The sequence below is a fragment of the Oerskovia merdavium genome, assembly GCF_014836755.1.
Lineage (GTDB): Bacteria > Actinomycetota > Actinomycetes > Actinomycetales > Cellulomonadaceae > Oerskovia > Oerskovia merdavium.
Genome location: NZ_JACSQF010000010.1, coordinates 56674 through 114344 on the forward strand (window position 1 = coordinate 56674; position 57671 = coordinate 114344).

The following is a 57671-nucleotide window of genomic DNA, read 5'->3' on the forward strand; positions in this document are numbered from 1 at the left end:
TCCGAGAGCGTCGACGACGCCGATGACGCCGGTCATCTTGACCACGACGTGGTCGGTGATCGTCAACCCGGTCAGCTCCTGCACGGTCGTGATCGTGCATGCCGCCGCGCCCACCATGTCGTCGACCCCGCCCGACCCGATCTCGAAGGCCGAGTTGAACATCGCGTCGTTCTGCTTGCGCGTGGTGCGGCCGTCCGAGAGGTTGCACGCCGGGATGTCGACGAGCGAGTCGCGCGGGATGGAGACGACCTCCATGCGCGTCCGGTCTCCGGAGACGTGCACCACGAACGTCGTGTCGGAACGCATGCCGTCCTCGGCCCCTGCGAGCTCTGCGTTCTCCTCGTCGCGGTAGTCGGTACCCATGACGAGGATGTTGAGAGCCTGACCCGCGTACGGGTCGTTCGGGTCGGCCGGCGGCTCAGGGGTGGAAGGCCCCTTGACGAGTGCCGACACGTCGCTCACTGTCACCGCGCTCTGGAAGTCGGCGTACATCGCGGCCGCGGCCGTCCCGGCGAAAGCCAGGCATCCGGTCGTGACCATTCCGACGACGCGAAGCGCCTTGTGCGTGCGCTGGGTGCGCGCGTGATGAGGGCCGCTCTTCGGGGCGGACTTCGGGCTGGGCATGGGAAGAGCCTAGAGGTACGGGAAGGGTGCGGCCTTCGCGCCGTGCAAAGGAAGTGTGAAGTGTCCCGTCGCCGCGGGGCGCGGGTCGGCTCCTCGACCGTCAGGTCGGCAGGTGCCAACCGCCCTTGCGGAAGGCCGGGGTGGCCAGCCCGAGCACCAGCAGGGAGGCCACCACCGCGGCGAGCATGACCGAGCTCATGGCCACCTCGTCGCCGCCGAGGACGCCCACGAGGGGGCTCACGAGGCCCGCGACGCCGGCCTGGAACGCCCCGATGACGGCCGCCGCGGTGCCCGCCCGCTCGCCGTGACGGGTCAGCGCCAGGGCAGACGCGTTGGCGGGGATGAGGCCCTGGAGCGAGAGCGTGAGCCAGAGCGCGACGAGGAGACCGATCAGCCCGCCCGCCCCGGTGAGCGCGACCACGAGCAGCCCCGCCGCGAACACCGACTGGAGGACGAGGGCCGTGCGCAGGATCCGGATGGGGGCGACCCTGCGCACGAGCGAGGCGTTCACCTGCGCCGAGATCACGAGACCGATCCCGTTGACCGCGAACAGCGCCGCGAACTGTCCGTGCGTGAGCCCGTAGCCCTCCTGGAGCACGAACGGGGACCCGACGACGTAGCTCATGAGGACCGCCTGGCCGAGCCCCGGGAGGACCGCGAGCGCGAGGAAGTGGCGGTCGCGCAGCAACGTCGCGTACCCGCGGAAGACGCTGCCCACTCCTCCGGTCTGGCGACGCTCGGTCTCGAGCGTCTCGGGCATGAAGCGCAGGACGATCAGGGCGAGGACCGCTCCGAGCACCGCGAGGACCCAGAACACCCAGCGCCACGTCCCGTGCGCGGCGATCAGCGAACCGAACGTGGGCGCCAGGAGCGGTGCGAGCCCGATCACGAGCATGAGTCGCGACAGGATGCGGGCCGCGTCCGACCCGGTGAACCGGTCGCGGATCACGGCGATCGAGACGACCTGCGCCGAGGCGTTGAAGAAGCCCTGGAGCACGCGCAGCGTGATGAGCCATCCGATGCCCGGCACGACGGCACAGAGGATCGAGGTGACGACGTGGAGCGCGAGGCCGATCACCACGGGCGCGCGTCGGCCGTAGCGGTCGGAGAGCGGTCCGACCACGAGCTGCCCGACGGCGCCGCCGAGGAGCATCCCCGCGAGGGTGAGCTGAGCCAGCGCAGGGCTCGCGTCGAGGTCGGTCGCGACGTCGGGCAGGAGCGGCAGGTACATGTCGACCGTGAAGGCCGGGAGCGCAGCGAGCGCACCGAGCAGGAGGACCCACTTGACCGTGGAGCGGCCCGACCTGCGTGCGGGGGTGCTGCGGACGGCGCCCGTGGAGGGCGCTTGCTGGGTCGGGGCGTTTCCTGCCGGCGGGTTGCTCACGGGAGCCAATCATAACGATTCGATGATTGCCCCGAGCCACCAGCGGCGGGTGCGGCGTGCGGAGTACGACACAGTGCTGCACCGCGCGGCTCCCCGTCCACGCGCCCACCCCGGCCGGCCGGGGCTGCCGCTGCGGTCAGCGCCCCGCCACGAGCCACGTCGCCCCGAGGGACGCGAGGGCGAGGAGCGGGAAGATCCACGTCACGCTCGCCGAGAGGAGCCGCTCGCCCGCGTCCTTCTCGACACGCTCCTCGTCGACGGCGCCGGCCGTCGGGACGGGCGAGAGGATCGGGTCCTCGAGCGTGCCCCGACGGGCCTGGACCAGGCTCCACGCGGTCCCCCCGACGAGCACGAGCGCCCCCACCACGGCCACGGGCCACGCCGGGAGCGTCACGAGCACGCCGTCCAGCAGGACGGCGCCCACGGCGAACGCCGTCATGAGTGCCGTCAGCACGACGAAGGACACGACGGGCCGGTCCAGGACGCGCCGGAGCGCCGCCGAGCTGTGCCGGTAGAAGACCAGGATCGCCACCTCGAACGCCACGAGCAGGGCGACCATCCCGAACGTCACCTCGACGCTCGGGGCCGCCCCGCCCTCACGTCGCGCCAGGACGATCGAGGCGACTCCCCAGCCGAGCACCAGCAGCCCGACGAACTGGGTGCCGACCGGCCCGAGGACCGCGACGGCGTCCCAGCGCCCCTCGCGCTGCGCCGGAAGGTCGAGGCTGCGCGCGTAGGTCACGGGGTCGCCGAAGGCTGCCACGGCCGGCTCCCCGCTCTCGGCGCAGTGCGACTCGACCTCGGCGAGGGCCGCGCCGAGCGCGTCCCCGGCCACGTCGAGCAGCCGCAGCTCGATCACGAAGGCCTCGGCCCACTTCTCGTCGACGTGCGGCGCGAGCCGTCGTTCGACCTCGTAGCGCGCAGCGGTCCGCCTCTCGCTCGTGCGGGTCATCGGGTCTCCTCGGTCTCGGTGGATCGTCGTACGGGTCCGTCGGTCTGCGCGTCGTCGGGGACGCCCCCGACGAGGTCGCGGGTCGTGCGGGTGAACGCGCCCCACAGCGCGGCGCGCTGTGCGAGCTCGGCGCTCCCCTCCGGGGTCAGGTCGTAGTACTTGCGCCCGGGTCCGCCGTCACCGGCCCGCCACTCGACGGTCACGAGCCCGCCGGTCTCGAGGCGCCCCAGCAGCGGGTAGAGCGTGCCGCCCTTGATCGCGCCGAGCCCGGCGTCGGCGAGACGCGCAGCGATCGCGTACCCGTAGGTGGGGCCGTCGGCGAGGATGCGCAGCACGCACACGTCGAGGACGCCGCGCAGCCATTCGCTGGGCCAGGTGTGCTCGGACATGACTAGATAGTGTCGCGAACTAGTCAGGCTGTCAATCTAGTTGGCGGCCATGCCCGACGGCGCCGCTCGCCCCACCGGCGATGCGGCGGCCGCGCGCAGCGTGGGTGGCCCGAGGCATCCTGGAAGACATGTGCGGACGCTATGCCTCCTTCCGGGACGCCCAGGACCTGGCCGACGAGTTCGCGATCGCCGACCTCGCCGACGACGCGCGCCTGCTGCCACCCTCCTGGAACGTCGCCCCGACAGACCCCGTGCGGATCGTGGTCGAGCGCGCGGCCAAGGGCACGGGCGAGGTCCGCCGGTCGCTGCGGGTCGCCCGGTGGGGCCTCGTGCCGAGCTGGGCCAAGGACCCGGGCGTCGGGGCACGCATGATCAACGCGCGCGCGGAGTCCCTCCTGGACAAGCCCGCCTTCGCCAAGCCGTTCGCGGCCAGGCGCTGCCTGGTGCCCGCCGACGGCTACTACGAGTGGCGCCGCATCGAGACTCCCCCGGCCCCTGGATCGACCGCCCGCAAGCCCAAGGTCAGCAAGCAGCCGTTCTTCATCCACCCCGACGGGTCGGCGGTCGCGGCGTTCGCGGGGCTCTACGAGTTCTGGCGCGACCGGACCAAGGCCGACGACGACCCGGACCGCTGGCTCGTGTCGACCACCATCGTGACGACCGCCGCCACGCCGGCGCTCGCGTCGATCCACGACCGCATGCCGCTGTCGCTCGCCCCGGACCTGTGGGACGCGTGGCTCGATCCGGCGGTCGGCAAGGACGAGGCCGCAGGCCTGCTGGCCGCCCCCGAGGTCCGCATGGCGGCGCAGGAGGTCGCACCGCTGGTCAACAGCGTGGCCAACAACGGCCCCGAGCTGGTCCTCGCGGTCTGAGACCCGGGACGGCGTTCCGGCGACGACGGGCTCGCACTGCAGCGCGGATCGGTCACCGGTCCGCGCCGCCAGGGCAGAAGGACGGGTCAGCCCTTGTACGCCCACTGGAGGCGCACGGGCTCGATCACCCCGAGGCCATGGACCTCGCGCTCGGGCTGGGCCGTCAGCGCGAACCGCGAGTCCCGCGAGAGCAGAGCGGCCGTCTCGCGGTCGATCAGCACGGTCGCGGGCTCGGCGATCTCGGTGAGCCGCGACGCGAGGTTGACCGACGGGCCGAACACGTCACCGAAGCGCGAGAGCACCCGTCCCCAGACGAGGCTGACCCGGACGGGTGGGACCTCGATCCCCTCGCCGGCCCGCTCGCCCTCCTCAGCGAGACCGAGCGCCACCTTGGCCCCCGTCGCGACGTCGTCGGCGACGTACAGGACCGCGTCGCCGATGGTCTTGACGACCCGACCACCCGCGGCGGTGATGACGTCGCGCGCCCGGGTCTCGAAGAGCTGGACGAACTCGGCGAGCTCGCTCGACCCCAGACCCGCCGTGCGCTTGGTGAACGACACGATGTCGGCGAACCCGACGGCCCGCGGGAGCGGCAGCGCCTGGGAGTCGGTGACGTCGCCCGCGCGCGCGTCGGAGAACTCGACCGTGAACCGCGCGGCGACGGCCGCGAGCTGGCGGCGCCAGGCGTGGCTCAGCTGGGTCTCCAGCACGGGCGCGAGGTCCGGGAGGCGGTCGAGCACGAGCAGCCGGGCGCTCGTGTCGTCGAGGTCGAACCGCTTGGTCATGTGCTCGACGAGCGCCTCGACCTGCCAGAGCACGAGCCGTTCGGTCGTGTGACCCATCGACCGGATGAGGGTCGTCAACGACCGGTCGTCGAACTGCTCGCGCTCGGCGACCGAGTAGATCTGCTCGAGGGCGACCGCGTCGTCCTCGGTGAACATCTGCTCCTGCTCCTCGGTGATCGGGAGCCCGAGCGCCTGCCAGTACGAGCGCACCTGCTTCTCCGTGAGCCCGGCCCGCTCCGCGAGCCCCTCGACCGTGAGGGCGCGGGGCCCACCCAGGAGGGCCGCGTCGACGTCTGCCTCGACGGTCGCGCGCTCGGGGACACCAGGGCTGCCCGCTCGACTCTCCTCGGCTGCCTTCGTCGTCTCGGTGGTCTCTTCGGCTACCTCAGGGATGTCGTGCGTCACAGACAGATCCTAGTTCAGCGCGGCCGTGCGCCCCGGCCCCGTCACCCGGCGGGCGCACCGACGGGGCCGCCGACGGGTCCCGAGGAGGCCGCCCCGCCGGTCCCCGTGGACGCCTCCGGGCCGGCTGTGGATCCCGAGCCCACGCGCAGGTGGTGCACGTCGCCGCTGTGCAGCGAACGGACCGTCCCGTCGTCGCCCTGGACGAGCAACGAACCGTCGGGGCCGAACCCGTAGGCCTTGCCCGTGACCTGTCCCCCGCCCGTGAGGTCGATGCGCACGTGCGCACCCAGCGTCCCGCTGACCTCGACGCACTCCGCGACGAGACCCGCGGCCTCGGCGTCGCCTCCCGCGTCCTGCCACCGACCGAGCGTCAGGGCGAACGACTCCTCGAGCGCCGTCAGCAGGACCTCGCGGTCGGTCGTGGCCGCCCCCGCCAGGGCGAGCGACGTGGCCGAGGCGACCGGGAGCTCGCCCTCGCCCTGCAGGACGTTGAGCCCGACGCCCACGATCGCTCCGCCGTCGGGCAGGAGCTCGCACAGGATGCCCGCGACCTTGCGGCGCGTCCCCCAGCCCTCGACCTCCTCCGCTGCCCCGCGGCCTCCGTCGGCCGCCGCGCCCGGCGCCGGGACGAGCACGTCGTTGGGCCACTTGACCACGGCCTCGACACCCGCGGTCGCGCGCAGGCACCGGACCGTCGCGAGGCCCGCGAGCAGCGGCAGCCAGCTCAGGCGCTCGCGCGGCACGTCGGGCCGGACCAGGAGCGAGCCCGTCAGCGCGGTCCGCGCGGGCGTCTCCCAGGTGCGCCCCGCACGGCCCCGCCCACCGACCTGGTGCTCGGCCACGAGCAGCGCGGGTGCAGGCCAGGCCCGCGGGTCCGCAGCCACGGCCGCGGCCAGCTCGGTGTTGGTCGAGACGGACTCCTCGACGACCTCGAGGCGCTCGAGCGGGCCGTGCGGGACCACGAGCAGGTCCCGCAGGAAGTCGGGGCGCAGCGCGGGGCGGTCGGCAGTCGTCATGCCCCCATCATGCACGGACGCGCCCGGGGGACGGCAGCACCACCCGCACGACGAACCGGCATCCCGCACGACGACGGGCACCGCCTCGCAACGGATTGTGGGAACCCTCCAACGCCGACGCGGACGCCGGTGCGATCTCCCGCACCCGCTTGGTCCCACCCACCAACTAGGCTCGTCTGCGTGAACGAACCTGTCGCCGGCACCACCCCGGCCCCCACCGGTCAGCTCATCGGCACCGCAGCGAAGCTCGCCGACCTCGACCGTCGGCGCGCCGAGGCGTCCGTCGCGCCCGAGGAGACGGCTCGCGCCAAGCAGCACGCCCGGAACAAGAAGACGGCCCGCGAGCGGATCGAGGCCCTGCTCGACGAGGGCAGCTTCGTCGAGCTCGACGCGTTCGCCAAGCACCGCTCGACCAACTTCGGGCTCGAGAAGAAGCGGCTCGCGGGCGACGGCGTGGTCGTGGGGCACGGGACGGTCGACGGCCGTCAGGTGTGCATCTACTCGCAGGACTTCACGGTCTTCGGCGGGAGCCTCGGCGAGGTGCACGGCCAGAAGATCACCAAGGTCCAGGACCTGGCGCTGCGCACGGGCGTACCGCTCATCGGGATCTCCGACGGCGGCGGCGCACGCATCCAGGAGGGCGTCGCGGCCCTGACGCAGTTCGCGGAGATCTTCCGCCGCAACGTCGCGGCCTCGGGCGTCATCCCGCAGATCTCGCTCATCCTCGGCCCGAGCGCGGGCGGGGCCGTGTACTCCCCGGCCCTGACCGACTTCATCGTCATGGCCGACCAGACGTCGAACATGTTCATCACGGGCCCCGACGTGATCCGTGCGGTCACGGGCGAGGACGTGGGCTTCGAGGAGCTCGGCGGGGCACGCACCCACAACGAGCGATCGGGCGTCGCGCACTACATGGGCACCGACGAGGACGACGCGATCGACTACGTGCGCCACCTCATCGGCTACCTGCCGCAGAACAACCTCTCGGACGCCCCCGGCTTCCCGCCCGAGGACACCGAGCTCGAGGTCACGGACGAGGACCTCGAGCTCGACACCCTGGTGCCCGACTCGGACTCGCAGCCGTACGACATGCGCACCGTGATCGAGCACGTCCTGGACGGCGGCGACTTCCTCGAGGTCCAGCCGCTGTTCGCGAAGAACGTGCTGATCGGGTTCGGGCACGTCGAGGGCCAGTCGGTCGGCGTCGTGGCCAACCAGCCCCTCGCGATGGCCGGGACGCTCGACATCGACGCGGCCGAGAAGGCCGCGCGGTTCGTGCGCACGTGCGACGCGTTCAACATCCCCGTCCTGACCCTCGTGGACGTCCCGGGCTTCCTGCCGGGCGTCGACCAGGAGCACCAGGGCATCATCCGTCGCGGCGCCAAGCTCATCTACGCGTACGCCGAGGCCACGGTCCCGCTCGTCACGCTCATCACCCGCAAGGCGTACGGTGGCGCGTACATCGTCATGGGCTCCAAGCAGCTCGGCGCCGACGTCAACCTGGCGTGGCCCACGGCCCAGATCGCCGTCATGGGCGCGGGCGGCGCGGTCAACATCCTCCAGCGCGGCACCCTCAAGGCCGCGGCGGACGCGGGGCTGGACGTCGACGCCGAGCGGGCCCGCCTGGTCGGGGAGTACGAGGAGGCCATCGTGAACCCCTGGGACGCGGCCGAGCGCGGCTACGTCGACGCGGTGATCCGTCCGTCGGAGACCCGCGTGCAGGTCGTGCGCGCGCTGCGCGCGCTGCGCACCAAGCGTGCGAGCCTGCCCCCCAAGAAGCACGGGAACATCCCGCTGTGACCGCGGGAACCCCAGCACCGCACGACGACGCGAACCACGAGACGAACCGCGAGGACGACATGCCCGACGAGCACACGAGCGACGGCCACGAGGGCCACGACCACCCGGACAACGGGCACGACAGCGTGTCGCACGGCGCCGAGCCGCTCGGCCCGGTCGACGAGGCGCCGCTGCACGCCGCGGTCGACGCCCTGGCCGCAGCCCTGCACGACTACATCGGCACCGCGGTGGGCGTGCGCTCCGAGTTCGGTGCGTCCGAGGCCGACGAGGACCCCCGTGTCCTTGCCCTCGAGGCGCGCATCAGCACGCTCAACGCCCAGGTCTACGACGCGCTGCACGGTTCGCTCGGCATGCACCCGGACCTCACCTCGCTCGTGTGGGCCTCGGACGAGGAGCTCGGCGCGGGCGGCGACGCGGACGCGCCCCCGGCGCCCGAGGTCGCAGAGCCCTTCTACCTGGGCTTCGTCGTGGGACCGGGCTCGACGCCCGACACCTCGCTCGACTCGGTCATCGACTTCCTCGACAACGCGGGCGAGCAGGTCGTCGCGGCCCTCGCCGAGGCCGGCTTCGACATCCCCGAGTGGGCGGCGTCGCGCGGCGAGGCCGCCGACTTCGAGGGGTACGGGGACGCGGCGGACGACCCGACGGACGGCAGCCTGTGAGCGGGACGCCCGAGGCGCCGTCGGGCCGTTCGCTGCGCGTCGTGCGCGGCGCGCCCGACGACATCGAGGTCGCGGCCCTCGTCGCGGGGCTCGCGGCGGCCGCAGCGGCCTCGCACGTGCCCGACGACGAGGCGCCCCTGTCCGAGTGGACCAACCGTGCGCGCGGCCTGCGCGGGACCGGGGCGGGCGCGACGGCCAAGAGCTTCGGCGGCCGCGCGGGTCGGCACAACGCCGACTCCTGGCGGTGGAGCCTGCAGTCATGAGCCAGACCACGACCGTCCTGGTCGAGCTCGCGGACGGCCCCGGGGCCGTCGAACGTCCGCTCACGGCCGACGGCAGCGGGCCCGCCCTGCCGCCGCTCCCGGCCCGCACCGGCTGGCGCCGGTGGGCGTGGATCGTCCCGACCGTCCCGACGGTCGCGCTCGTCGCCTACCAGCAGCTCGCCCCGTCGCAGGGCTGGCCCCTGCCAGCCGCGGTGCTGGGCGTCCTGACCGTCCTGCTCCTGCTCGTCGCGGTCCTCGCGCTCGCGCGGTACCTCGACGACCGCGAAGCGCAGCGCGAGACCCGCGCACGCGACGCCCTGCTCACGGCGGCCGAGCGCACCACGGGTTCGGTGCTCGTCGACGTCACGGCCGAGGCGGACCAGGTTCCCTCAGGATCCTCGCGCGAGCTGCCCGACGGCGCCACGCTCGTGAGCGGTCGGCTCACCTTCTCAGTCGACCACGTCCCCGTCCGGGCACCGTTCACGGTGCCCGTCCCCGCCGGGACGGAGGGCCCCCGCTCGGGCGACCCGGTGGCGGTCTGGTACCCGCGGGGTACGCAAGGGCGGCCGGCCGTCGTGCTCGTGCGCTACCAGCGCGCCTGGGCGGACGACCTGCTCGCCGCGATGCACCCGGAGCGGGCCGGTGGTGGGACCGGCGTCTCCGGGGTCGGGACGACCGACCCGGCGCCCGCCCGTGACGCCGAACCGTCCTCGGCGCCGACGAACCAGGACCTCCTCGATGCCCTCGGTCGGGCGGGCGCCGAGCACCCCCGCCTGGTCACCGAGCAGGTCGCGCCCACCGGGGCGTGGAGATCCGTGCGCGTCGAGCTCTCGCTCCCGGGCAGCACGCGGTCCGTCCTCGTCTTCGAGGACGCTGACGAGCTCGTGTACATCGGCCCGGACGGGGGCGGTGCGCAGTCGCTCGAGCTGACCGCCCCGTCGGCCGTGCTCGACCTGGCGGAACGACTCCTGCGCCAGGACTGATCATCCTCACGGACGACGACCCCTGCGGGTACCACGCAGTAACCTCTACCGGGTGACCTCACCCACCTCGCCGGCCGAGCCCGGCACCCCCACCGCCAGGACCCCCCGCACGCCCTCCGCGATCGACGCGATCGCCGACGCGTACGTGCTCACGGTCGCCGACCTGAACCCGCTCGCCGCCACGGCCATGGGCCTCACGGGCTACGACCACCGCATGACCGACCTGTCGCCCGCCGGGTACGAGGCCCTCGCGGCCGCGGACCGGGCCGTGCTGGCCGAGCTCGCGGACGCCGAGCCCGTCGACGACGTCGACCGGGTCACGCTCGCCGCGATGCGCGAGCGCGTCGGTCTCTCGCTCGAGCTGCACGAGGCCGGCGAGGACCTCGCGCTGCTCAACAACATCGCGTCCCCGCTGCAGGAGCTGCGCGACATCTTCGACATGATGCCCACGGGCACGGTCGAGGCGTGGGAGAACGTCGCGGCCCGTCTCGCGGCCCTGCCGGGAGCCATGGACGGGTACATCGCCTCGCTCACGGCCGGTGCCGCGCGCGGCAACGTCGCGGCGATCCGCCAGGTCCGCGAGGGCGTCAAGCAGGCCCGCGAGCTCGCGAACCCCGAGACGTCGTTCTTCGTCACGTTCGTCCGTGGCGAGGAGGCGTCGGCCGTGCTCGACGAGTCCGCGGCGTGCTCGCTCGTGCGCAAGGAGCTCGAGATCGGCGCGGCGGGTGCCGTGGCCGCCTACGGCAGGCTCGCCGACTTCCTGGAGGACGAGCTCGCACCCCAGGCCCCCACGGCCGACGGCGTGGGGCGCGAGCGCTACGCCCTCGCGTCGCGCAACTTCCTCGGCGCAGAGGTCGACCTCGAGGAGACCTACCAGTGGGGCCTCGAGGAGCTCGCGCGCGTCATCGCCGAGCAGGAGGCCGTCGCCGCCCAGATCGCCGGTCCGGGCGCCACGGTCGAGGAGGCCGTCGCGATCCTCGACGCGGACCCGAGCCGCAGGCTCGACGGCACGGACGCGCTGCGTGCGTGGATGCAGGAGACCTCGGACGCCGCGATCCAGGCCCTCGACGGCGTGCACTTCGACATCCCCACCCCGGTCCTGGACCTCGAGTGCATGATCGCCCCGACCCAGACCGGCGGGATCTACTACACGCCCCCGAGCGACGACTTCTCGCGCCCCGGGCGCATGTGGTGGTCCGTGCCGCCGGGCGTGACCGAGTTCAACACGTGGCGCGAGAAGACGACCGTCTACCACGAGGGCGTCCCGGGCCACCACCTGCAGTGCGGCCAGGCCGTCGCCGCGCGCGACACGCTCAACTCGTGGCGCCGCCTCGCGTGCTGGGTCTCGGGCCACGGCGAGGGCTGGGCCCTGTACGCCGAGCGCCTCATGGCCGACCTGGGCTACCTCGACGACCCGGGCGACCGGCTCGGGATGCTCGACGGCCAGCGCATGCGCGCGGCCCGCGTCGTGCTCGACATCGGCGTGCACCTCGGGCTCGACGCGCCCGAGGAGTGGCGCGGCGACTCCGAGGACCCGCGCTGGGACGCCGACAAGGCCTGGGAGTTCCTCAAGGCCAACGTCAACATGGACGAGTCGTTCGTGCGCTTCGAGCTCAACCGCTACCTCGGGTGGCCGGGGCAGGCCCCGTCCTACAAGGTCGGCCAGCGCCTGTGGGAGCAGACGCGCGACGCCGCCCGTGCGGCTGCGGAGGCCCGCGGTGAGGAGTTCGACGTCAAGGCGTTCCACGAGCGTGCCCTGAACCTGGGCTCGGTCGGCCTCGACGTGCTGCGCGGAGCCCTGCAGTGAGCGACACCAGCACCCCTGCACCCCGCCTGCTCCTGGCTTCGCAGTCCCCGGCCAGGCTCGCGACCCTGCGCTCGGCGGGCGTCACGCCCGAGGTCCGGGTCTCGGGGCTCGACGAGGACGCGGTCCTCGACGCCGCGACCGCACGGTTCGGTGCGCTCGACCCCGCCGACGCGGTGCTCGTCCTCGCCCAGGCGAAGGCCGAGGAGGTCGCCCAGGTGCTCACGCGCGAGGCGCGCGAGCGTGACGAGGCGAGCGACGCCGTCGGGCCCGAGGAGAGCGCACCGATCGTGGTCGGCTGCGACTCGATGCTCGAGCTCGCGGGCGAGGTGTACGGCAAGCCGAAGGACGCCGACGAGGCGACCGCCCGGTGGCGCGCGATGCGCGGCCGGTCCGGCGTGCTGCACACCGGGCACTGGCTCGTCGACCTGCGCGACCCGCAGGACGGCGGCAGCGGGGCGACGCTCGGCGCGACCAGCTCGACGACGATCCACTTTGCCGACGTGACCGACGCCGAGATCGCCGCGTACGTCGCGACGGGCGAGCCGCTCGCGGTCGCCGGCGCGTTCACGGTCGACGGCCTGGGCGGGGCGTTCGTCGAGAGCATCGAGGGCGACCACCACGGCGTGGTCGGCATCAGCCTGCCGCTCGTGCGCGAGCTGCTCGGCGAGATCGACGTGGCCTGGACCGACCTCTGGGCGTGAGCCGATGACGGCCCGCCTGCTCCGCTGCGCCGCGCCTTCGGGCGCCGGGCGGCAGAGCGGGCGGGCCGTCGGCTTGTCGAGGCCGCACAACGCAGGCCGACCCCGGGGCGGTTCGTCCCGCCGACCATGGAGGGTTCCTACAAACGACCCCGGTGTGCCTTGGCCTGATCTCCAATCTTGTCCGGTACCGGTGGTCGGAGCGTGAACCGAGGGCGCCCGACGCGTTACCGTGAGCCGTGCCCGTGAACTCAACGAACCCCGCGACCAGCCTGCCCAGACGACTGTCGAAGGTTCTCATCGCCAACCGCGGGGAGATCGCGGTCCGCATCGCCCGCGCCTGCGCCGACGCCTCGATCGCGTCGGTCGCCGTCTACGCGGACTCCGACCGCGAGGCCCTGCACGTGCGCCTCGCCGACGAGGCGTACGCGCTCGACGGCGCGCGCGCCGCCGACACCTACCTCGACGTCGCCAAGCTGCTCGACGTCGCACGCCGTGCGGGCGCCGACGCGGTGCACCCGGGCTACGGCTTCCTCGCCGAGAACGCCGGGTTCGCCCAGGCCGTGATCGACGCGGGCCTCGTCTGGATCGGCCCGCCCCCCTCCGCGATCGACGCGCTCGGCGACAAGGTGAGCGCCCGGCACATCGCGCACCGTGCGGGCGCTCCCCTGGTCCCCGGCACCCCGGACCCTGTCGCCGACGCGACCGAGGTCCACGCGTTCGCCGCCGAGCACGGCCTGCCGATCGCGATCAAGGCGGCCTTCGGCGGCGGCGGGCGCGGGCTCAAGGTCGCGCGCACGGTCGACGAGATCGACGAGATGTTCGACTCCGCGGTCCGCGAGGCCACCGCGGCGTTCGGTCGCGGCGAGTGCTTCGTCGAGCGGTACCTGGACACCCCGCGCCACGTCGAGACCCAGTGCCTGGCCGACGAGCACGGCACGGTCGTGGTCGTCTCGACGCGCGACTGCTCGCTCCAGCGCCGCCACCAGAAGCTCGTCGAGGAGGCCCCCGCGCCGTTCCTGACCGACGAGCAGCAGGCCGAGCTCTACAAGGCCTCCGAGGCGATCCTGCGCGAGGCCGGGTACGTCGGCGCCGGGACCTGCGAGTTCCTCGTGGGCGCCGACGGCACCATCTCGTTCCTCGAGGTCAACACGCGCCTGCAGGTCGAGCACCCGGTCTCCGAGGAGGTCACGGGCATCGACCTGGTGCGCGAGCAGCTGCGCATCGCGGCGGGAGAGCCGCTCGGCTACTCGCAGGTGACCACGCGCGGGCACTCGCTCGAGTTCCGCATCAACGGCGAGGACCCGGCCGCGAACTTCCTGCCGGCCCCGGGCCGTATCACGCGCCTGCACTTCCCCAGCGGACCGGGCGTGCGCGTCGACAGCGGCGTGAGCGAGGGCGACGTCATCTCCGGCGCGTTCGACTCGATGATCGCCAAGGTCATCGTGACCGGTGCCACGCGACTCGAGGCCGTCCAGCGAGCACGTCGCGCGCTGCGCGAGATGGTCGTCGAGGGCATCCCGACGGTCGTCCCGTTCCACCGCGCCGTGCTGGACTCCGAGGACTTCGTCCCCGCCGACGACTCGGCGTTCCGCGTGCACACGCGCTGGATCGAGACGACGTTCGCCGACGAGCTGACCAAGCTCGCGCCCGCCACGCCCGCCCAGACTCCTGCCGAGGAGGACGAAGCGCCCGCGACCGAGCGGGTGGTCGTCGAGGTCGGCGGCAAGCGCCTCGAGGTCGTCCTCCCCGCGGGGCTCGGCATGGCGGCGGGCCGCGCCCGCTCGGCCAACGCGGCCCGGCGCCCCGCGCGTCGCTCGGCGACCAAGGCGGGCTCGAGCAACGGCACGACGCTGGCCTCGCCCATGCAGGGCACGATCGTCAAGGTCGCGGTCTCCGAGGGCGCCGTGGTCGCCGAGGGCGACCTCATCGTGGTGCTCGAGGCCATGAAGATGGAGCAGCCCCTCGTCGCGCACCGTGCGGGCCGCGTCACGGGCCTGACCGCCGGGGTCGGCGCGAGCGTGAGCTCGGGCACCTCGATCTGCGAGATCACCGACGTCGCCGAGGCGTCCGCCTGACGCTTCTTCGCTGAGACGCCGACGGGGTTCGGCCGGCACGCTCTTCGGAGCGTGCCGGCCGAACCCCGTCGGCGTCCTTGCCGTCCGGTCCTCAGACCGTGACGGACGTGTGCTCGTCCGCCGCGCGCATGGCCCGGCGGCCCGAGGGCACGAGCACGGCGACCGCGATCACGACGAACATGAGCGCGCCCGACACGATCAGGAGCGACTCGACCGAGTACCGGTCCGCGAGCGGGCCGAACACGACCATGCCGATCGGCATCGCGAGCGCCATCACGATCCCGACGAACCCGAAGACCCTCCCCTGCCGGTCGGGCTCGACCGTCTCCTGCAGGACCGTCATCGAGGTCGTGGCGAAGGCGGGCACGGCGACGCCGAGCAGGAACATGAACGTGAAGAAGACCCACATGTTCGTCGACAGGCCCAGGCCGACCGAGAGCACGCCGAACACGAACGTCGCGCCCACGATCATCGCGACCCGGTTCTTGAGCCCGCCCCAGGTGGCGAGCAGCACGCCGCCGACGATCGCGCCGAACGAGAACGCGAGCTCGTTGGCCGTGAGCTTCCAGACCTCCTCGCCGAACGTCCGCACGACCATGAGCGGCGTGAGGTAGGACGGGGCCACGATCAGCAGGAACACGACCGCGTAGAGGCCCAGGACCCAGCGCACGAAGGTGTGGCCGCGCAGGTAGCGCAGGCCGCCCACGAGGTCGTCGAAGTACCCGACCTTCTCGCCCGCCGCCAGGTCGGCGCGCAGCACCTTGGTCACGGGGATCAGCGCCAGGAGGCCGATCCCGATCGCGGCAGTGACGACGTCGACGAAGAAGATCGCGACGATCGAGGCGCTCGCGTAGACGCCCGCCGCGACCGCGGGGGCGAGCAACGTCATGGCCGACTGGATCGACCCGTTGATGCCGTTGACCCGCATGAGCTTGCTCACCGGGACGAGCTGCGGGAGGAGCGAGGACACCGCGGGCATCTGGATCCCCGCGCCGACCGAGCGGATCGCGAGGGCGGCGTAGATGAACCACAGGTCGTCGCTGCCCGAGAGCATGAGCAGCGCGAGCGCCAGGGTCGTGACCGCGATCGAGGCGTCGGCCGCGATGATGAGGAACTTGCGGTTGAGCCGGTCCGCCCAGACCCCGCCGAAGATCGACACGACCGCCTGCGGCAGGAAGCCGAACACCGCGGCCAGGGCGAGCACACCACCGGACTTGGTCTCGAGGGTCAGGTGCCACATGATCGCGTACTGCACGAGCATCGACCCGAACAGGGAGACGGTCTGCCCGCCCAGGAAGATCGTGGCGTCACGGCGCCAGCGCGGCTTGTCGGCCTCGTCGTCCGTCGGGGTCGCTCCGGACGGGCCGGCGGGGTCAGCCTGGTCCGCGGGCTCGAGCTGCCCCGCGGGACCGTAGGGAGCAGCCGCAGGATCGGCCGGCTCAAAGGGGTACGAGGTACTGGCGTCGGCGCCTGTCGAGGCATCCTCTGCGGTCGGGTCGGACACGATGTTCGGCTCGGGATGACTCACCCGTCCATGGTGCGGGGCGCGCGGCCGCGCGTCCACCGAATTCGGGCCCGTCGCCCCGTCCGCAGACGAGTCGTCCGACACGCGCGCTGTCCCTGCCCGGACCGCTCCCCGGAGTCGCACGGCCGTCTCCGCGCCCGGTTCCCGCGCGCGAGGTCGCCGCGGTGGCAGGGTGGGCCCGTGACGTCCGCCCCACCCTCGCCGCCTCCTGCCAGGAGCCCCCGCGCCACACCCTCCCGGACCGTGGACCTGCTCACGGGACCGGCACCGTCCCCCGGCCCGGTGCGCGCCGCGTCGGTCTCGGCCGTGGTCGCGGGCCTGGTCGCGGTCATGGTCTCGTTCGCCGGACCGTCCCTCATCATCCTGCAGGCCGCGCACGACGGTGGTCTCACGACGGCCCAGACGACCTCCTGGCTGTGGGCCGTCTCGATCGGCAGCGGACTGACGGGCGTGGTCCTGAGCCTGCTGACCCGCCAGCCGGTCATCACGGCCTGGTCGACGCCCGGGGCGGCCCTGCTGCTCGGCACGCTGGGAGACTTCGAGTTCTCGGACGTCGTGGGCGCCTACCTCGTCGCGGCGGTGGCGGCGCTCGCGCTCGGTGCGAGCGGCGTGTTCGGCAGGCTCCTGGCGGCGGTCCCGCCCCAGATCCTCTCGGCGCTGCTCGCGGGGGTCCTGCTCCCGTTCGTCCTGGGTGCGGTCGTGAGCGCGGTCGGCTCGCCGGTGATCGGGGCGAGCGTCGCCGTCGCGTTCGTCGTGGTGCGCCGCCTCGCACCGCGCTACGCCGTGCTGGCGGCGCTGCTCGCCGGGGTCGTGGCGGCGCTCGTCGCGGGCGACGTCTCGCGCCCGACGACCGCGCTCGCCCTGGCCGTCCCCGAGTGGACCACCCCGACGCTCGACCTGGGCGCGGTCGTCGGGATCTCCGTCCCGCTCCTGCTCGTGACGCTCAGCGCCCAGAACGGCCCGGGTCTGGAGATGCTGCGTGCGAGCGGCTACCGCCCGAACAGCCGGCTGCTGGTCGGCGGGACCGCCGCGGCCTGGGCCTTCCTGGCGCCGTTCGGCGCGCACGGCATCAACCTGGCCGCGATCACCGCGGGCATCTGCACGGGCCCGGAGGCGCACGAGGACCGCACGCGCCGCTACGTCGCGGGGGTCGCGTGCGGGGTCGGGTACCTGGTCGTGGGGACGTTCGCGGGGAGCCTGGTCGGCCTCTTCCACGCCGTCCCGGCGGCCCTGGTCACGACCGTCGCGGGTGTCGCGCTGGTCGGCGCGCTCACGAGCGCCCTCGCGGGAACCTTCGCCCCCGCGGCCTCGACGCCCGGTACGAGCCCGTCCCCCGCGGCCCTCGAAGCAGCGGTGCTGACGCTCGTCGTCACGACCTCGGGGATCGTGGTCGCCCACGTCGGCTCGGCGTTCTGGGGGGTCGTGGTGGGGCTCGCCGCGTACGGGGTGCTCACGGTCGGCCGGCGTCGCCGTGCGACGTGAGCCCCGTGCGGGCTCCTGTCCACGACGTGGTCACCCAGGCCGCGCACTGTCCCGTCCGGCCTGCCGGATGGCAGGGTGGGACCGTGACGATCCCGACCGAGCCCACGCCCCCGAGCCCTGCGACCGACGCTCCCCGCGCCCCCCGCCACCTCCAGCCCGGGGACGGCTGGGTCGAGTGCACGTGCGGCAGGCGGCACTGGGGGCTCGCGGGAGCCGCGGGCCTGCTCGTCGCGCGCCGGGGCGAGGACGGGCGGGTGAGCCACGTCCTGCTGCAGCACCGGGCGACCTGGAGCGACCAGGGCGGAACGTGGGGCGTTCCCGGAGGCGCGATCCACCCCGACGAGACGCCCGAGCAGGGCGCGCTGCGCGAGGCCCACGAGGAGGCCGGGGTGGACCCCGCCCTCGTGAGCATCGTGGGCGACCGGGTCCTGGACCACGGGCCGTGGCGGTACACGACGGTGCTCGCGGAGGTCGTGCCGGGTGCGCAGCTCGAGGCGAGAGCGACCGACGCCGAGAGCCTCGAGATCGCGTGGGTCGCGGTCGAGGACGTGCCCTCGCTCCCCCTGCTGGACGCGTTCCGGGACGCGTGGCCCGAGCTCGTGGGGCGGTTCGCGGAGGTCCGCTGACGAGGACGGCCCCCGCACGGGGCCCCGGCACGAGAACGGCCCGTGGCCGGCCCTCGACGTCCGAGGGTGGCCACGGGCCGTTCGCCGCGTGGTCGCTAGCGGTCCGCGCCGTCGGTCGGGGTGCCGGCGGCCTCGGCGGGCGCGGGCTCCTTCGCGGGCCCGTGCGGGACGAGCTTGAGCCCCACGACCGCGGCGATGATGCCCGCGATGAAGACGACCTTGCCGACCGAGGCGGACTCGTCGCCCGTCAGGATCGCGTAGGACACGGTCAGGGCCGCACCGATGCCGACCCACACCGCGTAGGCGGTGCCGATCGGGATGTGCTTGACGGCCCACCCGAGCCCGCCCATGCTGACGGCGAGCGCGACGAAGAAGACGATCGACGGGACGAGCTTCGAGAACCCGTCGGACTGGCCGAGGGCCGTGGCCCAGACGGCCTCGAAGACGGCGCTGACGAGCAGGACGATCCACGGCACGTCAGCTCACCACCTTGAGGCCGACCACGGACCCGACGAGCAGGACCAGGAGCAGCCCGCGCAACCAGGTGAAGGTCTCGGACCCGGTGAAGAATCCCCAGACGACCGTGAGCGTGGCGCCGATGCCGACCCACACCGCGTAGGCGGTGCCCGTGGGCAGCGAGGTCATGGCCCAGGCGAGGCCGACCATGCTCAGTATCAGGGAGAGCGCGAAGACGACCGTCGGTCGCTTGCGCGTGAAGTTCTCCGAGGCGGACAGCGCCGTCGCCCAGACGGCCTCCAACATCCCGGAGAGGACGAGGACAACCCAAGCCATGACAAGTAACCCCTCTGAGTCAGTCTTGTCCGTGCGGGTACTGCTCCCTCGTCCGCGCGTTCCTCGTCGGAGGAACTTGGAACCATTGTACCAAAATCGCGCGGCGGCGGCCAGGGTGCGATCGTGCCGAGGTGTGGGACGGGTCACGCGAGACCAGGTACCGACCTCGTGGCGACGGGAGTACTGTTCTCGCGGAGGAAGGCAAGCCTTACCAAACTGGGACCCGTGTTCCAGAGCGGGGGTGCCACCGCTGCGGCCACCGGCCGCCCCGGCCTCCGGCTCCCGGGCTCCCCCGCCCCGCGACCCGTCGAAGGACTCCCGTGTTCGCCAACTTTCTCATCGGCCTGCGTGAAGGCCTCGAGGCCGCGCTCGTCGTCAGCATCCTCGTCGCCTACCTGGTCAAGACCGGTCGGCGCGACCTGCTCCCGTTCCTCTGGCTCGGCGTCGGCATCGCCGTGGCCGTCTCGATCGGGTTCGGCGCGGCCCTGACCTACGGGCCGCAGGGACTGACGTTCGAGGCCCAGGAGGCCATCGGCGGCACGCTGTCGATCGTCGCGGTCGGCCTTATCACGTGGATGATCTTCTGGATGGGCAAGACCGCCCGTCATCTCAAGACCGACCTGCAGCACAAGCTCGACGACGCCGTCGCCGCCGGGAAGTGGGCCGTGGTCGTCATGGCGCTGCTCGCCGTCGGGCGCGAGGGCCTCGAGACCGCGCTCTTCCTGTGGGCGGGAGCCCAGGCCACGGGAACCACGACCAAGCCGCTGCTCGGAGCCGTGCTCGGGCTGGCCGTGGCCGTCCTGCTCGGCTGGGCCGTCTACCGGGGCGCCGTCAAGCTCAACCTGCGCGTCTTCTTCGCCTGGACCGGGCTGTTCCTGATCGTGGTGGCTGCGGGAGTCCTCTCCTACGGCGTGCACGACCTCCAGGAGGCCGGCATCCTGCCCGGGCTGCACAACCTGGCGTTCGACGTCAGCGCGCAGATCCCGCCGTCGAGCTGGTACGGCACGGTCCTCAAGGGCGTCTTCAACTTCTCCCCCGCGACCACCTGGCTCGAGCTCGCCGCCTGGTGGCTCTACCTCGTCCCCACGCTGTTCTTCTTCGTCCGGACCGTCTGGTTCAGCGCGCCTCGCAGCAGTGCCCCCGCGCAGGCCAGCACCCCGGCAACCACCGTCACGACTCCCGGAGGAAACCGATGACCCGCTCACGGGCCACCCACGCCGCAGCGCCGCTGCTCGCTGCCGCTCTTCTCGTCCCGCTCCTCGCCGCGTGCACGCCCAACGACCCGGCCCCCGCCGGCTCGGACGGCTCGGCCGCCGGCTCCGCGAAGCTCACGGTCGACTCGTCGGCCGACGCGTGCACGCTCTCGGCCGCCGAGGCACCGTCGGGCAACATCGTCTTCACCGTGACCAACACGGGCGACGACGTGACCGAGTTCTACCTGCTCGCCGAGGACGGCCTGCGGATCGTGTCCGAGGTCGAGAACATCGGTCCTGGCATCAGCCGCGACCTGGTGCTCACGGCCAAGCCCGGCGAGTACGTGACCGCGTGCAAGCCCGGCATGATCGGCGACGGCATCCGCTCCGACTTCACCGTGACCGACTCGGGCAAGGACATCGAGCCCACGGGTGCGGTCGCCGACCAGATCGCCCTGGCCTCGACCAACTACGTCGCGTACGTCAAGGACCAGACCGAGCAGCTCCTCGAGGGCACCCAGGAGTTCGTGGCCGCGTACAAGGCGGGCGACGACGAGGCCGCCCAGGCCCTCTACGCCCCCGTGCGCGTGCACTGGGAGCGCATCGAGCCCGTGGCCGAGTCGTTCGGCGACCTCGACCCCAAGATGGACCTGCGCGAGGCCGACCTCGAGGAGGGCCAGGAGTGGACCGGCTGGCACCTGCTCGAGAAGGACCTGTGGCAGCCCGCGCCCGAGGCCAACGACGGTGAGACCTACGTGGCCCTGACCCCTGAGCAGCGCACGCAGTACGCCGACCAGCTGCTCGCCGACACCCAGGAGCTCTTCGACCGCACGCACGAGGCGTCGTTCGCGGACGGCATCGACGCGCCCGCGATCGGCAACGGCGCCAAGGGCCTGCTCGACGAGGTCGCGACGGGCAAGGTCACGGGCGAGGAGGAGATCTGGTCGCACACCGACCTGTGGGACTTCCAGGCCAACGTCGACGGCGCCAAGGTCGCCTACGACGGTCTGCGCGACGTGGTCTCGGCCAAGGACGAGGAGCTCGCCACGACGCTCGACGAGCGCTTCGCGACCCTCCAGGGCCTGCTCGACGAGCAGAAGCAGGGCGACGGGTTCGTGCTCTACACCGACCTCACGCCCGAGCAGGTCAAGGCGCTCTCGCAGGCCGTCGACTCGCTGAGCGAGCCGCTCTCGCAGCTCACCGCCGCCGTGGTGCTCTGAGGACCGACGCACCATGACGACCGCTCCAGACCAGCCCGACGCCGGCTCCTCCGCCCTCGAGGGGCCCGACGCACCCCGTGGGACCACCGGACCCGGCGACCCCACGCGACCGACCGAGCCGACCCGGGAGGCGCGCCGCATCTCGCGGCGAGCCGTCCTGGGGATGGCCGGCGTCGGGCTGGCCGGGGCGGGGCTCGCGGGAGGCTTCCTCGCCGGGAGCGCGACCGCCTCGGCGCGGGACACCGCGCCGAGCGCAGGTCCTGCCGAGGGCGACGGCGCGTTCGCGTTCACGGGCGAGCACCAGGCCGGGATCACGACCCCGGTCCAGGACAGCCTGCACTTCGCGACCTGGGACGTCACGACCCAGGACCGCGACGAGGTGGTCGCGCTCCTGCGCGCGTGGACGCTCGCGGCCTCGCGCATGACGCAGGGCCTGCCCGCCGGGGAGTTCGGACCCGTGTCGGGTCCGTACGACGCGCCGCCGGACGACACGGGCGAGGCCGAGGGCCTGCCGGCCTCCGGGCTGACGATCACGTTCGGGTTCGGCCCCTCGTTCTTCACGGCTGCCGACGGGTCGGCCCGGTTCGGCCTCGACGGGCGCAAGCCCGACCTCCTCGCGGACCTGCCTCACTTCCCGGGCGACATGCTCGAGGACGCGCGCTGCGGCGGGGACCTCGCCGTCCAGGCGTGCGCGAACGACCCGCAGGTCGCGGTCCACGCGATCCGCAACCTCGCGCGCATCGCGTTCGGCACCGCGTCGGTGCGCTGGAGCCAGCTCGGCTACGGGCGCACGTCGTCGACCACGACCGCTCAGCCCACGCCCCGGAACCTGTTCGGATTCAAGGACGGCACGGCCAACATCACGTCGGAGGAGTCCTCGGCGATCGACGAGCACGTGTGGGTCGCGCCGGGCGACGGGGCCGACTGGCTCGCGGGCGGCTCGTACCTGGTCGCGCGCCGCATCCGCATGACGATCGAGACGTGGGACCGCGCGCCCCTGCGCGAGCAGGAGACCATCGTGGGGCGCACCAAGGGCTCGGGGGCGCCGCTGTCCGGCGGCGAGGAGCGCACCGAGCCCGACTTCGAGGCCGCGGGCCGCGGGGGCGTCCCGCTCATCGACCCGGCGTCCCACGTGCGCCTCGCGCACCCCACGAGCAACGGCGGCGCGCGCATGCTGCGGCGCGGCTACAACTACACCGACGGCTCGGACGGGCTGGGCAGGCTCGACGCGGGGCTGTTCTTCCTCGCGTACGTGCGCGACCCGGCGACCCAGTACGTGCCGATGCAGAACGCCCTCGCCAAGCACGACCTCATGAGCGAGTACCTGCGGCACACGGGCTCCGGGATCTGGGCCGTGCCGCGCGGGATCGCCGAGGGCGCCACGCTGGGCGGCACCCAGGGAGCGTTCGTGGGTCAGGAGCTGTTCGCCTGACCCACCGGCCGAGGACTCACTCCCGGACCCGGCCCGCCTCCTGGACCGCGGGACGGACCAGCTCGCCGTAGGCCTGGAGCGTCTCGTCGTTCGCGTCGTGCTGGAGGTAGAGCGCGAACTGGTCGACGCCGAGCGCCTTGAGCTCGAGCAGCCGCTCGACGTGCCGCTCGGGCGGCCCGACCAGGCAGAACCGGTCCACGATCTCGTCGCTCACGAACGCGGTGTGCGTGTTCCCTGCGCGCCCGTGCTCGTTGTAGTCGTAGTCGACCCGCCCGGCGACGAAGTCGGTCAGGGCACGCGGGATGCTCGGCCCGTCCCCGCCCGTCCCCGTACCCTCCCCCGCCCCGTAGCGCGCGACGATCTCCGCGACGTGGTTGCCGACCATGCCGCCGAACCAGCGGCACTGGTCGTAGGCGTGGGCGAGCGACCGCCCTCCCGCGTTCGCGGGCCCGTCCCCGCCCGTGCCCGACGGCGTCTCGTCCGTCACGTACGCGGGTGCGGCCACGCAGATGGTCACCTCGGCAGGGTCGCGGCCGGCCCGCTCGGCGGCCTGGCGCACCGCGTCGATCGACCAGGCCACGATGTCCGGGTCGGCGAGCTGGAGGATGAAGCCGTCCCCGACCTCGCCCGCGAGCGCCAGCGCGCGCGGGCCGTAGGCCGCGACCCACACGGGGGTGCGGCTGTCCGGGGCCCAGGGCAGGTGCAGGGTCGAGCCGTGGTACTCGACGGACTGCCCGCCGGCGAGCCCCCGGACGGTCGTGACGGCTGCCCGCAGCTCGGCGAGGGTCACGGGCTTGCCGTTGGTCACCCGGACCGCGGAGTCCCCGCGGCCGATCCCGCAGACCGTGCGGTTGCCGAACATGTCGTTGAGGGTCGCGAAGAGCGAGGCGGTCACGGTCACGTCGCGCGTCGCGGGGTTGGTGACCATGGGACCGACGGTCACGCGGTGGGTCGCGGACAGGATCTGGGAGTAGATGACGAACGGCTCCTGCCAGAGGAGGTGGGAGTCGAACGTCCACACGTGGCTGAACCCGTGGAGCTCTGCGCGCCGCGCGAGGTCGACGACGCGCCACGCGGGCGGGTTGGTCTGCAGGACGACGCCCAGGTCGAGGCGGTCGGCCGTGCCGGTCGCGGTCATGGCTGGCTCCTGCTCGTCATCGGAGGTACGCCGAGGTGCTGCGGCGCAGGTACTGCCCGTGCCCGGGGTGCCCGTGGTACTCGCCGTCCGAGACCAGGACCTTGCCGCGCGAGATCACGACGTCGACGTGCCCGTCGATCTCGAAACCCTCCCAGGCGGAGTGGTCCATGTTCATGTGGTGGGTCTTGCGGTTCCCGTGCGCGGCGTCCGCGCCCGAGGTGTACCCGATCGACGTGTGCCCTGCGGGGTCGTAGACCACGACGTCGGCGTCGGCCCCCGGGGTGAGCACGCCCTTGCGGTCACCCAGCCCGAACATGCGCGCCGGCGTCGTGCAGCACAGCTCGACCCAGCGCTCGAGCGAGATCTTCCCGTCGACCACTCCCTGGTAGACGAGGTCGAGGCGGTGCTCGACGCCGCCGATCCCGTTGGGGATCTTGGAGAAGTCGCCGAGCCCGAGCTCCTTCTGCTCCTTCATGCAGAACGGGCAGTGGTCGGTGCTCACCACGGACAGGTCGCCCGTGCGCAGGTAGCGCCACAGCTCGTCCTGGTGGCCCTCGGCCCGCGAGCGCAGCGGGGTCGAGCAGACCCACTTGGCACCCTCGAAGTCGCCCCACTCCTCGCTCCTGGCTCCGAGCTGTTCCTCGAGCGACAGGTACAGGTACTGGGGGCACGTCTCGCCGAACACGTTCCAGCCGTCGTCGCGGGCGCGGGCGAGCGTGGCGACGGCCTGCTTGGCCGACATGTGCACCACGTAGAGCGGGGCACCGGCGAGCCGCGCGAGCATGATCGCGCGGTGCGTGGCCTCCTCCTCGGTCTCCCACGGGCGCGTGGTGCCGTGGAAGTACGGGGCCGTGTCGCCACGTTCGATCGCCTGGCGCACCAGGACGTCGATCGCGATGCCGTTCTCGGCGTGCATCATGACCATCGAACCGTTGGTCGCTGCCTTCTGCATGGCACGCAGGATCTGTCCGTCGTCGCTGTAGAAGACCCCGGGGTAGGCCATGAAGAGCTTGAAGCTCGTGATGCCCTCGGTCACGAGCTCGTCCATGGCCTTGAGCGAGTCGTCGTCGACGCCGCCGAGGATCTGGTGGAAGCCGTAGTCGATCGCGCAGCTCCCCTCGGCCTTGGCGAACCAGGCGGCGAGCGAGTCCTGGACCCGTTCGCCGGTGCGCTGGACCGCGAAGTCGACGATCGTCGTCGTGCCTCCCCAGGCCGCGGCGCGCGTCCCGGTCTCGAACGTGTCCGAGGCGGCCGTGCCGCCGAACGGCAGCTCCATGTGGGTGTGCGGGTCCACGGCGCCCGGGATCACGTACTTGCCGGTCGCGTCGACCACGGTCTCGGCGACCGAGGCGAGGTCCACCCCGAGCGTCGTGTCGCCCGGGCGCACGAGCGCGGCGACCTGCTCGCCGTCGAGCAGGACGTCGGCGCGCGAGCGCCCGGTGGGCCCGACGACGGTGCCTCCCGTGATGAGGGTCAGTGCCATGGTGCGGTCCTCTCGTTCGTCGGTCGGTCCTCCTGTCGGGGCCGGCTCCGGGCTGACGCGGCGCCGGCGCGGCGCCGGCGCGGCGCCGGCGCGGCGGCGGCGGCTCAGGGCGCCGTCAACGGGCCGTAGGCGTCGGGGCGGCGGTCGCGGTAGAACTGCCAGCGGTTGCGGACCTCGGTCAGCACGTCGAGGTCGAGGTCGCGGACCACGAGCTCCTCCTCGTAGGCGTCGGCGGTCTCGCCCACGAACGCCCCCTCCGGGCTCACGAAGTAGCTCGTGCCGTAGAAGTCGTTCGACCCGAGCTCCTCGAACCCGACCCGGTTGATTGCCCCGACGTAGTACTCGTTGGCCACGGCCGCCGCGGGCTGCTCGAGCTTCCACAGGTAGTTCGACAGGCCTCGGCTCGTGGCGCTCGGGTTGAAGACGATGGTCGCTCCCGCGAGCCCCAGGGCCCGCCAGCCCTCGGGGAAGTGCCGGTCGTAGCAGATGTAGACCCCGATCCGCCCGACCGCGGTGTCGAAGACCGGGTAGCCGAGGTTGCCGGGGCGGAAGTAGAACTTCTCCCAGAACCCTGGCAGGTGCGGGATGTGGGTCTTGCGGTACTTGCCGAGGTAGCTGCCGTCGGCGTCGATCACGGCCGCGGTGTTGTAGAGGATCCCGGGCTGCTCGAGCTCGTACACCGGCAGGACGATCACGATGCCCAGCTCCTTGGCGAGGGCCGCGAAACGCTCGGTCGTGGGGCCCGGCACCTGCTCGGCGTAGGAGTAGAACGCGGCGTCCTCGACCTGGGGGAAGTAGGGCGCGTTGAACACCTCCTGGAAGCAGATGACCTGGGCACCCTGGTCCGCGGCCTGGCGCGTGAACGTCTCGTGGGCCGCGAGCATGGACTCCTGGTCGCCGGTCCAGCGGACCTGGGTGAGGGCGGCTCGCACGATCATGGGTTCTCCTCGGGTCTGTGGGGCTGCTGGGTCGGCTGGTGCGGTGGGGTTCCTGGCGGGTGGTGCTCCCGCGGGTCGGGTCGGGTCAGGTCGGGTCAGGACGGTCGCGCGGACCGGCGGGTCAGGTGGGTGAGGCCTCGACGACGTACCGGTCGGCGACGTCGAGCGCCGCGTCGACCACGTCGAGGCCGTGCTCGAGGTCCTCGACCGACGTCACGAGCGGCGGGGCGAGGTGCAGCCGGTTGACCTGGGGGAAGGGCCAGACGCCGCCCGCGGTCACGGCCGCGACGACCTGGGCCATGGGCGCGTTCTGGGCCGCCGTCCCCTGGAAGGGCACGAGGCGCTCGCGGGTGGCAGGGTCGCGGACGAGCTCGATCGCCCACAGGAAGCCGAGCCCGCGCACCTCCCCCACGCTCGGGTGCCGAGCGGCCATCTCCTGCAGGCGCGCCCCGATCACCTTCTCGCCCAGGGTGCGGACGCGGTCGAGGATCCCCTGCTCCTCGAAGACCCGGATGCTCGCGATGCCCGGGGCGCACGCGAGCGGGTGTCCCGAGTAGGTCAGGCCGCCGGGGAACGCGACGTGGTCGAAGCTCGCGGCGACCCGCTCCGAGATGATGACGCCGCCGAGCGGCACGTACCCCGAGTTCACGCCCTTGGCGAAGACCACGAGGTCGGGCACGACCCCCCAGCGGTCGACCGCGAACCACTCGCCCACGCGTCCGAACCCGACCATGACCTCGTCGGCGACGTACAGGATGCCGTGCTCGTCGCACAGCTCACGCACGCCTGCGAGGTAGCCGTCGGGCGGGACGAGCACACCGTTGGTCCCCACGACCGTCTCGAGCAGGATCGCCGCGATCGTCCCGGGGCCCTCGAGCTCGACGACCTCGCGCAGGTGGCGCAGCGCCGCGACGCACTCCTCGGCGTCGTCCGCGGCGCCGAACGCCGAGCGGTAGGTGTAGGGCCCGAAGAAGTGCCGCACGCCGGGGTCCACCTCGTTGGGCCACCGCCGCGGGTCCCCCGTGGCCGTCACGGCCGTGCCCGTGTTCCCGTGGTACGAGCGGTAGGCGGCCAAGACCTTCTGGCGCCCAGTGTGGCGCCGCGCCAGGCGGACGGCGTTCTCGACGGCGTCGGCCCCGCCGTTGGTGAAGAAGACCCGGTCCAGCCCGCCGGAGGCACCTCCCGGCGCGCGCTCGACGACGAGCCGTGCGAGCTCGCTGCGCACCGGGTTCGCGAACGACGGGGCGACGGTCGCGAGCCGTCCGACCTGCTCCTGGATCGCGCCCACGAGCGCGGGGTGCTGGTGCCCGAGGTTGAGGTTGATCAGCTGTGAGGCGAAGTCCAGGTAGCGGCGCCCGTCGGTGTCCCAGAACCAGGCGCCCTCGCCGCCCGCGATCGTCACGGGGCGGATCAGCTCCTGGGCCGACCAGGAGTAGAAGACGTGGGCGTCCTCGCGGTCACGCCGCCCCGCGCTCGTCGACTCGTGGGTCATGCGCCTGTCCTCCGTCCGGTCGGCCGCCCCGTCCCCGCGTCGGGTCGCGCGGTCACGTGTCTCCTCCGGCCGTCCTCTGAAGTCACCGGTCGTCACCTGTTCCGGGGGAAGCCGAGGTCGATCGCGCTCGTCGCCGGGTCGGGCCACCGCGACGTCACGACCTTGGTCCGCGTCGAGAAGTGGATGGCCTCGGGTCCGTAGATGTGCGAGTCGCCGAACAGCGAGCCCTTCCACCCCCCGAACGAGTAGTAGCCGACCGGCACGGGGATGGGGACGTTGATCCCGATCATCCCGGCCTGCGCCTCGACCTCGAAGCGTCGGGCCGCACCGCCGTCGCGCGTGAAGAGCGCCGCCCCGTTGCCGTAGGGGTTCTCGTTGACGAGCCGCAGCGCGTCGTCGAACGACTCGACGCGGACGACCGAGAGCACCGGGCCGAACACCTCCTCGCGGTACACGGTGTGCTCGGGCTGCACGTGGTCGACCAGGCTCGGGCGCAGGAAGAACCCCCCGCTCAGGTCCGCGCCGTCGGCCCCGGCGGTCACGAGTGGCCCCGCGCGTCCGTCCACGACGAGGCTCGCGCCCTCGTCGAGCGCGCTCTGCACGCGCGCCGCGACGCGGTCGCGGTGCTCGGCCGTGATGAGGGGACCCATCTGCGAGGTGGGGTCGTTCCCCGGCCCGACGACGAGCCCCGCCACGCGCGTGCGGATCGCCTCGACCAGCCGGTCGCCGATCTCGCCGACCGCGACCACGACCGAGATCGCCATGCACCGCTCACCTGCTGACCCGTACCCCGCCGAGACCGCCGCGTCGGCCGCGGCGTCGAGCTCGGCGTCGGGCAGCACGACCAGGTGGTTCTTCGCCCCGCCCAGGGCCTGGACCCGCTTGCCGTGACGCGTACCCGTCTCGTAGACGTGCCGCGCGACGGGCGTCGAGCCGACGAAGCTGACCGCCGCGACGTCGGGGTGCTCCAGGAGCCGGTCGACCGCGACCCGGTCACCCTGCACCACGTTGACGACGCCGTCGGGAAGTCCTGCCTGCGCGAGGAGGCGAACGAGCAGGAGGGAGACCGAGGGGTCACGCTCGCTCGGCTTGAGGACGAACGTGTTGCCGCACGCGATCGCCGTCGGGATCATCCACAGCGGCACCATGGCCGGAAAGTTGAACGGTGTGATGCCCGCCATGACGCCCAGCGGCTGCTTGACCTCGTGGACGTCCACGCCCGTGGCGACCTGCTGGCTGAACCCGCCCTTGAGCAGGTGCGGGATCCCCGCGGCGAACTCGACGTTCTCGAGCGCGCGCGAGACCTCGCCCTCGGCGTCGCTCACGACCTTGCCGTGCTCGGCCGAGACCAGGTGCGCGATCTCGTCGCGGTGCGTGCGCAGGAGCTCGTGGAACGCGAAGAGGATCTCGACCCGCCGGGACAGGCCCGTCGAGGCCCAGCCGGGGAAGGCCGCGAGCGCCGCGGCGACGGCCCGGTCGACGTCGTCCACGGAGGCCAGGGCGACGCGAGCCGTGACGTGCCCTGTGGCGGGGTCGTGGACCGGTCCGAACCTCTCGGCCTCCCGCACGGGGCTGCCCCCGACGACGTGGCCGACCACCCCGTCGTGCGGGGCGGGGACGGTGCTCGTCATGCTGGCCTCCCTCCCGGGCGTGGCTCGGTGAGCGGCGGCCCGGGTCGTCGACGACTGCTTCTCAGTGTGGCACGATCGCCCACATTCTGTGATGCGCATCACAGTAGAGGCGGGAGAGCGGGTGAGCGACCCGTGAACGTCGCGCGTCCCCCGCCGCGGCGTCAGCGGTCCCTAGTACGGTCGGGCCGTGACCGACGACCACCGCACGCGCACCGACCTCCCGGACGACCCGCCGACCTCGACCGCTCCCCCCACCGCGGACGCCTCGCGGGACGAGCCGTCGACGCCCCTGACCCGGGCAGAACGTCGCGCCGCCGAGCGTGCAGCAGAGCTCGCCGACCTGGCCCGCAGGGCCGACAGCACGGTGCACCGTGCCCCGCACACCGCGGCGATCGAGCAGGTCGCGGCGGCTCCGTCCCACCCGCGCGCCGAATCCCCGCACCCCGTCAGGTCGCCCTCGCCCTCGCCCTCGCCCTCGCCCTCGCGGACCGACGCACGCTTCGCGCCGACCGTCGAGACCGCCGGGACGGGGCCGAGCGAGCCGGTGGGGCCCTCGGCAGAGTCCCCGCCCCTCGTCGAAGCACCGCCTGCGCACGCCCCCGACGCCCCGGGAGCGGACTCTCCTGCACTGCCGGACGCACCCACCGCCTCTGGCAGTGCTCCGCACACGACGCGACGCCAGCTCGCGCACGCGGCACGCCGGGTGGCGAGCCTCGGACGCGGCAACGCGGCGAGGCTGCTGCTGCTCACGGTCGTCACCGCGCTCGCGGTCGAGATGGTCCGGGCGAGCGGGCCGCTGCTGGACCACGCCTTCACCTCGGGTGTCGTCACGGCCGCGGTCACGGCGTTGGTCACCTACGCAGCCCCGGCCCTCGCCGTGACCATCGTCGCGGCCCGCCTGCCCGTGAACGGGCGCGTCGTCGTGGGGGCCGTCGTCGCGCTCGTGGTGTGGCGCCTGGGCCTGCAGGGCCTCGGGATCGCGGCCGCGTCGGGCTCCTGGCTCGGCACCGCCCGCTACGGCCTGGGCCTCGGGGGTGCCGCGCTCGCGGTCGCGACCGTCGTCCTGGTCGCGGGGTTCGCGAGCGGCACCCGGCCCGACCCCACGGCCGACCTCGACGGTGACCTCGCAGGCCCGGCCCGTCCGTCCAACGGCCGGATGGTCGCCATGGGCGTCGGTCTCGGGATCCTCGGCGCGGCCGGTGTCAGCCTGCTGCACGGCACGTGGGACGCGTACTGGCGCACGGACCTGCTCGGCTGGGTCGCGCCGGTCCTCCTCGGCGGGTTGGGCGTGGTCGCTGCCTGGCTCCTGCGTCGTGACCCCGCGACCCCGGGATCGCGCGGTCTGTGGGTGCTGGGCCCCTACCTCGCGCTGGGCGTCATGGTCTTCGGCAACCCCGCGTTCGTCGCGTCGCAGACCGGGCTCTCCCTGCCCGTGGCCGGCGGGGCGGTCGCCGCCACGGCCCTGGTCGTCGGGCTGCTCCCGCTCTGGGGCGTCGCCGGGACGAGCAGCCCGGCCGCTCGCGCCCTGGCCACGACCGGCAGATGGGTCTCGCTCGTGCTGCTGCCCGCGTTCACCGCGGTCCTGTTCCTGGTGCCAGGACGCACGCAGGACGTCTCGTCGCCGCTCGGCTGGGCGCTGCTGGTGTGCGTCGTGGGGCTCGCGGCGACAGCGACCGACGCGGTGCGCCACGCACTGACCCGACCGGCCCACGAGCTCGGGTGGGCGCGACTGGCGGGGGTGAGCTCCGCCGTCGGGCTGGGCCTGATCCTGCCGCTGCTCGTGTACCAGCTCGACTACGACGTCCCCCTGCCCGTGCCCAACGCGACCGTCCCGGTCGCCGTCGCGGCAGTGCTGGCGGTCGCGGGCCTGCGACGCGCGCGCAGAGCCCCGGCCGACGTCGTGGAGGGCGAAGGGGCAGCGACCGGCCGTGCGGCCGACGTCACCCACGCGCCCGCGCCGGGCCTGCGCATCTCCCTGCCCGTCACCGCGGCCGTCGCGGCCCTGGCCGCCGCCGGCGCGGTGCTCGTCTCGACGAGCGCGGGCCCCGTCGCGGTCGCCGACCGCGAGCAGCGCCTCACGGTGCTCGACTGGAACCTGCACTACGGCGTGAGCGCGACGCCGTCGGTCGACCTCGACGAGGTCGTCGCGATCGTCCGCGACTCGGGCGCGCAGGTCGTGACGCTCCAGGAGGTCTCCCGCGGCTGGGTGCTCGGGGGCGGCGTGGACATGGCGTCCTACCTCGCCCGGGAGACGGGCCTGGAGGTCGGGTTCGTGGGCGCTGCCGACCGTCAGTTCGGCAACGCGATCCTGTGGAACCCCGACGTGGTCGCGGCGAGCGACGTCGCGCGTCTCGCCCTGCCGCTGGGCGCGGGACCGCAGAACCGCTCGACGATCTCAGCGACGTTCACCCCGGTGGACGGCGACACCACCTGGCCCGACGGCGTCCGGGTGACCTCGGTGCACCTCCAGCACCGTGAGGCGAACACCCCGACCCGTCTCGACCAGCTCGACGCGCTGTTCGCGGCCGAGCCCGTGACCGGTCCGTACCTGCTGGCGGGAGACCTCAACGCCGAGCCCGGCTGGGACGAGATCGAGCTCGTCGAGTCCCACGGTCTCGTCAGCGGGCAGGACGACGTCGGGAACCCCGGCGACCTGACCTCTCCTGCGGACGCTCCGGCCTACCGGATCGACTGGGTGTTCGGCTCGGGGCTCGAGTTCCAGCGCGTCACGGTGCTCGACGTCGCCTGGTCCGACCACCGCCCGCTCGTCGCGGTGGTCCGGCCGGTCGGCACGGAGCAGGAGTAGGGGCAGCGCCGCGGCCGTGAGGGCCGCGGGGCCCCCCCCCCCGCCCGCCCGGAGCGCGCGGCGCCGCTCTCGCGGTGGCTCAGTCCTCGCGGTGGTGGAGCATGCGGGCCACCTCGGCGATGGACCCGCTCAGCGACGGGTAGACCGTGAAGGCCTCGGCCACGTCGTCCACCGTGAGACGGTGCGCGACCGCGAGCGTGATGGGGAAGACGAGCTCGCTGGCCCGCGGTGCCACGACCACGCCGCCGAGCACGACGCCGGCCTCGGGGTGCGCGAACAGCTTGACGAACCCGTCGCGCATGCCGAGCATCTTGGCGCGCGGGTTGCGCGCGAGGGGCAGCGTCGTGGTCACGTACTTGGAGCCCTGCTCCTTGAGCTTCTCCTCGCTGTACCCGACGGTCGCGATCTCGGGGGCCGTGAAGATGTTCGCCGCGACCGTGCGCAGCTTGATGGGGCTCACGGCGTCGCCCAGGGCGTGCGACATGGCGACCCGGCCCTGCATCGCCGCGACCGAGGCCAGCGGCAGGATGCCCGTGCAGTCACCGGCCGCGTAGATGCCCCGCACCGAGGTGCGCGAGACCTTGTCGACCTGGACGTGCCCGCTCGGCGTGAGGCGCACCCCCGCCTCCTCGAGCCCGATGCCCTGCGTCGAGGGGATGGAGCCGACCGCGAGCAGGACGTGGGTGCCCTGGACGACCCGGCCGTCGGCGAGCGTGACCTCGACCCCGTCCGCGGTGCGCACGGCGGCCTCGGCACGCGAGCGCGACATGACCGTCATGCCGCGCGAGCGGAAGACGCCCTCGATGAGCTCGGCCGCGTCGGCGTCCTCACCCGGCAGGACGCGGTCGCGGCTCGAGACGAGCACGACGTCGGAGCCCAGGGCGTTGTAGGCGCCCGCGAACTCGGCCCCCGTGACCCCCGAGCCCACGACGATCAGGCGCTCGGGGAGCTCCTTGAGGTTGTAGAGCTGGGTCCACGTGAGGATGCGCTCGCCGTCCGGGACGGCGGTCGGCAGCACGCGCGGCGTCGCGCCGAGCGCGAGCAGGACGACGTCCGCGTCGAGCGTGACGGGCTGCTCGTCGGCGTCCGACGGCGTCACCTGCACGCGGGTGGGCCCGTCGAGGCGGCCCTCCCCGAGGAGCACGCGCACGCCCTCGCGCTCGAGGCGTGCGTGGATGTCGGCCGACTGGGCCGCCGCGAGCGCCATGACTCGGGTGTTGACGGCGTCGAGGTCCACCATGTGCCGACGCATGGCCGGGTGGGCGGCCTTGACCGTGTCGACGGGCAGGCGGATGCCGAGGTCGGCTGCGCGGTCCGCGATGGTCATCCAGTCGGCGGTCGCGATGAGCGTCTTGGAGGGGACGACGTCGGTGAGCACCGCGGCTCCCCCGAGCCCCTGGCGCTCGACCACCGTGACGTCCGCGCCGAGCCGGCGGGCGACGAGGGCCGCTTCGTAGCCTCCGGGACCACCGCCCACGATCACGATACGGCTGGCCTGCAGGTCACTGTTCTCGTTCGTCACGGGTGCCATTGTGTCAGGAAGTCCGAGGTCACCGTGTCAGCATGCGGACAGATCGGTCAGCCGGTCGCCGGGTGGGCCTTCGGCGGGGCGCGAGGCCCAAGAACGGTTAGCCTCGTCCTATGACGACGACCTTGTCTCTCGACGACCCCACCACCGACCCGTTCCTCGTGGCCCGCGCCGCTGCCGACCACATCGCCCACGCCACCGGGATCGAGGGGCACGACGTGGCCCTCGTGCTCGGGTCCGGCTGGGGCGGCGCGGCCGAGCTCCTGGGCGACGTCGTCGCGGAGATCCCCACGAACGAGATCCCCGGCTTCTCCAAGCCGGCCGTGGCCGGGCACGTGGGCACGACCCGCTCGATCCGGATCGAGCGCGCCGACGGCTCGGTCCGCCACGCGCTCGTGCTCGGGTCGCGCACGCACCTGTACGAGGGCAAGGGCGTGCGCCACGTCGTCCACGGCGTCCGGACCGCTGCCGCGACCGGCGCGCAGACCGTCATCCTCACGAACGGCTGCGGTGGCCTGAACCTGGACCACGGGCCGGGCACCCCGGTCCTCATCCGCGACCACATCAACCTCACCGCGACCTCACCTCTCGAGGGCGCCACGTTCGTCGACCTCACCGACCTGTACTCCCCGCGCCTGCGCGACCTGGCCCGGACGGTCGACGGGTCGCTCGGCGAGGGCGTCTACGCGCAGTTCCCCGGCCCGCACTACGAGACCCCGGCCGAGGTCCGCATGGCCGGGATCCTGGGTGCGGACCTGGTGGGCATGTCGACCACCCTCGAGGCCATCGCCGCACGGCACGCGGGGCTCGAGGTGCTGGGCATCTCGCTCGTGACCAACCTCGCTGCGGGGATCAGCCCCACGCCGCTCTCGCACGGCGAGGTCATCGAGGCCGGCCAGGCAGCCGGCCCCCGGATCAGCTCCCTGCTCGCCCAGATCGCGAAGTTGGTGTGAGATGACGAACCCCGAGCCCCTGGCCAACGAGGTCGACGACCCCGGGTACGAGGCCGGCGCCGGCCACGCGGCCTTCCTCGAGCAGGTCGAGGCCTGGATCGAGGCGGACCCCGAGCCCGCCGACCAGGTCGAGCTGCGCACGCTGCTCACGGAGGCCGACTCGCCCGACCCGCGCGACCACGAGGTGCGCGCGCGGGCCCGCGCCGAGCTCCGAGACCGCTTCTCCGGGACGCTGCAGTTCGGTACGGCAGGCCTCCGGGGCGAGATGGCGGCCGGCCCCAACCGCATGAACCGCGCGGTCGTCATCCGGGCGGCCGCCGGCCTCGCGTCGTTCCTGCGCGACGCGCTGCCCGGCCAGACCCCGCGGGTCGTCATCGGCTACGACGCCCGCCACCACTCGCACACGTTCGCCCAGGACAGCGCGGCGGTCTTCACCGCCGCGGGCGTCGAGGCGTCGATCCTCCCGTCGGCCCTCCCCACTCCCGTCCTCGCCTACGCAGTGCGCCACCTGGGCGCCGACGCGGGCGTCATGGTCACCGCGAGCCACAACCCTCCCCAGGACAACGGCTACAAGGTCTACCTCGGCGGACGGGTCGTGACCGACTCGGGTCAGGGCGCCCAGATCGTGCCCCCGTACGACGCCGAGATCGCCGCAGCGATCCGCCGTGCCCCGGTGGCCGCACGGGTTCCGCGGGCGGTCGACGGCTGGACCGTCCTGGGCCGGGACCTCGCGCTCGGCTACGTCGAGTCGGTGGGCCGCCTGTCCGACGGCGCGGCGCGCGACCTGCGCATCGTCGCGACCCCGCTGCACGGCGTGGGCGGGGCGGTCGTCAACCGGGTCCTCGAGGACGCGGGCTTCACCGACGTCATCAGCGTCGCCGAGCAGTTCGAGGCGAACCCCCTGTTCCCGACCGTGGCCTTCCCCAACCCGGAGGAGCCCGGCGCGATCGACCTCGCGCTCGCGTACGCGCAGGACGCCAAGGCGGACCTCGTGATCGCGAACGACCCGGACGCCGACCGGTGCGCGCTGGCGGTCTACGACCCGCGCGTCGGGACCTACCAGGGGGCCGAGACCGCGCGCTCGAACGGGTGGCGCATGCTGCACGGCGACGAGGTGGGTTCGCTCCTCGGTGAGGAGATCGGCAAGCGGGCGGCACGGCTGCGCATCGCGCCCGGGACGCAGTTCTTCGCGAGCTCGATCGTGTCCTCGCGGCTGCTGCGCAAGATCGCCGAGAGCCACGGCCTGGGCTACGCCTCGACGCTCACGGGGTTCAAGTGGATCTCGCGCGTCGACGGCCTGGTCTACGGCTACGAGGAGGCGCTCGGGTACTGCGTGGACCCGCAGAACGTGCGCGACAAGGACGGCATCAGCGCCGCGCTGCTCCTCGCACAGCTCGCCAACCGGCTCAAGGCCGAGGGGCGCACGCTCGTCGACGCGCTCGACGACCTGGCGCGCGCGCACGGCCTGCACGTGACCGACCAGCTCTCGGCCCGGTTCACGGACCTGGACCAGATCACGGCGGCCATGTCGCGGCTGCGCGCAGCGCCCCCGCGGACGCTCGCGGGCTCGGGGGTGAGCGAGGTCGTCGACCTCTCGGACGGCCTCGACGGCCTGCCCCCGACCGACGGCGTGCGGCTGCTGTCCGCGGACGGGACCCGGGTCATCGTGCGCCCCAGCGGCACCGAGCCCAAGGTCAAGTGCTACCTCGAGGTCATCGTCCCGGTCGCGCCCGACGCGAGCTACGACGACCTCACGGCCGCCCGCGCGTTCGCGCGGACCCGGCTGGACCACGTCCGTCGCGACGTCGCGGAGGCGCTCGGGATCTGACGGGACGCAGCCCAGGGGCCGTCCCTCGCTCCTTCACGGAGCGGGGGACGGCCTCCGTCGTTCCCGGCGAGACCTGTCCAGGACGGGCCGTCAGCCCAGTGCGACCGAGATGCCACCCGACATGAACGAGTCGTGCAGCTCGATGCTCGCCGGCACCGCGTCGGCAGGGACGTCGAACACCACGATGCCCTGGATCGAGTTGCCGGGGTTGATGTCGTTGAGGAAGCTGTTGGCGTCTCCCAGGTAGATCCCGGCCGTGGAGTCGGCCGAGTGCTCGCGCCCCTGGGCGTCGAACAGCTTCTGCGAGCTCGCGTCGAACATCTGGGCCGCGTCGCCGACGTTCGTCACCGTGACGTGGACCAGGACGAACTGCCCCTGGGCGTCGACGCTCAGGAGCTCGTCGCCCACGCTGGCGACGCCCGGCTCGACGGCCGTGACGGTGAACTCGAACTTCCCGTCGCGCACGGCCGTGCCGATGCCGGGCACCGTCTCCTCCGGTGCGGCCGGAGCCTGCCCGTCGGGCTCGCCCTCCGCGGCTGCGTCGCCGGTCCCGGTCGTGCCCACCGTCCCCGTGGTGCCAGCCGGCTCGTCGCCCCCGAGGCCGGACGCGACCGAGACGACGACCACCAGCGCGAGGATCGCCAGGAAGACCGTGAGGACCTTGTGCCGCGCGAAGAACGACTTGCGCGGCACGGGGGCGAGGGGCGGCTGCGGGTGCCCCGGGAAGGGCGGGTTCGGGTACTGCTGCTGCGGGTACTGCTGGACGGGCGGCTGCTGGACGGGCAGCTGCTGCGTCGGATCGCTGTTCATGGGAGGGCCTCTCGTGGTTCCGGATCGGTACGGGACCACTCCATCGCGTCGCACCGGGCGGGCGCGTCGGCGGACCGGGTACGACCAGCGCACCGAAAGTCGTACGTGGCCCCTGGCCTCCCGAACCGGTCGACGGACCCCGCCGTCGGTGGTGTTCCCTACGCTGGGGCCGTGACCACCCCGTACCCGCCCTCGGGCTCTCCCTGGCCTCGCGCGACGCCGCCCCCCGGCCGCCCCGTGCCTCCGGGGTGGGCGGGCGCCGGCCCGACGGGTGGTTCTTGGCCGCCGCCACGGCAGCAGGGGCAAGGACAGGCCGCTGCTCACCAGGGTCGCCGTCCGGCAGCGGTTCCTGCCGCCGCGTCCGAACCCTCCCCCGGAACGGTCCCCGACCGGCCGACGGACGGCCGACGCTGGTGGTCCCGTGCCTCGACCGTGTGGATCGTCGTCGCGTCGTTCGTCGCCTCGTCCGTGTGCATCGCCTTCGCGGGCTCCGCAGCGGGGACGCTCGACGGCGTGGACGGCCCGGAGATCTCGGACGTGGTCTTCCTCTGGGTCCTGATCGGCTGGGCGTCCGCGGTCGGCATCGCGACCATGCTCGTGTTCCGCCGCCGCTACCCGGTCGCGGTCTGCCTGATCGCCTGCGGGGGCGCGCTCCTCTTCCCCCTGGACGCGATCGGCGCCCTCGTGGCGTTGTCCTGGGTCGTCTCGTCGCGCCCGGTCCGGGTCGGATGGCTGCTGGGCGCGCTCACGGCTCTCGCCACGATCATCTCGTTGACCCGCGACGCCCTGCGGCCCGTCGAGGGACGCATCTTCTCGTTCACGGCGACAGGGTCCACCGAGGCCGTCGGTGCGCCGGAGTGGGTGTACGTGCTCCTCGCGGCGGCCGGGCTCGCGCTCTCGGTGAGCGTCGGCTGGGCGCGCCGCGCCCACTACCAGGTGGGACGGTTCCGTGGCGAGGCCCAGCGCCACGAGGTCGTGGCCGAGCACCTGCGCGACGAGGTCGCCCGCAAGGACGTGGTCACCGAGGAGCTGAGGGACGAGGTGACCCGCCAGCAGGAGGAGGTCGCGCGCCAGCAGGAGCGTCAGCTCATCGCGCGTGAGGTGCACGACACCCTGGCCCACAGCCTCTCCCTGGTCTCGCTCCACTCGGGAGTGCTCGAGGTGTCGGTCCCCGAGGAGGACGGGCAGCTCCGCGACGCGGCCAAGGTGGTCCGTGAGAACGCCCACCGGTCGCTCGAGGACCTCCGGGACCTGATCGAGATCCTTCGCGACCCGGACGGGCTCGCCCACCGGCAGGCGCAGAGGGCAGGGGGCACGCTGTCCGACCTTCCTGCGTTGCTCGCCACCACCCGGGCGGCCGGCACGCGGCTCGTCGCGACGGTCGTCTTCAACGACGCCTCGTCGATCAGCCCGCACGTGGCGCGAGCGACCTACCGGATCCTCCAGGAGTCGCTGACCAACGTGCACAAGCACGCGCCCGGGAGCGAGGTCCTCATCGACCTCGGCGGGGACCCGGCGAGCGGCGTGAGCCTGCGCGTGACCAATCCGCTCCCCGGGTCCGCCGGCCCACGAGCGCCTGGGAGCCGGGCGGGGATCACGGGGATCGCCGAGCGGGCCAAGCTCCTCGGCGGGCGGGCCACGCTCGGCCCCCAGGAGGGCTGCTTCGTCGTGGACGTCTGGTTGCCGTGGGTGAGCGACGCGGTCGACGTCGACTGAGACGCCCTCACCGGACGGCGGGCCCAGGTGTGGGTGCTTCGCCCTACGATCGACGCGTGATCCGAGTCCTCCTGGTCGACGACGATGCGCTCGTCCGCACCGGCCTCCGCCTGATCCTGTCGAGCAGTCCGCGCATCGAGGTGGTGGCCGAGGCGACCGACGGCGACGAGGCCGTCCCGGCGTTCCTCGCCCACCGTCCCGACGTGGTGCTCATGGACCTGCGCATGGCAAGGGTCCAGGGCATCGAGGCGACCCGCGCGCTGCGCCTGCTCCCCGAGCCTCCGGTCGTCCTGGTCCTGACGAGCTTCGAGAGCGACACGGACGTCCTGGGAGCGCTCGAGTCCGGTGCGGGCGGGTTCCTGCTCAAGGACGCCTCGCCGGCGGAGCTCATCGGGGGCGTCCTCGCCGTCGCGGACGGCGAGTCGGTGCTGGCGCCCCGCGTGGTCCGCTACGTCGTCTCGCGCGTCGCGCAGGGACAGGTGACGAGCGAGCAGCAGCGGGCCCGCGCGCTCCTCGACCAGCTCACCGACCGCGAGCGCCAGATCGCCCAGGGTGTCGCGGAAGGGCTGAGCAACGCACAGATCGGCGAACGCCTCTACTGTGCCGAGGCCACGGTCAAGACGCACCTGAGCCGCACCATGACCAAGCTCGACATGCCCAACCGGGTCGCGCTCGCGATCGCCGTCGAGCGCGCCCGCTGAGCGACCGGCGCTCAGGACCGCAGCGCAGGCTCCTCGTCGCGCTCCACGGCGGCCTTCCAGTCGGCCTTCTCGGCACGCCAGCCCTCTTCGGTGCGTCCACGGCGCCAGTAGCCCGACGCGGACAGCGACGTCACGGGCACCTGGCGCTCGAGCCGGACGTGGCGGCGCAGCGTGCGCACGAACCCGGCGTCGCCGTGCAGGAACACCTGTGGCGTCCCGGGCAGGAACGTGAGCGCCTCGACGGCCTCGACGAGCGCCTCCCCGGGCGCGCGGTCGGGGTGCTCGTCGCGGTGCACCCACCGCAGGTCGAGCGCTCCGGGTGACGTGAGGGCCTGCTCCTCGTCCGCCGAGGCGACCTCGACGACCGCGAGGACGGGCACGCCGTCGGGCATGGCCTCGAGAGCCGCGGCGATCGCGGGCAGCGCGCTCTCGTCCCCCACGAGCAGGTGCCAGTCCGCCGAGCCCGACGGCGCGTAGTCACCACCGGGGCCGAAGAAGGAGATCGGGTCGCCCACCTGGGCGGCGGCCGCCCACGGACCGGCGAGGCCCTCGTCGCCGTGCGCCACGAAGTCGATGGCCAGCTCGCGCGCCACGGGGTCCCACGAGCGGATCGTGTACGTGCGCATCGGGACGCGGCCCTCGGGACCAGCCGCGTCCGGGAAGAGGAGCTTGACGTAGTGGTCGGTGCACGGGCCGGCGTCGAACCCGTCGAGACCGTCCCCTCCGAGGACGACGCGGATCATGTGCGGCGTGAGCTGCTCGGTGCGCACGACCACGGCGTGGGTCGCGACGCGCTCGGGCCTGCGGGGGGTGGGGTCTGTCATGCGGTCCTCCAAGGTGCGCTCCGCCCGCGATGGCGAAGTGAGGCTAGCCTAACCCCGAACGCGCCGAGGGGTGACCGCCCGTCCAGGCACGGTCACCCCTCGGTCAGCACGGACGTGTCAGTAGCCCGACGAGCCGCTCTCAGCAGGCTCGATCCCGTCGAAGCCCGCGAGCACGGCAGCGGTGCCCGACAGGCCCAGGCGCGTGGCCCCGTGCTCGATCATCGCGAGCGCGTCGGCGAGCGTGCGCACACCGCCCGAGGCCTTGACCCCGAGGCGTCCGCCCACGGTCTCGGCCATGATGGACACCGCGTGCGTCGAGGCCCCGCCCGCCGGGTGGAAGCCCGTCGAGGTCTTGACGAAGTCGGCACCCGCGGCCTCCGAGGCGCGGCACGCCTCGACGATCTCGTGGTCCGTCAGCGCGGCGGACTCGATGATGACCTTGAGCACCTTGGGCGCCGGGACCGCCGCACGGACAGCGGCGATGTCGGCCTGGACGTACGCCCAGTCGCCCGCCTTGGCCGCACCCAGGTCGATGACCATGTCGACCTCGTCCGCGCCGTCGGCGACCGAACGGGCCGCCTCCGCGGCCTTGACCTCGCTGTGGTGGGTGCCCGACGGGAACCCGCACACGGTCGCGATCTTCAGGCCCTTGCCGTCGAGCGGCAGGACCGAGGGCGAGACGCACACCGAGTAGACGCCGAGCGCGACGCCCTCGTCGACGAGCGCCTCGAAGTCCGCGCGGGTCGCCTCGGGCTTGAGGAGGGTGTGGTCGACGAACTGCGCGAGGGACGCGCGGTCCAGGGGGGACGTGCCTGCGGTGCTCACAGCTGTGCTCCTTGGATCTCCTGGTAACCGGGGAGGATGACGTCGTCGATGAGCGCGCGGCGCTCGTCGTGGTGGATGAAGGCGCTCCACGCGGCCGTGGCCGTGACGTCGTAGAGGTCCTCGAGCGTCCAGCCGGCCTGCTCGACGAGCAGCGTCATCTCGTGGGTCATGGACGTGCGCGACATGAGGCGGTTGTCCGTGTTGAGCGTGACCGCGAAGTCGAGCTCCTTCAGGCGCGTGATGGGGTGCGTCGCGATCGAGCCCGCCGCACCGGTCTGCAGGTTGGAGACGGGGCACAGCTCGAGCGGGATCTGGTGGTCACGGACCCAGTGGGCGAACTGCCCCAGGGCCGCGGTGCCGTGGCTCTCGTCGAACGAGATGTCCTCGATGAGGCGCACGCCGTGGCCCACGCGCGAGGCCTGGCCCAGGTGGACCGCCTCGGCGATCGACGTGACGCCCGAGGCCTCGCCCGCGTGGATCGTCACGGGGAAGTTCTCGTCGGCCAGGTACTGCCACACGTCGGGGAAGCGCGAGGGCGGGAAGCCGTCCTCGGCACCCGCGATGTCGAACCCGACCACGCCGTTGCCACGGTTGGCCACGGCGAGCTCGGCGATCTCCTGCCAGCGGTCGGCGTGCCGCATCGCGGTGACGAGCTGCCCCACGCGGATCGTGCGCCCCTGGGCCGCTGCGAGGGCCACGCCCTCCTCGAGCCCGGCCTGGACGGCGTCCACGGTGTCCTGCAGGCTCAGGCCGCGCTGCAGGTGCTGCTCGGGGGCCCAGCGCTGCTCGGCGTACACGACGCCGTCCGCGGCGAGGTCGAGGACGGACTCGCGGGCGACGCGCGCGAGCGCCTCGGGCGTCTGCATGACGGCGATGGTGTGGTCGAAGGTCTCGAGATAGCGCACGAGCGAGCCCGAGTCCGCCGACTCGACGAACCAGGTGCCCAGCGCGTCCGGCTCGGTCGCGGGCAGGTCGTGCCCGATCGCAGCGGCCAGCTCGATGATCGTCGCGGGACGCAGCCCGCCGTCGAGGTGGTCGTGGAGGACGACCTTGGGGAGCGCGGCGATCGCCGCGACGGTCTCGCTCACTGAGGAGGGTGTGGAGGTCATGCGCTCACGCTACCGGGCACGGGACGGGTGCACCCGACGGCCGCCCCGCCGGGCAGGTCACGGCTGCGTCACGGGCGGTCATGCTGTCTCACGCGCCGTCGCCGCCAGGACCCCCCGGGGCGTCCGCATCCTCGTCACCGCCCTCGCCGACCGGGACCACGGCCGCCTGCTCGACGACGTCGGCCTCGGCGGCCTCACCGTCCAGGTCGGGTCGTGGGGTCCCCGGGGTGTAGTCCTCTGCGTCCTCGGGCGAGGGCGTCGGCTCGCCCTGCGACTCCTCCTCGACCAGGTTCGTCGGGACGTCGTCGGGCGTGACCAGCCCGGCGTCTCGCCAGGCCTCCGCTCCGGGCACGGTGCTCATGGGGTGCTCCTCTCGCCGTCCCTCCATCGTCACCCGACCCGGCGCGACCCGCCAGCCCGTCCGGCGGGCAGGACCGCCCAGGTGACGTGCGGCCAGCCCCCGAGCGCGCGGCGCACGGCTTTGCTCGGCTCCCCCGCGACGCGCGTGCCCGCGAGGAGGTCCGCGACCCGCACACGGTGCAGCGCCCCGGACGACGGCTCGTACAGCGAGCACCAGCGCCCGCCGTGCGCGCTCGTCCCGCCGTCCGCGTCCGTCCCGTCCTGCGGCCCGCTCACCCCGGCCAGCAGCACCACGTGGCGCGGCACCGCGGTGGACCACCCGGTCCCGACGTCGCCGCCCGTGTACAGCGGCACGGGCACGCCCGCGGCTGCGGACCGCAGCGCGCTCGCGAGCACCGGGTCGCCCGGGCCGCCGCCCGCGACGATCTGGTGCGTGAAGCGCACGTCGGCGTAGCGGGCGTCGCGCGCGGCCGTCCAGGGCGGCGTCCCGAGCCCGCCGGGCCACGGGAAGGGGCCGAGCGCGGCGCGCGTCGTGCGCGCCTTGAGGAGGCGCTGGAGCGCCTGGAACCGGCCCGACGACGTCTCGAGCTCCCGGGCGGTCGCGTCCACCTGGCCCTCGCTCACGACGTGCTCGCCGGCCCCTCGCGAGACGTCGGTACCCGCGACGAGCCACAGCGCGACCACGGGGTCTCCCGCCGCGGCCAGGACGGCGAGGACCGCGGACCCGCACGTCGTCTCGTCGACCTGCACCGCCCGGGCCCGGCCCAGCACGAGCGGCTCCGGGAAGCGCAGGTCGGGGCGGCCGGGAGCAGAACCCTGGCCCTGGGCGACCGGGCGGCCCGCCACCGGGCCGGTTCCGCCCGCGAGGTCACGGCGCTGGTCAGGGGCGACCGCACGGCGACGCAGAGGGTCGAGCACGTGCTCGCGCTCCCACGGGCGCAACGACTCGAGCACAGTGACGAGCCGGTCCGCGACGTGCCCGGGATGCCCCGCGCGCAGGGCGGCCCGACGCGCCGAGGAGGCCGCGCCGTCGGGCAGGACGTAGCGCCCCGCAGGGGGCGACGGGGGCAACGGACCCCGGCCGGCGCCCGCTGCGCGCAGGACCCGGGTGAGCTGGAGGTCGGCGAGGATCATCCGGACAGCCTGCCATCCTTCGAGCCCAACGAGGGCCTCGCTCCCCGCGTCGCAGCCCTCAGAGCAGCCGGACGAGCGCGCTCGCCGCGCCCAGCAGGCCCAGGGTCCCCACGAGCGACGCGACCCTGACCAGGAACCCCCACGACCGCAGCCGACCGTCGCGGGGCAGCCCGCCCGACGGCGGCCGCAGGACCGCGGGCACGAGCGTCGCGACCGCGAGCACCCCCGCGCACGCCGCGAGGACGGGCTGCCCCGCGCGCAGGCCCGCGACCGCGAGCAGGATGGCACCGATCACGACCGCGAGGACCGTGCGCTGCCAGGCCAGAGCCGTGCGCTCGGGCTGGAGCCCGGGGTCCCGGGTCGGCGGTGTCACCGCCGCCAGACCTCGGTGACCGCGTACCCGGCCACGAGCAGCGCCAGGACGACGACGCCCGCGACCAGCACGGGCAGACCGTTCGGCGACGGCAGCGGTTCACCCCGGCGGATCGCCCGCTCGACGCGCTTCCAGGAGAGGAGCGCGTACCCCGCGAACCCGGCCCCGGCGAGACAGGCCACCGCGGCGATCAGGTCGACGAACCCGGTGAGGTCCGCGAACGACGCGAAGGACGTCAGCGCGACCCCGCCCGCGACCAGGCCGAGCCCCGTGCGCACCCACGCGAGCGCGGTGCGCTCGTTGGCCAGGCTGAAGCGGATGTCCGGCTCCTCGCCGACCCCGTAGACCGAACGCGGCCGACGGTCGTCGGGCAGGGAAGCCGCCGGGTCGCGCGGTGCCGCGTCCCCCGGGGCCTCCCCCTCCGACGTCATGTCAGGCGAGCCGGTCGAGGATCAGGGCCGGCGTCTCGACGACCGTGCCCGGGTCCGCGACGGCCCAGGCGCCGTCGAGCGCCTCGACCGCCCGGTCGAACCGCTCCGGGGTGTCGGTGTGGAGCGTGAGCAGGTGCTGCCCCTTGGTGACCACGTCGCCCGGCTTGGCGTGGATCTCGATCCCGGCCCCGGCCTGCACCGGGTCCTCCTTGCGGGCACGGCCCGCTCCGAGGCGCCAGGCCGCGACACCCACGCCGAACGCGTCCAGGTGCGAGAGCACGCCGTCGCGGTCCGCGACCACGTGCTCCTTCTCGCGTGCCACGGGCAGCGGTGCGCGGGCGTCGCCGCCCTGCTCCGCGATCATCTCGCGCCACTTGTCCATGGCCCGGCCGTTCGAGAGCGCGTGCCGCACCTCCTCCTCCGGGACGGGCTTGCCCGCCGCGTCGAGCATCTCGACCGCGAGCGCGACCGTGAGGTCGACGACGTCGCGCGGGCCCCCGCCGGAGAGCACCTCGAGCGTCTCGCGGACCTCGAGCGCGTTGCCGGCCGTGAGGCCGAGCGGGGTCGACATGTCGGTCAGCAGCGCGACCGTGCGGACCCCCGCGTCCGTGCCCAGGTCCACCATGGTGCGCGCGAGCTCGCGCGCCTGCTCGAGGTCCTTCATGAACGCACCCGAGCCGACCTTGACGTCCAGGACGAGCGCCCCCGTGCCCTCGGCGATCTTCTTGCTCATGATCGAGGACGCGATGAGCGGGATCGCCTCGACCGTGGCCGTGACGTCGCGCAACGCGTAGAGCTTGCGGTCGGCCGGGGCCAGGCCCGAGCCCGCCTGGCAGATGACGGCGCCCACGTGCTCGAGCTGGTTCATCATCTGCTCGTTCGTCAGCGCGGCGCGCCAGCCGGGGATGGACTCGAGCTTGTCGAGCGTGCCCCCGGTGTGCCCGAGGCCGCGCCCCGAGAGCTGCGGGACGGCCACGCCGAACACCGCGACGAGCGGGGCGAGCGGCAGCGTGATCTTGTCTCCGACGCCCCCCGTCGAGTGCTTGTCGGCCGTGGGTCGGGAGAGCGCCGAGAAGTTCATGCGCTCGCCCGAGGCGATCATGGCCGCGGTCCAGCGAGCGATCTCCGTACGGTCCATGCCGTTGAGCAGGATCGCCATGTTGAGGGCGGCCATCTGCTCCTCGGCCACGACACCGCGCGTGTAGGCGTCGATGACCCAGTCGATCTGCTCGGCCGACAGGCGGCCCTTGTCCCGCTTGGTGCGGATGACGTCGACCGCGTCGAACGACTCGGTCTCCTTGTTCGGCAGCGCGCCGGAGGCGCCCACCGGAGTGCTCTGCGTGCTCATGCTCTCTCCACCAGATCCTCGGGCCCGAAAGCGTCGGGCAGCACATCGGTCATGGGCTTGATGCCGCGAGTCGTCTCCACGAGCAGCCGGGGCCCGCCGTGCTCCCACAGGAGCTGGCGGCACCGACCGCACGGCATGAGCACGTCGCCGTGCCCGTCGACGCACGCGAACGCCACGAGGCGCCCGCCCCCGCTCCCGATCAGGTCGCTCACGAGCGAGCACTCGGCGCACAGCGTCACGCCGTACGCCGCGTTCTCGATGTTGGCTCCCGTGACCAGCCGGCCGTCGTCGACCAGCGCGGCCGCCCCGACCTTGAACGAGGAGTACGGCGCGTACGCCTTCTCCATCGCGGCCCGGGCGGCGACCCGCAGGGCCTCCCAGTCGATCGTCGGTGTCTCGTCGCTCATCCGGTCATCCCTTCACGTACGGTTCGCCCGCGGCAGCGGGCCCGCGCACGCGACCGACCAGGCCGGCGACCGCGAAGATCGTCACGACGTAGGGCAGCATGAGCATGAACTGGTTGGGGATCGGGGTCTCGAGGACGCCGAGCACCTGCTGCAGCTTGTCGGCGAACCCGAAGAGCAGCGCGGCTCCTAGGGCGCCCCACGGGCTCCAGCGGCCCAGGATCATCGCGGCGAGCGCGATGTACCCCTTGCCCGCCGTCATCTCCTGGCCGAACGCTCCCACGGACCCGATCGTGAAGAACGCGCCGCCGAGGCCCGCGACCATGGACCCGAGCAGGACGTTGCCCCACCGGGTGCGGTTCACGTTGATGCCGACCGTGTCCGCGGCCTGGGGGTACTCCCCGACCGAGCGGACGCGCAGGCCCCAGCGTGTGCGGAAGAGCGCGATGCTGATGACGATGACCGCGACGTAGAGCAGGTACACGATGATCGACTGGCGGAACAGGACCGGACCGATGATCGGGATCTCGGAGAGCAGCGGGATCGGGAGCGTCGGCAGGCGCGGGGGCGTGTTGAGCGTCGCGGGGTCGTTCTTGAGCACCGAGGAGAACAGGAAGCTCGTCAGACCCACCGCGAACACGTTGAGCACGACACCGACGATGATCTGGTTCACGTGGTACTTGACCGTGAACAGTGCGAGCATCGCGCCGATCAGCAGCCCGGCGAGCGGCGCGGCCACCAGACCCACGTACGCGTTGCCCACGACCGAGGCGAGCACCGCGGCGCCGAACGCGCCCGTGAGCAGCTGACCCTCGATCGCGATGTTGACGACGCCGGCCCGCTCGTTGAGCAGACCGCCGAGCGCACCGAACGCGAGCGGGACGGCGAGGAGCAGCGAGCCTTGCAGGAGGCTCACGATCGACGTGCTCTTGTCCGCGACGGCCCACACGAGGAACGTCAGGACCCACAGCACGCCGAAGACCGCGAGCACCCAACGGCCCACCGGCTGGTCCGCGCGGACCCGCACGGTCGCGTAGCCCGCCAGGAGCAGGCAGAGCACCGAGAGGACGATCGCGGTGGCCCGCGTGGGGAGCTCGACCGGGTCGAACTTGAGGAGGTCGGCCCCCGTCGAGATCCCGAAGGTCGTCACGGAACCAGCAGGTCCCAGGAGACCGAACAGGACGAACGAGAGCAGGCCGAAGACCCCGAGCGTGATGGGGACCTTCCAGCTGCGGGTCGCCGTCACGGCAGCGACCTGGGTACGCGGTGCGGCCATGGCGGTCATGCGCTGGCTCCCTTCACGACGACGGGGTTCGGGGCGGGCAGCCGGAAGATCGCCCGCACGAGCGGCGGGGCCGCGATGAAGAGCACGACGAGCGACTGGATGACCAGGACGATGTTGATCGACGTACCCGTCGAGGCCTCCATGGCCCTGCCACCCACGTTGAGCCCGGCGTACAGCAGACCGGCGAAGAAGATGCCGAGCGGCTTGGACCTGCCCAGCAGGGCGACGGTGATCGCGTCGAACCCGATGGATCCGGCGATCCCACCGGTCAGCGCCTTCTCGGTGCCGAGGATCTGCACGGCACCGGCGAGGCCCGCGAGGGCACCCGAGACGACCATGACGAGCACGAACGAGGACGCCACGCCCATGCCTGCGGTCCGGGCGGCCTGCGGGTTGGAGCCCACCGCGCGGAACCGGAAGCCCCACGTCGAGCGGGACATGAGCCACCAGACGAAGACCGCGGCGAGGATCGCGACCAGGAAGCCCGCGTTGAGGCGGAACTGGTCGCCGAGCAGCAGCGGCAGCTGGGCCGTGTCCTTGACGCCCGGGCTCTTGGGCTGGTTGGAGCCGGGCCGGGTGAACGCGCTGGTCGTGAGGAACCACGCGACCAGGTAGAGCGCGACGTAGTTCAGCATGATCGTCACGATCACCTCGTGCGCACCCGTACGGGCCTTGAGGAACCCGGCGATGCCTGCCCAGAACCCACCCGCGAGCACGCCGCCGAGCAGCGCGAGCAGCAGGTGCAGGACGGGCGGCAGGCTCCAGGCGAAGCCGACGTAGCCACCGATCGCAGCACCCATGAGGACCTGCCCCTGGGCGCCGATGTTGAACAGGCCCGCGCGGAAGCCGACCGCCACGCCGAGGGCCGCGATGATGAGCGGCGTCGAGACCGTCATGGTCTCGGTCAGCGAGCGGATGCCACGAGCGAACGTGGGGGCCTCGTAGTTGAAGACCGCGCCGCGGAACATCGCCGAGTAGGCGTCGCTCACGGCGCTCCAGGCCGCGCCGAAGAAGTCGGCGGGCTTGGCGAAGAGGTAGCTCGCGGCGGCGGTCACGTCAGGGTCGGTGACGATGATCAGGAGCCCGCCGATGACGAGCGCGAGGACGAACGCCAGGACGGTGACGCCGAACGGGCCCGTCGTGATCTCCCGGAAGGTCGCAGCCCAGCGGGCGTCGCTCGCGGGCTTCGCCGCGCGCGGCGCCTCGGGGGCCGGCTCCCCCGTCGCCGGAGGGACGGGCTGCTGGTCGGTCACTGGGTTGCTCCCGTCGTGTCGGTCTGGTCGGTCACCTGTGCGGTGGCCTCGTCGTAGGGCACGCCGGCCATCATGAGGCCGAGCACCTCGCGGGAGGTCGTCGGGGGGACGAAGCCCACGATGCGCCCGCGGTACATCACGGCGATCCGGTCGGCGAGCTCCACGACCTCGTCGAGCTCGGTCGAGACGATGATCACCGGCGTGCCGTTGTCACGCTCCTGGACGATGCGGCGGTGCAGGAACTCGATGGAACCCACGTCCACGCCGCGCGTCGGCTGGCTCGCGATGAAGAGCTTGAGCGGTCGCGAGAGCTCGCGCGCGAGGACGACCTTCTGCTGGTTGCCGCCCGAGAGCCGGCCGACCTCCTGGCCGGGGCCCTGCGTGCGGATGTCGAACTCCGTGATGCGGTGCTCGGCGTTGCGCCGGATCTCCGGCAGGTTGAGCGCGATGCCCCGCGCGTACGGGGACTTGTCGTAGAGGTCGAGCACGAGGTTCTCCGCGACCGTGAAGTCGAGGACGAGGCCGTCGACCTTGCGGTCCTCGGGGACGAACCCGATCCCGGCGTCGAGGGCCGCGTCGGGCGAGAGCCCCCGCAGCTCCTTGCCGTGCAGCTCGATCGACCCCTCCGCAGAGGGGATCAACCCGAGGATGGCCTCGGTGAGCTCGGTCTGCCCGTTGCCCTGCACGCCCGCGACGGCGAGGATCTCGCCCTGCGCGACCGAGAACGAGACGCGGTCCACGACGGCCTGCCCGTTGGGCGCGAGGACCGTGAGGTCCGTGACCACGAAGGTCTCGTCACCGAGCTTCGCGGGTGCCTTGTCGAGGCCGAGCGAGACCGAGCGTCCCACCATGAGCGACGCGAGCTCGGTCTCCGAGGCCGTCGGCTCGGCCTTGCCGACGACGGCGCCACGGCGGATGACCGTGATGACGTCCGCGACGGCCTTGACCTCGCGCAGCTTGTGCGTGATGAAGACGATCGAGGTGCCCGAGGCCTTGAGCTGTCGCATGATCTCGATCAGCTCGTCGGTCTCCTGCGGGGTCAGCACCGCGGTGGGTTCGTCGAGGATGAGGACCTTGGCCTCGCGTGCGAGCGCCTTGACGATCTCGACGCGCTGCTGCACGCCGACCGGCAGGTCCTCGACGACGGCGTCCGGGTCCAGGCCGAAGCCGAACCGCGCGGACAGGTCGCGGACGCGGGCACGGGCGGCCTCGAGGTCCAGGAACCCCCCGGCCTTGACGTCCTCGTGCCCGAGCATGACGTTCTCTGCGACGGTGAACACGGGCACGAGCATGAAGTGCTGGTGCACCATGCCGATCCCGGCGGCGAGCGCGTCACCCGGTCCCCGGAAGGCGCGCTCCTCGTCGTCGAGCAGGATGGCGCCCGAGTCGGCCTGATAGAGGCCGAACAGCACGTTCATCAACGTGCTCTTGCCTGCGCCGTTCTCCCCGAGGAGGGCATGGATCTGCCCCGGTTCGATGACGAGGTCGATGTGGTCGTTGGCGACGAGCGGTCCGAACGACTTGGTGATACCGCGGAGCTCCAGCTTCACGTACGGTCCCTTCGATGCACAGGCAGCCTTGCCTGTGACGTTAGCCCAAGACTGGTCGAGCCGGCCCGGCGAGGATGCCGGGCCGGCTCGACCACGAGGTACAGCGTCAGGTCACGGCGAGCTCGGGGACTCCACGACGATGGTGCCGTCGATGATGTCCTTGCGGAGCTGGTCGATCTCGTCCTTGAGCTCCTGCGGGACCTTGGACTCGAAGTCGTGGTACGGCGCGATGTCCACGCCGCCGTTCTCGAGCGTGCCCACGTAGGGCTCGTTCGAGAACTCGTCCTCGGAGGCTGCGGTGATGACGTCCTCGACGCCCGCACCGATCTCCTTGAGGACCGAGGTCAGGATCAGGTCGCCCGAGTCGGGGTTGGTCTCGAAGCCGTCGGCGTCGACCCAGATGACCGAGACGTCGGTCGCGTCCTTGGCCGCGGCGAGCGTGCCGACACCGACCGGACCGGCGACGGGCATGATGATGTCCGCGCCCTGGTCGATGAAGGTCTGCGTGAGCTGCTGGCCCTGGGACTGGTCCTCGAAGCCGCCGGCGAACGAGCCGTTCTGCGTCTCCTTGTTCCAGCCGAGGGTCTTGACGTCGGTGCCGTGCGTCTCGTTGTAGTTCGCGACGCCGTCGACGAAGCCGTCCATGAAGATCGTCACGGACGGGATCTGCAGACCGCCGTAGGTGGCGACCGTGCCCGTCTTGCTCATGCCCGCGGCGAGGTAGCCGGCGAGGAACGAGGCCTGGGCGGTGTCGAAGCTGATGGGCTTGACGTTGTCGAGCTCGATCGTGTTGCCGTCAGCGTCTTGCGCCGTCGAGTCGACGATCGCGAAGTCGACGTCGGCGTTCGCCTGGGCCGCGTCGCCCGTGGCGGTCGCGAGCAGGAAGCCGACCGTGACGATGATGTTGCAGTTCTCGGAGATCAGGTTGTCGATGTTCGGAGCGAAGTTCGACTCCTCCTTCGACTCCGCCGTGGCGGTCTGGATGCCCAGGTTCTTCTCCGCAGCCATGAGGCCGTTGTAGCCCGACTCGTTGAAGGACTTGTCGTCGAACCCGCCGGCGTCGGACACCATGCAGGCCTTGAAGCTCGACTCGGAGCCTCCCGCCGTTCCCGTGCTGCCACCCTCGTCGGGCGCGCTGCCACATGCGGCCAGCGTCAGCGCGGCGACCGCCGCGAGCGCGGTCATCTGCGTTGCTCTCTTCACCATGAGCTCCTGTCGATCTCGTCGTTGGCCTCACGGAGATGACCGGGACCCACCCGCGCGCCGTTGCACGGGAAGGTCACGGAGTCCGTCGGCCTGTATGGATCGAACACTAGCCACGTCCTTGAATCGTGGACGTTACTTGCGGGTAACGACGCCGCTTCGTTATGGAAGCGTCATCTGGCGTCTCAGCCGTGGTCGTTCTCGGTCCACGGATCGGACACCTGGTTGTGTCGAGCAACCACGACAGGCGATGGCTGGGGACGCCGGGAGCCGTCCGGTCGCCGCCGCTGGACCGGTCTGGGTGCCCGCCGTGCCCGTCGCTGGACCGGTCTGGGTGCCCGCCGTGCCCGTCGCCGAGCCCGCCCCGCCCGCTCAGCCCAGCGCGACGCGCGCGAGCAGCCGGACCCCGGCACCGATCGCCGACTCGTCGACCTGCAGGTCGCCCTGGTGGATGTCGTACGAGCGGCCGCCGGGCGTCCGGGTCCCGAGCCGCGCCATGGCGCCGGGCACCTTGGTCAGGTACCAGGCGAAGTCCTCCCCGCCGAGCGACTGCTCGGTCAGCAGCACCGAGGCCGGCCCGAGCACGTCGCGCGCGGCCGCCTCGAGCGCCCCCGTGCAGTCCTCGGCGTTCTCGACCGGCGGCACGCCGCGCGTGTGGTTCACGGTCACCTCGACCTCGTAGGGGGCCACGACCTGCTCGACCGCGTCGTGGAGCACCTGGCCCGCGAACTCCCAGGCCCGCACGTCGAGGCAGCGCAGCGTCCCCCGGACGGTCCCGGTGCTGGGGATCGCGTTGTGCGCCGAGCCGGCGTGCACCGCGCCCCACGTGAGGTTGACGCCCGAGCGCGGGTCGAGCCGGCGCCCGAGCACGGCCGGCACCTGGGTGATGACCTGGCCGAGCGCGTAGACGACGTCGCCCGTCAGGTGCGGGCGCGACGTGTGGCCGCCCGGCGAGGTGATGGTCACCGACACCTCGTCCGAGGCCGAGGTGATGGGGCCGATGCGCGTACCGATCTGCCCGGCGTCGACCTTGGGGTCGCAGTGGACCGCGTAGATCTCGTCGACGCCGTCGAGGCCGCCCTGCGCGATCACGTCGAGCGAGCCGCCGGGCTGGACCTCCTCGGCGGGCTGGAAGATCAGCCGCACGGGGCGCGTGAGCTCTCCTCGCTGCGCGAGCTCGGCCAGGACCAGGCCCGCCCCGAGCACCACGGTCGTGTGGACGTCGTGACCGCACGCGTGCGCGACCCCCGGGACGGTCGAGGCCCACGGCAGCTCGCAGCGGTCCTGGAGCGGCAGCGCGTCGATGTCGGCTCGCAGTGCGACCCGCCCGCGCGTCTCGCCGTCGGGCCCCTCGGCTCCTCCGACGTCGCACACCAGCCCGGTGCCCTGCAGCAGGCGCGGCACGAGCCCGGCTGCGCGCAGGCGGTCGGCGATCAGCGCCGTGGTGCGGGTCTCGGCCCGCGAGACCTCGGGGTGCGCGTGGATGTCTCGCCGGATCGCGACGAGCTCGTCCGCGAGCGAGGCCGCGACGGCCGCGACGCGGTCCCCGGCCTCGGTCCGCCCGCCGCCCGACGGCAGCGACGGGGTGCGGTCGTTCTGGGTGCTCTCCTCAGGCGTGCTCACACGCCGAGACTAACGCCGACCTGCGACGGCGGGGCGGGACGGTCACGCACCGGACGGCGAGAGGACCGCGCGGCCCGCGCTGCGCCGGCGGGCGGCGGGGGAGCGCCCCCCCCGGCCCGACGGCGGTGCTCCCGTCGTGCCGTGCGCGACGGCACGCGACGGCACGTCCAGGAGACGGGCCGTCCCCTGGCACGCTCGGCCTCAGCCCGCCGTCGGGTCCGTGGGTGCGTAGATCCGGAGACCGCCGGGCACCATGGTGAGCGTCGCGTCGACGACGCGGTCGCCGTCGATCTCGAGCGTCTCGCCGTCGTGCGCGAGGATCACCGGGTCGTGCGGCGGGCCGTCCCCGAAGCGCAGCGCGAGGTCGGGCGTCGTCCACGAGTCGACCGCGAGGTGGCGTTCGAGAGGCTGGACGCGCCGCGCGAGCGAGGACGCGCCGCCGCCCGCGACGGTCTCGAGGAACAGCCGCACCCTGCTGTAGCGCTTCTCGGCGCGGCCCGTGCGGACGTCGAGGACGCCGTCGTCGAGCCGGATGCGCTCGACAGGGGCGAGGTTCTGCGGGACGTACTTGTCGACGCCCGCGAAGAACGACCAGTACGAGCCGACCACGCCGTCCACGGACAGCCGCAGCGGGGCGGCCGAGCGCAGGACGCGCGAGGTGGCCCACACGGTCGCCGGCCACTTCCCGAGCCGCTTCTCGGCGCGCTCGCGCTGCGAGACGAGCTCGGGGTAGATGCCGAGCGAGAAGGTGTTGAGCACCGTGAGCGGGTCCTTGCCGTCGACGCGGAGCTCGGCGACGTCGACGCTCACGCCCGAACCGGTCCGGACCGCGTCGACCGTCGCGGACATCGACGTGAGGTCGGCCGCCTTGGCGAAGTGGTTGAGCGTCCCGCCGGGCAGGACCACGAGCGGGAGCCCGTGCTCCCGGGCGGCAGCAGCCGCGGTCGAGACCGTGCCGTCGCCTCCGCTGATCCCGAGCGCGACCGCGGGGCGGACGTCGTCGGAGGTCGTGCCGGCATGACCGGCATGACCGGCCTGGTCGGCACGGTCGGCACGGTCGGCCTGGCCGCGTGCCGCCAGGTCGTACAGCTCGTGCAGGTCGTCCCCCTCGGCGAGGACGTGCACCCGGGCCTTCGGGAGGTCGCGGCGGAGGACCTCGAGAGGGTCCTCCTTGAGGATCCGCCCGGACCCGGCGGACGTGTTGACGACGACGAACAAGCCCTCGCCGTCGGGGAGAGCGGGGACGTCGGTGGGGGGCCCGGCAGGCACGTCGGGTGCGGGTCCGGGGGGAGAGGGAACGAGCCACCGGCCGAGCACGGCGAGCCCGACCCCGAGCGCGGCACCCCCGACGACGTCCGAGAACCAGTGCGCGCCCACGTGCAGGCGCGAGTACATGACCGCCCCCGCGACGGGCGCGACGACGAGCCCGGCGGCGGGCCACTCGATGGCCACCCCCGTCGCGAACGCCGCGGCCGACGCCGAGTGGCCGGACGGGAACGACGGGGTGGTCGGGTAGCGGCGCAGCCGCCGCACGAGCGGCAGCACGTCCGCAGCGGGACGATCACCGCCGAACAGCCCCTTGCCGAGCAGGTTCGCGGTCGCGCTCGCGACCGCGAGCGTCCCCAGGCCCCGCACCGCGGCACGGCGCCCCCGGGCACCGGTCGCGGCCAGCCCGGCACCGAGCACCATCCACAGGACGCTGTGGTTCGCCGCCGTCGAGAGCCGCACGAGCGCGGCATCGGCCTGCGGGCCCAGCCGTCGCCCGTAGGTCCGTTCGTTCATGCGGCGGTCGAGCCGGGCGATCGCGGGGAAGGCCTCGTGGGGCTTGATGAGGCCCGTGAAGCGGGGCCTCCGCCGACGGTTCTGGACGGGGACGGGGGAGTGCGACGGCATCTCCCCACCGTAGGACCGCCGCAGGGGCGTCGCCCGCCCGCGCGCTGTGACGTCGAGCAGGTGCTCCTGCGGGAGCGGCGCCGTCGGGCGTCCTGCTCGTCCGGCACCCTCGTTCTGACACAACTCCGATAAGTTCTCCCTATGGGCACCACCCCCGACCCCATCCGGGTCTTCCTCCTCGACGACCACGAGGTCGTCCGCCGCGGCGTCGCCGCCCTCCTCGAGGCCGAGGACGACATCCAGGTCGTCGGCGAGGCCGGCACCGCAGCCTCGGCCCTGCCGCGCATCCGTGCGGTGCGACCGGACGTCGCCGTGCTCGACGTGCGCCTGCCCGACGGCTCGGGCGTCGAGGTCTGCCGCGACGTGCGCTCCGAGATGCCGGAGATCGGCTGCCTCATGCTCACGTCCTTCGCGGACGACGAGGCGCTGTTCCAGGCCGTCCTCGCGGGGGCCTCGGGCTACGTCCTCAAGCAGATCCACGGCTCCGACCTCGTGGGGGCCGTGCGGACCATCGCGGGCGGCGGCTCGCTGCTCGACCCGGTCAGCACCGCGCGCATCCTCGACCGGCTGCGCACGCCGCAGGCCCAGGAGGTCGACCGTCTCGAGGGGCTCTCGCCCCAGGAGCGTCAGATCGTCGACCTGATCGGCGAGGGCATGACGAACCGCCAGATCGGTGAGCGCCTGTTCCTCGCAGAGAAGACCGTCAAGAACTACGTGTCGCACATCCTGTCGACGCTCGGGCTGCAGCGCCGCACGCAGGTCGCGGTCCTGGCGACCGAGCTGCGTACCGAGGACCGTCCGCGCGGCTGAGCCGCACGGCCCGCTGGGCATCGCCCGACGACGGAGCGTAGGTCGGGTGCGCGGGTCGCCCGGCCGGCAGGTCCGGACCCCGCCCGAGGAACGACTCAGGCGTTCGGGATCCGCCACACGAGCGCGGTCCCGCGGCCCGTGGGCACAGCGGTCGACGGGGCGGCCTCGGTCGCCCCTGCGCCCACGACCTCCCGTGCCACGGCCTCGGCGGGTCCCACCGCGAGCTTCCCGCGCAGGGCCTCGGCGCGCGTCGCGAGGTTGTGCAGCCCGCCGCGGTGGTCGCCCGCGTCGACCCCTTCGCAGCCGATCCCGTCGTCGACCACCGAGAGCGTGATGGCGTCGTCCGTGACCTTGAGCCGCACGTCGACGCGCGAGGCCCGTGCGTGCCGGGCCACGTTCGTGAGCGCCTCGCCGACCACGACCACGAGCTGGTCCGCGACCTCGGCGGGCACGAGCGACGAGTCGTCGCTCTCGATGATGACCGAGGGAGCGAACCCGAGCGCGGGGGTCACGGCGTCGGCCGCCGCGGTCAGGCGCTCCTGGAGGCTGGCCTCGGGGGGAGTCGTGGCCTGGAGCGCGAAGATCGTCGAGCGGATCTCCCGGATGGTGTCGTCGAGGTCGTTCACGGCCTCCTCGACGCGTGAGCGCACGATCTCGTTCTCGATGTGCTTGGTCGTGCTCATGAGCGTCATCGCGGACGCGAAGATCCGCTGGATGACGACGTCGTGCAGGTCGCGGGCGATGCGCTCGCGGTCCTCGAGCACCGCGACGCGGCGGCCGTCCTCGTAGAGACGGGCGTTGTCGACCGCGACGCCCGCGGCGGCGGCCAGGGCGCGGACCGCGGCCTCGTCGTCCTGCGTGAACGGGGAGCCGTCGCGCTTGTCCGTCAGGTAGAGGTTGCCGTAGACCGAGTCGCGGACCTGGATCGGCACGCCGAGGAACGAGTGCATGGGCGGGTGGCCCGCGGGGTAGCCCGACGCCGCGGGGTAGCCCTCGATCTGGTCGACCCGCAGGGGGTGCGGGTGCCGGATGACCTCGCCCAGCAGGCCGTGGCCGTGGGGCCAGTGGCTGATCGCCTCGACCTCGGAGTCCTCCATGCCGACGGGGACGAACCGGCCCAGCCGGTCGCCGTCGCGGACCCCGAGCGCGCCGTAGCGGGCTCCGGTGAGGTCCATGGCGGCCTCGACGATGCGGCGGAGCACGGTGTCGAGGTCGAGGTTGCTCGTGATGGCGA

At 73.1% G+C, this 57671-nt stretch carries 51 protein-coding genes and 1 riboswitch (2 of these 52 only partly in view); of the genes, 19 read left to right on the forward strand and 32 right to left on the reverse strand.

Annotation, left to right across the window (positions count from 1 at the left end; genetic code table 11):
- The 4 genes from H9641_RS10920 to H9641_RS10935 form a co-directional block, all read right to left on the reverse strand.
- On the reverse strand, positions 1 to 624 hold the 5' end (the start) of the coding sequence (locus H9641_RS10920; RefSeq protein ID WP_191803648.1) for an LCP family protein. Its footprint begins 654 nt before the window's first position; 624 of the gene's 1278 nt are visible here — the first part of the coding sequence; its start codon is at positions 622 to 624; its stop codon lies off the left edge, out of view.
- A gap of 100 nt (positions 625 to 724) precedes the next feature.
- Positions 725 to 2008, reverse strand: a complete 1284-nt coding sequence (locus H9641_RS10925; protein ID WP_191803650.1) for a multidrug effflux MFS transporter — start codon at positions 2006 to 2008, stop codon at positions 725 to 727.
- Positions 2009 to 2144: 136 nt separating this feature from the next.
- Positions 2145 to 2960, reverse strand: coding sequence for a hypothetical protein (locus H9641_RS10930; protein WP_191803652.1), 816 nt, complete (start codon positions 2958 to 2960; stop codon positions 2145 to 2147).
- Positions 2957 to 3349 (reverse strand): PadR family transcriptional regulator, encoded by a 393-nt coding sequence (locus tag H9641_RS10935; protein ID WP_191803654.1) that lies wholly within the window; start codon positions 3347 to 3349, stop codon positions 2957 to 2959. The genes H9641_RS10930 and H9641_RS10935 overlap by 4 nt, the downstream gene beginning before the upstream one ends.
- Before the next feature lie 128 nt (positions 3350 to 3477).
- On the opposite strand from H9641_RS10935, the gene H9641_RS10940 reads away from it, so the two are divergent.
- On the forward strand, positions 3478 to 4221 hold the full coding sequence (locus tag H9641_RS10940) for an SOS response-associated peptidase (RefSeq protein WP_191803656.1): 744 nt from the start codon (positions 3478 to 3480) through the stop codon (positions 4219 to 4221).
- 86 nt (positions 4222 to 4307) lie between these two features.
- On the opposite strand, the gene H9641_RS10945 is transcribed toward H9641_RS10940, so the two are convergent.
- Together H9641_RS10945 and H9641_RS10950 are read right to left on the reverse strand one after the other, a co-directional pair.
- On the reverse strand, positions 4308 to 5411 hold the full coding sequence (locus H9641_RS10945) for an adenylate/guanylate cyclase domain-containing protein (protein ID WP_318244524.1): 1104 nt from the start codon (positions 5409 to 5411) through the stop codon (positions 4308 to 4310).
- Between the two features lie 41 nt (positions 5412 to 5452).
- Positions 5453 to 6427, reverse strand: a complete 975-nt coding sequence (locus tag H9641_RS10950; protein WP_191803659.1) for a biotin--[acetyl-CoA-carboxylase] ligase — start codon at positions 6425 to 6427, stop codon at positions 5453 to 5455.
- A 180-nt stretch (positions 6428 to 6607) separates the two neighbouring features.
- On the opposite strand from H9641_RS10950, the gene H9641_RS10955 reads away from it, so the two are divergent.
- The 7 genes from H9641_RS10955 (at position 6608) to H9641_RS10985 (ending at position 14718) form a co-directional block, all read left to right on the forward strand.
- Entirely contained in the window at positions 6608 to 8227 is a 1620-nt protein-coding gene (locus H9641_RS10955) for an acyl-CoA carboxylase subunit beta (RefSeq protein ID WP_056650398.1), read from the forward strand.
- Positions 8224 to 8889 (forward strand): hypothetical protein, encoded by a 666-nt coding sequence (locus tag H9641_RS10960; RefSeq protein ID WP_318244525.1) that lies wholly within the window; start codon positions 8224 to 8226, stop codon positions 8887 to 8889. The genes H9641_RS10955 and H9641_RS10960 overlap by 4 nt, the downstream gene beginning before the upstream one ends.
- On the forward strand, positions 8886 to 9152 hold the full coding sequence (locus H9641_RS10965) for an acyl-CoA carboxylase epsilon subunit (RefSeq protein ID WP_318244526.1): 267 nt from the start codon (positions 8886 to 8888) through the stop codon (positions 9150 to 9152). Before H9641_RS10960 ends, H9641_RS10965 begins: the two co-directional genes overlap by 4 nt.
- Positions 9149 to 10135, forward strand: coding sequence for a hypothetical protein (locus H9641_RS10970; RefSeq protein ID WP_191803661.1), 987 nt, complete (start codon positions 9149 to 9151; stop codon positions 10133 to 10135). The genes H9641_RS10965 and H9641_RS10970 overlap by 4 nt, the downstream gene beginning before the upstream one ends.
- Before the next feature lie 52 nt (positions 10136 to 10187).
- The gene (locus H9641_RS10975) at positions 10188 to 11942 is read left to right on the forward strand and encodes a DUF885 domain-containing protein (RefSeq protein WP_191803663.1); all 1755 of its coding nucleotides are present in this window, start codon (positions 10188 to 10190) and stop codon (positions 11940 to 11942) included.
- Positions 11939 to 12643 carry a Maf family protein gene (locus H9641_RS10980; protein ID WP_191803665.1) on the forward strand — a complete coding sequence of 235 codons (705 nt, stop codon included), beginning with the start codon at positions 11939 to 11941 and terminating at the stop codon, positions 12641 to 12643. Before H9641_RS10975 ends, H9641_RS10980 begins: the two co-directional genes overlap by 4 nt.
- Positions 12644 to 12879: 236 nt before the next feature.
- Positions 12880 to 14718 carry an acetyl/propionyl/methylcrotonyl-CoA carboxylase subunit alpha gene (locus H9641_RS10985; RefSeq protein WP_449866958.1) on the forward strand — a complete coding sequence of 613 codons (1839 nt, stop codon included), beginning with the start codon at positions 12880 to 12882 and terminating at the stop codon, positions 14716 to 14718.
- 91 nt (positions 14719 to 14809) lie between these two features.
- On the opposite strand, the gene H9641_RS10990 is transcribed toward H9641_RS10985, so the two are convergent.
- A complete protein-coding gene (locus tag H9641_RS10990) occupies positions 14810 to 16246 on the reverse strand; it encodes an MFS transporter (RefSeq protein ID WP_318244527.1) in 1437 nt (478 codons plus the stop codon).
- A gap of 240 nt (positions 16247 to 16486) precedes the next feature.
- Here H9641_RS10990 and H9641_RS10995 point away from each other — a divergent pair, with 240 nt between their 5' ends.
- Positions 16487 to 17725, forward strand: a complete 1239-nt coding sequence (locus H9641_RS10995; RefSeq protein ID WP_318244528.1) for a benzoate/H(+) symporter BenE family transporter — start codon at positions 16487 to 16489, stop codon at positions 17723 to 17725.
- A gap of 83 nt (positions 17726 to 17808) precedes the next feature.
- Positions 17809 to 18351: an NUDIX hydrolase gene (locus tag H9641_RS11000; RefSeq protein ID WP_318244529.1), complete on the forward strand. Its 543-nt coding sequence runs from the start codon at positions 17809 to 17811 to the stop codon at positions 18349 to 18351.
- Positions 18352 to 18446: 95 nt separating this feature from the next.
- On the opposite strand, the gene H9641_RS11005 is transcribed toward H9641_RS11000, so the two are convergent.
- Together H9641_RS11005 and H9641_RS11010 are read right to left on the reverse strand one after the other, a co-directional pair.
- Positions 18447 to 18827 (reverse strand): DMT family transporter, encoded by a 381-nt coding sequence (locus H9641_RS11005; protein ID WP_191803667.1) that lies wholly within the window; start codon positions 18825 to 18827, stop codon positions 18447 to 18449.
- A gap of 1 nt (position 18828) precedes the next feature.
- Positions 18829 to 19143, reverse strand: coding sequence for a DMT family transporter (locus H9641_RS11010; protein WP_191803668.1), 315 nt, complete (start codon positions 19141 to 19143; stop codon positions 18829 to 18831).
- Between the two features lie 13 nt (positions 19144 to 19156).
- A riboswitch (guanidine-III (ykkC-III) riboswitch) is annotated at positions 19157 to 19224 on the reverse strand.
- A gap of 239 nt (positions 19225 to 19463) precedes the next feature.
- On the opposite strand from H9641_RS11010, the gene efeU reads away from it, so the two are divergent.
- Genes efeU through efeB form a run of 3 tightly spaced genes read left to right on the forward strand, consistent with a single transcriptional unit; the run spans position 19464 to position 22988 of the window.
- Positions 19464 to 20339: an iron uptake transporter permease EfeU gene (gene efeU, locus H9641_RS11015; RefSeq protein WP_191803671.1), complete on the forward strand. Its 876-nt coding sequence runs from the start codon at positions 19464 to 19466 to the stop codon at positions 20337 to 20339.
- Complete coding sequence (efeO, locus tag H9641_RS11020; RefSeq protein WP_191803673.1) at positions 20336 to 21556, forward strand: iron uptake system protein EfeO; 1221 nt, start codon at positions 20336 to 20338, stop codon at positions 21554 to 21556. Before efeU ends, efeO begins: the two co-directional genes overlap by 4 nt.
- Before the next feature lie 13 nt (positions 21557 to 21569).
- Positions 21570 to 22988: an iron uptake transporter deferrochelatase/peroxidase subunit gene (gene efeB, locus H9641_RS11025; protein ID WP_191803675.1), complete on the forward strand. Its 1419-nt coding sequence runs from the start codon at positions 21570 to 21572 to the stop codon at positions 22986 to 22988.
- Positions 22989 to 23004: 16 nt separating this feature from the next.
- Here efeB and H9641_RS11030 read toward each other — a convergent pair whose 3' ends face one another.
- The 5 genes from H9641_RS11030 to H9641_RS11050 form a co-directional block, all read right to left on the reverse strand.
- On the reverse strand, positions 23005 to 24126 hold the full coding sequence (locus tag H9641_RS11030; protein WP_191803677.1) for a TIGR03842 family LLM class F420-dependent oxidoreductase: 1122 nt from the start codon (positions 24124 to 24126) through the stop codon (positions 23005 to 23007).
- Between the two features lie 16 nt (positions 24127 to 24142).
- The gene (gene hydA / locus H9641_RS11035) at positions 24143 to 25609 is read right to left on the reverse strand and encodes a dihydropyrimidinase (RefSeq protein WP_191803679.1); all 1467 of its coding nucleotides are present in this window, start codon (positions 25607 to 25609) and stop codon (positions 24143 to 24145) included.
- A gap of 104 nt (positions 25610 to 25713) precedes the next feature.
- The gene (locus H9641_RS11040) at positions 25714 to 26547 is read right to left on the reverse strand and encodes a nitrilase-related carbon-nitrogen hydrolase (protein ID WP_191803681.1); all 834 of its coding nucleotides are present in this window, start codon (positions 26545 to 26547) and stop codon (positions 25714 to 25716) included.
- Positions 26548 to 26668: 121 nt separating this feature from the next.
- On the reverse strand, positions 26669 to 28039 hold the full coding sequence (locus H9641_RS11045; RefSeq protein ID WP_191803684.1) for an aspartate aminotransferase family protein: 1371 nt from the start codon (positions 28037 to 28039) through the stop codon (positions 26669 to 26671).
- Between the two features lie 92 nt (positions 28040 to 28131).
- Entirely contained in the window at positions 28132 to 29670 is a 1539-nt protein-coding gene (locus H9641_RS11050) for a CoA-acylating methylmalonate-semialdehyde dehydrogenase (protein WP_191803686.1), read from the reverse strand.
- Positions 29671 to 29857: 187 nt separating this feature from the next.
- Between H9641_RS11050 and H9641_RS20710 the strand changes: the two genes are divergently transcribed.
- The gene (locus tag H9641_RS20710) at positions 29858 to 32476 is read left to right on the forward strand and encodes an endonuclease/exonuclease/phosphatase family protein (RefSeq protein WP_191803688.1); all 2619 of its coding nucleotides are present in this window, start codon (positions 29858 to 29860) and stop codon (positions 32474 to 32476) included.
- Between the two features lie 79 nt (positions 32477 to 32555).
- Here the strand turns inward: H9641_RS20710 and H9641_RS11060 are convergent, their stop codons facing one another.
- The gene (locus H9641_RS11060; RefSeq protein ID WP_191803690.1) at positions 32556 to 34007 is read right to left on the reverse strand and encodes an NAD(P)H-quinone dehydrogenase; all 1452 of its coding nucleotides are present in this window, start codon (positions 34005 to 34007) and stop codon (positions 32556 to 32558) included.
- Between the two features lie 110 nt (positions 34008 to 34117).
- Between H9641_RS11060 and H9641_RS11065 the strand changes: the two genes are divergently transcribed.
- Positions 34118 to 34957 (forward strand): purine-nucleoside phosphorylase, encoded by an 840-nt coding sequence (locus tag H9641_RS11065; RefSeq protein WP_191803692.1) that lies wholly within the window; start codon positions 34118 to 34120, stop codon positions 34955 to 34957.
- A gap of 1 nt (position 34958) precedes the next feature.
- The gene (locus tag H9641_RS11070; protein WP_191803694.1) at positions 34959 to 36785 is read left to right on the forward strand and encodes a phospho-sugar mutase; all 1827 of its coding nucleotides are present in this window, start codon (positions 34959 to 34961) and stop codon (positions 36783 to 36785) included.
- 90 nt (positions 36786 to 36875) lie between these two features.
- Here H9641_RS11070 and H9641_RS11075 read toward each other — a convergent pair whose 3' ends face one another.
- Complete coding sequence (locus H9641_RS11075) at positions 36876 to 37595, reverse strand: DUF4352 domain-containing protein (RefSeq protein WP_191803696.1); 720 nt, start codon at positions 37593 to 37595, stop codon at positions 36876 to 36878.
- Between the two features lie 432 nt (positions 37596 to 38027).
- Between H9641_RS11075 and H9641_RS11080 the strand changes: the two genes are divergently transcribed.
- The gene (locus H9641_RS11080; protein WP_191803698.1) at positions 38028 to 39311 is read left to right on the forward strand and encodes a sensor histidine kinase; all 1284 of its coding nucleotides are present in this window, start codon (positions 38028 to 38030) and stop codon (positions 39309 to 39311) included.
- A gap of 56 nt (positions 39312 to 39367) precedes the next feature.
- Positions 39368 to 40012: a response regulator transcription factor gene (locus H9641_RS11085; protein ID WP_191803700.1), complete on the forward strand. Its 645-nt coding sequence runs from the start codon at positions 39368 to 39370 to the stop codon at positions 40010 to 40012.
- A gap of 11 nt (positions 40013 to 40023) precedes the next feature.
- Here the strand turns inward: H9641_RS11085 and H9641_RS11090 are convergent, their stop codons facing one another.
- The 15 genes from H9641_RS11090 to H9641_RS11160 all read right to left on the reverse strand — a co-directional run bounded on the left by H9641_RS11090 (position 40024) and on the right by H9641_RS11160 (position 55627).
- Positions 40024 to 40836: a siderophore-interacting protein gene (locus H9641_RS11090; RefSeq protein ID WP_191803702.1), complete on the reverse strand. Its 813-nt coding sequence runs from the start codon at positions 40834 to 40836 to the stop codon at positions 40024 to 40026.
- Between the two features lie 117 nt (positions 40837 to 40953).
- A complete protein-coding gene (deoC, locus tag H9641_RS11095) occupies positions 40954 to 41661 on the reverse strand; it encodes a deoxyribose-phosphate aldolase (protein ID WP_191803704.1) in 708 nt (235 codons plus the stop codon).
- The gene (locus tag H9641_RS11100; RefSeq protein WP_191803706.1) at positions 41658 to 42770 is read right to left on the reverse strand and encodes an adenosine deaminase; all 1113 of its coding nucleotides are present in this window, start codon (positions 42768 to 42770) and stop codon (positions 41658 to 41660) included. Before H9641_RS11100 ends, deoC begins: the two co-directional genes overlap by 4 nt.
- 88 nt (positions 42771 to 42858) lie before the next feature.
- Positions 42859 to 43131 carry a hypothetical protein gene (locus H9641_RS11105; RefSeq protein ID WP_191803708.1) on the reverse strand — a complete coding sequence of 91 codons (273 nt, stop codon included), beginning with the start codon at positions 43129 to 43131 and terminating at the stop codon, positions 42859 to 42861.
- Between the two features lie 29 nt (positions 43132 to 43160).
- Entirely contained in the window at positions 43161 to 44264 is a 1104-nt protein-coding gene (locus tag H9641_RS11110; RefSeq protein ID WP_191803710.1) for a hypothetical protein, read from the reverse strand.
- 58 nt (positions 44265 to 44322) lie between these two features.
- Positions 44323 to 44637, reverse strand: a complete 315-nt coding sequence (locus H9641_RS11115) for a DUF202 domain-containing protein (protein WP_191803712.1) — start codon at positions 44635 to 44637, stop codon at positions 44323 to 44325.
- Positions 44634 to 45068, reverse strand: a complete 435-nt coding sequence (locus tag H9641_RS11120) for a YidH family protein (protein WP_191803714.1) — start codon at positions 45066 to 45068, stop codon at positions 44634 to 44636. Before H9641_RS11120 ends, H9641_RS11115 begins: the two co-directional genes overlap by 4 nt.
- Before the next feature lies 1 nt (position 45069).
- Complete coding sequence (locus H9641_RS11125) at positions 45070 to 46416, reverse strand: thymidine phosphorylase (RefSeq protein WP_191803716.1); 1347 nt, start codon at positions 46414 to 46416, stop codon at positions 45070 to 45072.
- A complete protein-coding gene (locus H9641_RS11130; RefSeq protein ID WP_191803718.1) occupies positions 46413 to 46823 on the reverse strand; it encodes a cytidine deaminase in 411 nt (136 codons plus the stop codon). Before H9641_RS11130 ends, H9641_RS11125 begins: the two co-directional genes overlap by 4 nt.
- A gap of 4 nt (positions 46824 to 46827) precedes the next feature.
- Positions 46828 to 48096, reverse strand: a complete 1269-nt coding sequence (locus tag H9641_RS11135; RefSeq protein WP_377617608.1) for an ABC transporter permease — start codon at positions 48094 to 48096, stop codon at positions 46828 to 46830.
- A gap of 5 nt (positions 48097 to 48101) precedes the next feature.
- The gene (locus H9641_RS11140) at positions 48102 to 49358 is read right to left on the reverse strand and encodes an ABC transporter permease (RefSeq protein ID WP_191803722.1); all 1257 of its coding nucleotides are present in this window, start codon (positions 49356 to 49358) and stop codon (positions 48102 to 48104) included.
- A complete protein-coding gene (locus tag H9641_RS11145) occupies positions 49355 to 50908 on the reverse strand; it encodes an ABC transporter ATP-binding protein (RefSeq protein ID WP_191803724.1) in 1554 nt (517 codons plus the stop codon). Before H9641_RS11145 ends, H9641_RS11140 begins: the two co-directional genes overlap by 4 nt.
- 111 nt (positions 50909 to 51019) lie before the next feature.
- Positions 51020 to 52111 (reverse strand): BMP family lipoprotein, encoded by a 1092-nt coding sequence (locus H9641_RS11150; RefSeq protein WP_377617607.1) that lies wholly within the window; start codon positions 52109 to 52111, stop codon positions 51020 to 51022.
- Positions 52112 to 52483: 372 nt separating this feature from the next.
- Positions 52484 to 53689: an amidohydrolase gene (locus tag H9641_RS11155; RefSeq protein ID WP_191803854.1), complete on the reverse strand. Its 1206-nt coding sequence runs from the start codon at positions 53687 to 53689 to the stop codon at positions 52484 to 52486.
- 246 nt (positions 53690 to 53935) lie between these two features.
- Complete coding sequence (locus tag H9641_RS11160) at positions 53936 to 55627, reverse strand: bifunctional phosphatase PAP2/diacylglycerol kinase family protein (RefSeq protein WP_191803729.1); 1692 nt, start codon at positions 55625 to 55627, stop codon at positions 53936 to 53938.
- Between the two features lie 141 nt (positions 55628 to 55768).
- On the opposite strand from H9641_RS11160, the gene H9641_RS11165 reads away from it, so the two are divergent.
- Positions 55769 to 56437 (forward strand): response regulator, encoded by a 669-nt coding sequence (locus H9641_RS11165; RefSeq protein ID WP_191803731.1) that lies wholly within the window; start codon positions 55769 to 55771, stop codon positions 56435 to 56437.
- Between the two features lie 95 nt (positions 56438 to 56532).
- On the opposite strand, the gene H9641_RS11170 is transcribed toward H9641_RS11165, so the two are convergent.
- A protein-coding gene (locus H9641_RS11170; protein ID WP_318244530.1) for a GAF domain-containing sensor histidine kinase crosses the window boundary here: on the reverse strand, positions 56533 to 57671 show its 3' portion. Its footprint extends 52 nt past the window's final position; 1139 of the gene's 1191 nt are visible here — the last part of the coding sequence; the start codon falls outside the window, past its right edge; it ends in the stop codon at positions 56533 to 56535.

Coding starts and splice junctions, on each gene's coding strand:
- H9641_RS11100 (WP_191803706.1), bottom strand. CDS start 42,770: ATGACCTCCACACCCTCCTCAGTGAGCGAGACCGTCGCGGCGATCGCC.
- H9641_RS10970 (WP_191803661.1), top strand. CDS start 9,149: ATGAGCCAGACCACGACCGTCCTGGTCGAGCTCGCGGACGGCCCCGGG.
- H9641_RS11130 (WP_191803718.1), bottom strand. CDS start 46,823: ATGAGCGACGAGACACCGACGATCGACTGGGAGGCCCTGCGGGTCGCC.
- H9641_RS11075 (WP_191803696.1), bottom strand. CDS start 37,595: ATGAACAGCGATCCGACGCAGCAGCTGCCCGTCCAGCAGCCGCCCGTC.
- H9641_RS11040 (WP_191803681.1), bottom strand. CDS start 26,547: ATGATCGTGCGAGCCGCCCTCACCCAGGTCCGCTGGACCGGCGACCAG.
- efeO (WP_191803673.1), top strand. CDS start 20,336: ATGACCCGCTCACGGGCCACCCACGCCGCAGCGCCGCTGCTCGCTGCC.
- H9641_RS11010 (WP_191803668.1), bottom strand. CDS start 19,143: ATGGCTTGGGTTGTCCTCGTCCTCTCCGGGATGTTGGAGGCCGTCTGG.
- H9641_RS11090 (WP_191803702.1), bottom strand. CDS start 40,836: ATGACAGACCCCACCCCCCGCAGGCCCGAGCGCGTCGCGACCCACGCC.
- H9641_RS11105 (WP_191803708.1), bottom strand. CDS start 43,131: ATGAGCACCGTGCCCGGAGCGGAGGCCTGGCGAGACGCCGGGCTGGTC.
- H9641_RS11065 (WP_191803692.1), top strand. CDS start 34,118: ATGACGACGACCTTGTCTCTCGACGACCCCACCACCGACCCGTTCCTC.
- H9641_RS11125 (WP_191803716.1), bottom strand. CDS start 46,416: ATGAGCACGCAGAGCACTCCGGTGGGCGCCTCCGGCGCGCTGCCGAAC.
- H9641_RS11135 (WP_377617608.1), bottom strand. CDS start 48,096: ATGGCCGCACCGCGTACCCAGGTCGCTGCCGTGACGGCGACCCGCAGC.
- H9641_RS10930 (WP_191803652.1), bottom strand. CDS start 2,960: ATGACCCGCACGAGCGAGAGGCGGACCGCTGCGCGCTACGAGGTCGAA.
- H9641_RS11160 (WP_191803729.1), bottom strand. CDS start 55,627: ATGCCGTCGCACTCCCCCGTCCCCGTCCAGAACCGTCGGCGGAGGCCC.
- H9641_RS11045 (WP_191803684.1), bottom strand. CDS start 28,039: ATGACCCACGAGTCGACGAGCGCGGGGCGGCGTGACCGCGAGGACGCC.
- H9641_RS11060 (WP_191803690.1), bottom strand. CDS start 34,007: ATGGCACCCGTGACGAACGAGAACAGTGACCTGCAGGCCAGCCGTATC.
- H9641_RS10940 (WP_191803656.1), top strand. CDS start 3,478: ATGTGCGGACGCTATGCCTCCTTCCGGGACGCCCAGGACCTGGCCGAC.
- H9641_RS10950 (WP_191803659.1), bottom strand. CDS start 6,427: ATGACGACTGCCGACCGCCCCGCGCTGCGCCCCGACTTCCTGCGGGAC.
- H9641_RS11050 (WP_191803686.1), bottom strand. CDS start 29,670: ATGACGAGCACCGTCCCCGCCCCGCACGACGGGGTGGTCGGCCACGTC.
- efeB (WP_191803675.1), top strand. CDS start 21,570: ATGACGACCGCTCCAGACCAGCCCGACGCCGGCTCCTCCGCCCTCGAG.
- H9641_RS11165 (WP_191803731.1), top strand. CDS start 55,769: ATGGGCACCACCCCCGACCCCATCCGGGTCTTCCTCCTCGACGACCAC.
- H9641_RS11110 (WP_191803710.1), bottom strand. CDS start 44,264: ATGATCCTCGCCGACCTCCAGCTCACCCGGGTCCTGCGCGCAGCGGGC.
- H9641_RS11070 (WP_191803694.1), top strand. CDS start 34,959: ATGACGAACCCCGAGCCCCTGGCCAACGAGGTCGACGACCCCGGGTAC.
- H9641_RS11030 (WP_191803677.1), bottom strand. CDS start 24,126: ATGACCGCGACCGGCACGGCCGACCGCCTCGACCTGGGCGTCGTCCTG.
- H9641_RS11120 (WP_191803714.1), bottom strand. CDS start 45,068: ATGACGTCGGAGGGGGAGGCCCCGGGGGACGCGGCACCGCGCGACCCG.
- H9641_RS10935 (WP_191803654.1), bottom strand. CDS start 3,349: ATGTCCGAGCACACCTGGCCCAGCGAATGGCTGCGCGGCGTCCTCGAC.
- hydA (WP_191803679.1), bottom strand. CDS start 25,609: ATGGCACTGACCCTCATCACGGGAGGCACCGTCGTCGGGCCCACCGGG.